Annotated in this window: 59 protein-coding genes, 2 tRNA genes and 2 rRNA genes (1 of these 63 only partly in view); 1 reads left to right on the top strand and 62 read right to left on the bottom strand. The window is 43.0% G+C overall.

All coding sequences use genetic code 11. From position 1 onward, the window contains the following. The 49 genes from MHB62_RS00490 to metG form a co-directional block, all read right to left on the bottom strand. A 23S ribosomal RNA gene (locus tag MHB62_RS00490) occupies positions 1-657 on the bottom strand; it reaches 2,271 nt to the left of the window's first position. A 167-nt stretch (positions 658-824) separates the two neighbouring features. Then, positions 825-2,374, bottom strand: a 16S ribosomal RNA gene (locus MHB62_RS00485). The 16S and 23S rRNA genes sit together here, the layout of an rRNA operon. A gap of 310 nt (positions 2,375-2,684) precedes the next feature. Continuing rightward, the gene (lysS, locus tag MHB62_RS00480) at positions 2,685-4,184 is read right to left on the bottom strand and encodes a lysine--tRNA ligase (RefSeq protein WP_003242743.1); all 1,500 of its coding nucleotides are present in this window, start codon (positions 4,182-4,184) and stop codon (positions 2,685-2,687) included. A gap of 91 nt (positions 4,185-4,275) precedes the next feature. After that, complete coding sequence (dusB, locus tag MHB62_RS00475; RefSeq protein ID WP_003243741.1) at positions 4,276-5,277, bottom strand: tRNA dihydrouridine synthase DusB; 1,002 nt, start codon at positions 5,275-5,277, stop codon at positions 4,276-4,278. 23 nt (positions 5,278-5,300) lie between these two features. Continuing rightward, the gene (locus tag MHB62_RS00470; protein ID WP_003226678.1) at positions 5,301-5,510 is read right to left on the bottom strand and encodes a helix-turn-helix domain-containing protein; all 210 of its coding nucleotides are present in this window, start codon (positions 5,508-5,510) and stop codon (positions 5,301-5,303) included. After that, positions 5,462-5,965, bottom strand: coding sequence for a 2-amino-4-hydroxy-6-hydroxymethyldihydropteridine diphosphokinase (gene folK, locus MHB62_RS00465; protein WP_003242690.1), 504 nt, complete (start codon positions 5,963-5,965; stop codon positions 5,462-5,464). The genes MHB62_RS00470 and folK overlap by 49 nt, the downstream gene beginning before the upstream one ends. After that, on the bottom strand, positions 5,962-6,324 hold the full coding sequence (folB, locus tag MHB62_RS00460; protein ID WP_003242949.1) for a dihydroneopterin aldolase: 363 nt from the start codon (positions 6,322-6,324) through the stop codon (positions 5,962-5,964). Before folB ends, folK begins: the two co-directional genes overlap by 4 nt. Beyond that, the gene (gene folP / locus MHB62_RS00455; RefSeq protein ID WP_003242672.1) at positions 6,317-7,174 is read right to left on the bottom strand and encodes a dihydropteroate synthase; all 858 of its coding nucleotides are present in this window, start codon (positions 7,172-7,174) and stop codon (positions 6,317-6,319) included. Before folP ends, folB begins: the two co-directional genes overlap by 8 nt. Continuing rightward, entirely contained in the window at positions 7,156-8,037 is an 882-nt protein-coding gene (pabC, locus tag MHB62_RS00450; RefSeq protein WP_003244544.1) for an aminodeoxychorismate lyase, read from the bottom strand. The genes folP and pabC overlap by 19 nt, the downstream gene beginning before the upstream one ends. Continuing rightward, the gene (gene pabA, locus MHB62_RS00445; RefSeq protein ID WP_003243797.1) at positions 8,037-8,621 is read right to left on the bottom strand and encodes an aminodeoxychorismate/anthranilate synthase component II; all 585 of its coding nucleotides are present in this window, start codon (positions 8,619-8,621) and stop codon (positions 8,037-8,039) included. Before pabA ends, pabC begins: the two co-directional genes overlap by 1 nt. Before the next feature lie 13 nt (positions 8,622-8,634). Next, positions 8,635-10,047 carry an anthranilate synthase component I family protein gene (locus tag MHB62_RS00440; RefSeq protein WP_003242468.1) on the bottom strand — a complete coding sequence of 471 codons (1,413 nt, stop codon included), beginning with the start codon at positions 10,045-10,047 and terminating at the stop codon, positions 8,635-8,637. 166 nt (positions 10,048-10,213) lie between these two features. Further along, the gene (gene cysK / locus MHB62_RS00435; RefSeq protein ID WP_003244491.1) at positions 10,214-11,140 is read right to left on the bottom strand and encodes a cysteine synthase A; all 927 of its coding nucleotides are present in this window, start codon (positions 11,138-11,140) and stop codon (positions 10,214-10,216) included. 75 nt (positions 11,141-11,215) lie between these two features. Next, positions 11,216-12,109: a peptidyl-prolyl cis-trans isomerase gene (locus tag MHB62_RS00430; protein ID WP_003243824.1), complete on the bottom strand. Its 894-nt coding sequence runs from the start codon at positions 12,107-12,109 to the stop codon at positions 11,216-11,218. A gap of 46 nt (positions 12,110-12,155) precedes the next feature. Beyond that, positions 12,156-13,031, bottom strand: a complete 876-nt coding sequence (gene hslO / locus MHB62_RS00425; RefSeq protein ID WP_003226695.1) for a redox-regulated molecular chaperone HslO — start codon at positions 13,029-13,031, stop codon at positions 12,156-12,158. Positions 13,032-13,042: 11 nt separating this feature from the next. Next, the gene (locus tag MHB62_RS00420; protein WP_010886388.1) at positions 13,043-13,819 is read right to left on the bottom strand and encodes a type III pantothenate kinase; all 777 of its coding nucleotides are present in this window, start codon (positions 13,817-13,819) and stop codon (positions 13,043-13,045) included. A gap of 194 nt (positions 13,820-14,013) precedes the next feature. Further along, entirely contained in the window at positions 14,014-15,927 is a 1,914-nt protein-coding gene (gene ftsH, locus MHB62_RS00415; protein WP_003243881.1) for an ATP-dependent zinc metalloprotease FtsH, read from the bottom strand. Between the two features lie 97 nt (positions 15,928-16,024). After that, complete coding sequence (gene hpt, locus MHB62_RS00410) at positions 16,025-16,567, bottom strand: hypoxanthine phosphoribosyltransferase (protein WP_003226700.1); 543 nt, start codon at positions 16,565-16,567, stop codon at positions 16,025-16,027. Beyond that, positions 16,564-17,982 carry a tRNA lysidine(34) synthetase TilS gene (gene tilS / locus MHB62_RS00405; protein WP_019712373.1) on the bottom strand — a complete coding sequence of 473 codons (1,419 nt, stop codon included), beginning with the start codon at positions 17,980-17,982 and terminating at the stop codon, positions 16,564-16,566. Before tilS ends, hpt begins: the two co-directional genes overlap by 4 nt. Positions 17,983-18,085: 103 nt before the next feature. After that, positions 18,086-19,102, bottom strand: coding sequence for a serine/threonine protein kinase PrkT (gene prkT / locus MHB62_RS00400; RefSeq protein ID WP_404978342.1), 1,017 nt, complete (start codon positions 19,100-19,102; stop codon positions 18,086-18,088). Then, positions 19,068-19,805, bottom strand: coding sequence for a VWA domain-containing protein (locus MHB62_RS00395; RefSeq protein WP_003243782.1), 738 nt, complete (start codon positions 19,803-19,805; stop codon positions 19,068-19,070). Before MHB62_RS00395 ends, prkT begins: the two co-directional genes overlap by 35 nt. Before the next feature lie 84 nt (positions 19,806-19,889). Beyond that, a complete protein-coding gene (spoIIE, locus tag MHB62_RS00390; RefSeq protein WP_032723088.1) occupies positions 19,890-22,370 on the bottom strand; it encodes a stage II sporulation protein E in 2,481 nt (826 codons plus the stop codon). Between the two features lie 199 nt (positions 22,371-22,569). Then, positions 22,570-22,641, bottom strand: a tRNA-Glu gene (locus MHB62_RS00385). Between the two features lie 9 nt (positions 22,642-22,650). Next, a tRNA-Met gene (locus MHB62_RS00380) sits at positions 22,651-22,727 on the bottom strand. A gap of 168 nt (positions 22,728-22,895) precedes the next feature. Then, complete coding sequence (locus tag MHB62_RS00375) at positions 22,896-23,282, bottom strand: S1 domain-containing RNA-binding protein (protein WP_003218379.1); 387 nt, start codon at positions 23,280-23,282, stop codon at positions 22,896-22,898. A gap of 80 nt (positions 23,283-23,362) precedes the next feature. Next, on the bottom strand, positions 23,363-23,740 hold the full coding sequence (gene divIC, locus MHB62_RS00370; protein WP_003243211.1) for a cell division protein DivIC: 378 nt from the start codon (positions 23,738-23,740) through the stop codon (positions 23,363-23,365). 17 nt (positions 23,741-23,757) lie between these two features. Beyond that, on the bottom strand, positions 23,758-24,393 hold the full coding sequence (yabQ, locus tag MHB62_RS00365; RefSeq protein ID WP_003226711.1) for a spore cortex biosynthesis protein YabQ: 636 nt from the start codon (positions 24,391-24,393) through the stop codon (positions 23,758-23,760). After that, complete coding sequence (yabP, locus tag MHB62_RS00360; protein WP_003226714.1) at positions 24,390-24,692, bottom strand: sporulation protein YabP; 303 nt, start codon at positions 24,690-24,692, stop codon at positions 24,390-24,392. Before yabP ends, yabQ begins: the two co-directional genes overlap by 4 nt. Before the next feature lie 78 nt (positions 24,693-24,770). Further along, positions 24,771-25,031 carry an RNA-binding S4 domain-containing protein gene (locus tag MHB62_RS00355; RefSeq protein ID WP_003226716.1) on the bottom strand — a complete coding sequence of 87 codons (261 nt, stop codon included), beginning with the start codon at positions 25,029-25,031 and terminating at the stop codon, positions 24,771-24,773. Positions 25,032-25,033: 2 nt separating this feature from the next. After that, on the bottom strand, positions 25,034-26,503 hold the full coding sequence (mazG, locus tag MHB62_RS00350) for a nucleoside triphosphate pyrophosphohydrolase (RefSeq protein WP_003226718.1): 1,470 nt from the start codon (positions 26,501-26,503) through the stop codon (positions 25,034-25,036). After that, entirely contained in the window at positions 26,493-28,091 is a 1,599-nt protein-coding gene (locus MHB62_RS00345; protein WP_003243709.1) for a polysaccharide biosynthesis protein, read from the bottom strand. The genes mazG and MHB62_RS00345 overlap by 11 nt, the downstream gene beginning before the upstream one ends. A 181-nt stretch (positions 28,092-28,272) precedes the next feature. After that, positions 28,273-28,809 (bottom strand): stage V sporulation protein T, encoded by a 537-nt coding sequence (gene spoVT, locus MHB62_RS00340; protein ID WP_003218365.1) that lies wholly within the window; start codon positions 28,807-28,809, stop codon positions 28,273-28,275. Positions 28,810-28,944: 135 nt separating this feature from the next. Next, positions 28,945-32,478: a transcription-repair coupling factor gene (mfd, locus tag MHB62_RS00335; protein ID WP_032723084.1), complete on the bottom strand. Its 3,534-nt coding sequence runs from the start codon at positions 32,476-32,478 to the stop codon at positions 28,945-28,947. 69 nt (positions 32,479-32,547) lie between these two features. After that, positions 32,548-32,778 carry an anti-sigma-F factor Fin gene (gene fin, locus MHB62_RS00330; protein WP_003243417.1) on the bottom strand — a complete coding sequence of 77 codons (231 nt, stop codon included), beginning with the start codon at positions 32,776-32,778 and terminating at the stop codon, positions 32,548-32,550. Positions 32,779-32,837: 59 nt separating this feature from the next. Next, positions 32,838-33,404 (bottom strand): aminoacyl-tRNA hydrolase, encoded by a 567-nt coding sequence (pth, locus tag MHB62_RS00325; RefSeq protein WP_003226727.1) that lies wholly within the window; start codon positions 33,402-33,404, stop codon positions 32,838-32,840. Positions 33,405-33,510: 106 nt separating this feature from the next. Beyond that, the gene (locus MHB62_RS00320) at positions 33,511-34,125 is read right to left on the bottom strand and encodes a 50S ribosomal protein L25/general stress protein Ctc (RefSeq protein ID WP_003243443.1); all 615 of its coding nucleotides are present in this window, start codon (positions 34,123-34,125) and stop codon (positions 33,511-33,513) included. Between the two features lie 84 nt (positions 34,126-34,209). Further along, complete coding sequence (locus MHB62_RS00315; RefSeq protein WP_003218353.1) at positions 34,210-35,163, bottom strand: ribose-phosphate diphosphokinase; 954 nt, start codon at positions 35,161-35,163, stop codon at positions 34,210-34,212. Between the two features lie 22 nt (positions 35,164-35,185). Next, on the bottom strand, positions 35,186-36,556 hold the full coding sequence (gene glmU / locus MHB62_RS00310) for a bifunctional UDP-N-acetylglucosamine diphosphorylase/glucosamine-1-phosphate N-acetyltransferase GlmU (protein WP_220562326.1): 1,371 nt from the start codon (positions 36,554-36,556) through the stop codon (positions 35,186-35,188). 192 nt (positions 36,557-36,748) lie between these two features. After that, positions 36,749-37,042 carry a septation regulator SpoVG gene (spoVG, locus tag MHB62_RS00305; RefSeq protein ID WP_003218346.1) on the bottom strand — a complete coding sequence of 98 codons (294 nt, stop codon included), beginning with the start codon at positions 37,040-37,042 and terminating at the stop codon, positions 36,749-36,751. Between the two features lie 194 nt (positions 37,043-37,236). Beyond that, on the bottom strand, positions 37,237-37,614 hold the full coding sequence (ridA, locus tag MHB62_RS00300; RefSeq protein ID WP_015715103.1) for a 2-iminobutanoate/2-iminopropanoate deaminase: 378 nt from the start codon (positions 37,612-37,614) through the stop codon (positions 37,237-37,239). After that, a complete protein-coding gene (gene purR, locus MHB62_RS00295) occupies positions 37,611-38,468 on the bottom strand; it encodes a pur operon repressor (protein ID WP_003218342.1) in 858 nt (285 codons plus the stop codon). The genes ridA and purR overlap by 4 nt, the downstream gene beginning before the upstream one ends. A 55-nt stretch (positions 38,469-38,523) precedes the next feature. Continuing rightward, on the bottom strand, positions 38,524-39,393 hold the full coding sequence (gene ispE, locus MHB62_RS00290) for a 4-(cytidine 5'-diphospho)-2-C-methyl-D-erythritol kinase (protein ID WP_003226742.1): 870 nt from the start codon (positions 39,391-39,393) through the stop codon (positions 38,524-38,526). A gap of 146 nt (positions 39,394-39,539) precedes the next feature. Continuing rightward, on the bottom strand, positions 39,540-39,725 hold the full coding sequence (locus MHB62_RS00285; protein WP_003218333.1) for a small, acid-soluble spore protein, alpha/beta type: 186 nt from the start codon (positions 39,723-39,725) through the stop codon (positions 39,540-39,542). A 159-nt stretch (positions 39,726-39,884) separates the two neighbouring features. Then, positions 39,885-40,145: a biofilm formation stimulator Veg gene (gene veg, locus MHB62_RS00280; RefSeq protein WP_003218330.1), complete on the bottom strand. Its 261-nt coding sequence runs from the start codon at positions 40,143-40,145 to the stop codon at positions 39,885-39,887. Between the two features lie 210 nt (positions 40,146-40,355). After that, positions 40,356-41,228 (bottom strand): sporulation-specific protease PrtG, encoded by an 873-nt coding sequence (gene prtG / locus MHB62_RS00275; protein WP_015382563.1) that lies wholly within the window; start codon positions 41,226-41,228, stop codon positions 40,356-40,358. 161 nt (positions 41,229-41,389) lie between these two features. Then, the gene (gene rsmA / locus MHB62_RS00270) at positions 41,390-42,268 is read right to left on the bottom strand and encodes a 16S rRNA (adenine(1518)-N(6)/adenine(1519)-N(6))-dimethyltransferase RsmA (RefSeq protein ID WP_032723081.1); all 879 of its coding nucleotides are present in this window, start codon (positions 42,266-42,268) and stop codon (positions 41,390-41,392) included. After that, complete coding sequence (gene rnmV / locus MHB62_RS00265; RefSeq protein ID WP_015253010.1) at positions 42,261-42,821, bottom strand: ribonuclease M5; 561 nt, start codon at positions 42,819-42,821, stop codon at positions 42,261-42,263. The genes rsmA and rnmV overlap by 8 nt, the downstream gene beginning before the upstream one ends. Positions 42,822-42,965: 144 nt before the next feature. Further along, positions 42,966-44,279, bottom strand: a complete 1,314-nt coding sequence (locus tag MHB62_RS00260) for a ubiquitin-like domain-containing protein (protein ID WP_015715099.1) — start codon at positions 44,277-44,279, stop codon at positions 42,966-42,968. Between the two features lie 155 nt (positions 44,280-44,434). Further along, a complete protein-coding gene (locus tag MHB62_RS00255) occupies positions 44,435-45,202 on the bottom strand; it encodes a TatD family hydrolase (protein ID WP_019712378.1) in 768 nt (255 codons plus the stop codon). 79 nt (positions 45,203-45,281) lie between these two features. Further along, complete coding sequence (gene metG / locus MHB62_RS00250) at positions 45,282-47,276, bottom strand: methionine--tRNA ligase (protein WP_032723079.1); 1,995 nt, start codon at positions 47,274-47,276, stop codon at positions 45,282-45,284. 494 nt (positions 47,277-47,770) lie between these two features. Here metG and abrB point away from each other — a divergent pair, with 494 nt between their 5' ends. Continuing rightward, positions 47,771-48,061, top strand: coding sequence for a transition state genes transcriptional regulator AbrB (gene abrB / locus MHB62_RS00245; protein ID WP_003226760.1), 291 nt, complete (start codon positions 47,771-47,773; stop codon positions 48,059-48,061). A 48-nt stretch (positions 48,062-48,109) separates the two neighbouring features. Here the strand turns inward: abrB and rsmI are convergent, their stop codons facing one another. From rsmI to csfB, 13 genes are all read right to left on the bottom strand, one after another. Then, on the bottom strand, positions 48,110-48,988 hold the full coding sequence (gene rsmI, locus MHB62_RS00240) for a 16S rRNA (cytidine(1402)-2'-O)-methyltransferase (protein WP_019712967.1): 879 nt from the start codon (positions 48,986-48,988) through the stop codon (positions 48,110-48,112). Further along, the gene (locus MHB62_RS00235; protein ID WP_003242983.1) at positions 48,963-49,262 is read right to left on the bottom strand and encodes a GIY-YIG nuclease family protein; all 300 of its coding nucleotides are present in this window, start codon (positions 49,260-49,262) and stop codon (positions 48,963-48,965) included. The genes rsmI and MHB62_RS00235 overlap by 26 nt, the downstream gene beginning before the upstream one ends. Next, positions 49,249-49,992 (bottom strand): tRNA1(Val) (adenine(37)-N6)-methyltransferase, encoded by a 744-nt coding sequence (locus MHB62_RS00230; RefSeq protein WP_003244526.1) that lies wholly within the window; start codon positions 49,990-49,992, stop codon positions 49,249-49,251. The genes MHB62_RS00235 and MHB62_RS00230 overlap by 14 nt, the downstream gene beginning before the upstream one ends. 58 nt (positions 49,993-50,050) lie before the next feature. Continuing rightward, complete coding sequence (yabA, locus tag MHB62_RS00225) at positions 50,051-50,410, bottom strand: replication initiation-control protein YabA (RefSeq protein ID WP_003218308.1); 360 nt, start codon at positions 50,408-50,410, stop codon at positions 50,051-50,053. Positions 50,411-50,424: 14 nt separating this feature from the next. Further along, a complete protein-coding gene (gene ricT / locus MHB62_RS00220; protein WP_003243571.1) occupies positions 50,425-51,252 on the bottom strand; it encodes a competence/sporulation regulator complex protein RicT in 828 nt (275 codons plus the stop codon). Between the two features lie 2 nt (positions 51,253-51,254). After that, entirely contained in the window at positions 51,255-52,244 is a 990-nt protein-coding gene (gene holB, locus MHB62_RS00215) for a DNA polymerase III subunit delta' (protein ID WP_003244417.1), read from the bottom strand. 11 nt (positions 52,245-52,255) lie between these two features. Then, positions 52,256-52,696, bottom strand: coding sequence for a YaaR family protein (locus tag MHB62_RS00210; RefSeq protein WP_009966249.1), 441 nt, complete (start codon positions 52,694-52,696; stop codon positions 52,256-52,258). Between the two features lie 12 nt (positions 52,697-52,708). Then, a complete protein-coding gene (gene darA / locus MHB62_RS00205) occupies positions 52,709-53,038 on the bottom strand; it encodes a cyclic di-AMP receptor DarA (protein WP_003242755.1) in 330 nt (109 codons plus the stop codon). A 73-nt stretch (positions 53,039-53,111) separates the two neighbouring features. After that, entirely contained in the window at positions 53,112-53,750 is a 639-nt protein-coding gene (tmk, locus tag MHB62_RS00200) for a dTMP kinase (RefSeq protein WP_015715093.1), read from the bottom strand. Then, positions 53,747-55,189, bottom strand: a complete 1,443-nt coding sequence (locus tag MHB62_RS00195; RefSeq protein ID WP_015715092.1) for an aminotransferase class I/II-fold pyridoxal phosphate-dependent enzyme — start codon at positions 55,187-55,189, stop codon at positions 53,747-53,749. The genes tmk and MHB62_RS00195 overlap by 4 nt, the downstream gene beginning before the upstream one ends. 81 nt (positions 55,190-55,270) lie before the next feature. Beyond that, entirely contained in the window at positions 55,271-56,431 is a 1,161-nt protein-coding gene (locus tag MHB62_RS00190) for a toxic anion resistance protein (protein WP_015715091.1), read from the bottom strand. 18 nt (positions 56,432-56,449) lie between these two features. Continuing rightward, positions 56,450-57,064, bottom strand: a complete 615-nt coding sequence (locus MHB62_RS00185; protein ID WP_015253019.1) for a 5-bromo-4-chloroindolyl phosphate hydrolysis family protein — start codon at positions 57,062-57,064, stop codon at positions 56,450-56,452. A gap of 119 nt (positions 57,065-57,183) precedes the next feature. Continuing rightward, positions 57,184-57,378: an anti-sigma-G factor gene (gene csfB / locus MHB62_RS00180; protein ID WP_003243294.1), complete on the bottom strand. Its 195-nt coding sequence runs from the start codon at positions 57,376-57,378 to the stop codon at positions 57,184-57,186. Between the last annotated feature and the right edge of the window lie 122 nt (positions 57,379-57,500).

Below are 57,500 nucleotides of genomic sequence, written 5' to 3'. Positions count from 1 at the left end.
CTGCTTAACCTTGCACGGGATCGTAACTCGCCGGTTCATTCTACAAAAGGCACGCCATCACCCGTTAACGGGCTCTGACTACTTGTAGGCACACGGTTTCAGGATCTCTTTCACTCCCCTTCCGGGGTGCTTTTCACCTTTCCCTCACGGTACTGGTTCACTATCGGTCACTAGGGAGTATTTAGCCTTGGGAGATGGTCCTCCCGGATTCCGACGGAATTTCACGTGTTCCGCCGTACTCAGGATCCACTCAGGAGAGAACGAAGTTTTGACTACAGGGCTGTTACCTCCTATGGCGGGCCTTTCCAGACCTCTTCATCTACCTCGTTCCTTTGTAACTCCGTACAGAGTGTCCTACAACCCCAAGAGGCAAGCCTCTTGGTTTGGGCTGATCCCGTTTCGCTCGCCGCTACTCAGGGAATCGCATTTGCTTTCTCTTCCTCCGGGTACTTAGATGTTTCAGTTCCCCGGGTCTGCCTTCTCATATCCTATGAATTCAGATATGGATACCACTCCATTACGAGTGGTGGGTTTCCCCATTCGGAAATCTCCGGATCAAAGCTTGCTTACAGCTCCCCGAAGCATATCGGTGTTCGTCCCGTCCTTCATCGGCTCCTAGTGCCAAGGCATCCACCGTGCGCCCTTTCTAACTTAACCGTTAAAAAGAATCACTATGTGATATCTTGTATTACTTGAATGTGATGTCTACTGTTATCTAGTTTTCAAAGAACACGTTTCGAAGGAATGATCCTTCAAAACTAAACAAGACAGGGAACGTTCTGTTTATAAGACCCAAGGTCTTATATTCCGTATAATATCCTTAGAAAGGAGGTGATCCAGCCGCACCTTCCGATACGGCTACCTTGTTACGACTTCACCCCAATCATCTGTCCCACCTTCGGCGGCTGGCTCCTAAAAGGTTACCTCACCGACTTCGGGTGTTACAAACTCTCGTGGTGTGACGGGCGGTGTGTACAAGGCCCGGGAACGTATTCACCGCGGCATGCTGATCCGCGATTACTAGCGATTCCAGCTTCACGCAGTCGAGTTGCAGACTGCGATCCGAACTGAGAACAGATTTGTGGGATTGGCTTAACCTCGCGGTTTCGCTGCCCTTTGTTCTGTCCATTGTAGCACGTGTGTAGCCCAGGTCATAAGGGGCATGATGATTTGACGTCATCCCCACCTTCCTCCGGTTTGTCACCGGCAGTCACCTTAGAGTGCCCAACTGAATGCTGGCAACTAAGATCAAGGGTTGCGCTCGTTGCGGGACTTAACCCAACATCTCACGACACGAGCTGACGACAACCATGCACCACCTGTCACTCTGCCCCCGAAGGGGACGTCCTATCTCTAGGATTGTCAGAGGATGTCAAGACCTGGTAAGGTTCTTCGCGTTGCTTCGAATTAAACCACATGCTCCACCGCTTGTGCGGGCCCCCGTCAATTCCTTTGAGTTTCAGTCTTGCGACCGTACTCCCCAGGCGGAGTGCTTAATGCGTTAGCTGCAGCACTAAGGGGCGGAAACCCCCTAACACTTAGCACTCATCGTTTACGGCGTGGACTACCAGGGTATCTAATCCTGTTCGCTCCCCACGCTTTCGCTCCTCAGCGTCAGTTACAGACCAGAGAGTCGCCTTCGCCACTGGTGTTCCTCCACATCTCTACGCATTTCACCGCTACACGTGGAATTCCACTCTCCTCTTCTGCACTCAAGTTCCCCAGTTTCCAATGACCCTCCCCGGTTGAGCCGGGGGCTTTCACATCAGACTTAAGAAACCGCCTGCGAGCCCTTTACGCCCAATAATTCCGGACAACGCTTGCCACCTACGTATTACCGCGGCTGCTGGCACGTAGTTAGCCGTGGCTTTCTGGTTAGGTACCGTCAAGGTACCGCCCTATTCGAACGGTACTTGTTCTTCCCTAACAACAGAGCTTTACGATCCGAAAACCTTCATCACTCACGCGGCGTTGCTCCGTCAGACTTTCGTCCATTGCGGAAGATTCCCTACTGCTGCCTCCCGTAGGAGTCTGGGCCGTGTCTCAGTCCCAGTGTGGCCGATCACCCTCTCAGGTCGGCTACGCATCGTTGCCTTGGTGAGCCATTACCTCACCAACTAGCTAATGCGCCGCGGGTCCATCTGTAAGTGGTAGCCGAAGCCACCTTTTATGTTTGAACCATGCGGTTCAAACAACCATCCGGTATTAGCCCCGGTTTCCCGGAGTTATCCCAGTCTTACAGGCAGGTTACCCACGTGTTACTCACCCGTCCGCCGCTAACATCAGGGAGCAAGCTCCCATCTGTCCGCTCGACTTGCATGTATTAGGCACGCCGCCAGCGTTCGTCCTGAGCCAGGATCAAACTCTCCGATAAAGTAGTTTGACTGACTACGCACATCGCTGTGCGATTTTTAAAAACTGAATTAACAGGTACGTTTTGTCTTGTTTAGTTTTCAAAGATCATTTTGTTCACTTCGTTCAAGCGACTTTATTATTATAACTCGTTGACTCAGTGAAGTCAATAACTTTTTTTGAAGTTCTTTTTTTCGTTATCGCCTTGTTTAGCGGCAACGAATAATAATATACCACCTAGTAAATAATAGTGCAATAGTTTTTTTGAAGAAATACTAAGGGATTTAAAAAGAGCGGCATCCTTTCCCTATGGAGGATACCGCTCTTTTTTATTAGCGTTGTCTCATTTGCGGGAATAACAGCACATCGCGAATAGAAGGGGCATTCGTCAGCAGCATAACCAGACGGTCGATACCGATGCCTAAACCTCCTGTTGGCGGCATACCGTATTCCAGAGCTTCAACAAAGTCTTCATCCATTAAATGAGCTTCATCATTACCGGCTTCACGCTCTTTTAATTGCGCTTCAAAGCGTTCTCTTTGATCAATAGGATCATTCAGCTCTGTAAACGCGTTGGCATGTTCACGGCCAACGATAAACAGCTCAAAACGGTCTGTAAAACGCGGGTCCTCAGGGTTTTTCTTAGCAAGAGGAGAAATTTCTACAGGATGCCCGTAAATAAACGTTGGCTGAATAAGCGTTTCTTCAATTTTTTGTTCGAAGAATTCGTTGATGATATGGCCTACTGTCATAGAGTCTTTAATTTCTACTTCATGTTCTTTTGCATATTCACGCGCCTGCTCAACAGTAACCTCTTCCCAGAAATCAACGCCGGTCGCTTCTTTGACTGCGTCAACCATATGGATTCTTTTCCACTCCGGTTTAAGGTCGATTTGCTCTTCCCCGTATTGAATCGTAGTTGTGCCAAGCACTTCTTGGGCGATATGAGCGACAAGGTTTTCAGTTAAGCTCATGATATCTTTATAGTCCGCATATGCTTCATATAACTCAATCATTGTAAATTCAGGGTTATGGCGTGTAGAGACACCTTCGTTACGGAAAACACGGCCGATTTCATATACTTTTTCTAAACCGCCGACAATTAGACGTTTTAGGTGCAGTTCGATAGCAATACGCATATAGAGTGGAATGTCTAACGCGTTGTGGTGAGTGATAAACGGACGTGCAGAAGCTCCCCCAGGAATGCTGTGCATTGTAGGTGTTTCTACTTCTAAGTATCCATGATCATCAAGGTACCTTCTCATAGCTTGAATGATCTTGCTTCGTGTAATGAACGTATGTTTGCTGTCTGGGTTTACGATAAGATCCAGATAGCGCTGACGGTAGCGCTGCTCAACGTCTTTTAAACCATGGTATTTGTCAGGAAGCGGACGAAGCGCTTTTGTCAGCAATTCAAAGGAAGTTGCTTTAACAGACAATTCGCCTACATTTGTTTTGAAGACTTTTCCGGTTACGCCGATAAGATCACCGAGGTCAGAAGACTTGAAGATTTCATATTGGTCGTCACCGACACTGTCTTTTCTTACGTAGATTTGGATTTGGCCTTCTAAATCCTGAAGATGGGCAAAGCCAGCTTTTCCTTTGCCGCGTTTTGTCATCATGCGGCCTGCGATTGTAACTTCAATCGCTTTTTCTTCTAACTCTTCTTTGGTTAGATCTTGATATGCCGAAATAACTTCTTGAGACTGATGAGTTCTTTCAAAACGTGCGCCGAATGGATCGATGCCGTTATCTCTCAGCTGATTCATTTTATCGCGTCTGACTTGCAGCTGATCATTCAATTCTTCATGGTTATGCTCTTCTTGACTCATTGTTATCACTCCATTACAGATATTGTTTCATGAAAAAAGCAGAAAAACTGCCAGCGTAAAACTAGCAGTGAGCAGCAAATAGAGGTGAGTATTATCCTACTTTTGCATTTTGAAGCTCTTTTGCCTCAACTTCAACCGTAAATGCATCTAAAAGCTGTACAAACTCTTCTCTCGTCTCGCAATGATTGATTTCATTACGAACGTTCGCATTGCCTTTCACGCCTTTCAGATACCATGCAGCGTGCTTTCTCATTTCTCTTACCGCTACGTTTTCACCTTTTAAGTCAATCAGGCGGTCAAGATGCAGTTTGCATACGGCCATTTTTTCGCGTACTTGCGGCTCTTCTTTTAATTTACCTGTTTCAAGATACTGAACCGTACGGTAAATCATCCACGGGTTACCCAATGCAGCGCGTCCGATCATGACCCCGTCTACTCCTGTCTCATCGAGCATACGCTTAGCATCCTGCGGTGTCTTAACATCGCCGTTTCCGATAACCGGAATCGATACTGATTGTTTTACTTCTTTGATGATATCCCAGTTTGCCGTTCCTTCGTACATCTGCACTCTCGTACGGCCGTGAAGCGCCACTGCTTTACCGCCCGCACGTTCTACAGCCTGTGCATTTTTCACTGCGAAAATGTGGTCTTCATCCCAGCCCATTCTCATTTTCACTGTAACTGGCTTATTAACAGCATCCACTACTGCAGAAACCATTTCGTAAATCTTATCAGGATCGAGAAGCCATTTGGCTCCCGCATCGCATTTTGTAATCTTCGGCACGGGACATCCCATGTTAATATCAATGATATCAGCAGTTGTGTTTTGGTCTACAAACTTCGCCGCTTCCACAAGGGTTTCCTTTTTTCCTCCGAAAATTTGAAGGCTCAGTGGTTTCTCACGTTCATCAATATAAAGCATACCCATTGTTCTTGCATTGTTGTAAAGGATCGCTTTGTCACTGACCATTTCAGCGCATACCAATCCGGCTCCGAATTCCTTTACAGTCAATCTGAACGCAGAGTTGCAGACACCAGCCATAGGTGCGAGCACAACCCGGTTTTTCAATTGAATATCTCCGATTTTGAACAATTTTTCTCCTCCTTTCATTTGTTCTATTTTTCTGGCGGCGCCAATTCGTCCGCACTTATATTTAAAACATCTGCTGCATCTTGAATGATGGCAGCAGACGGCAATCGGTTTCCGCGTTCAATTTCGCCGAGAATAGAAACTGATATACCTAATGCTTTTGCAAATCCTTCTTGAGTATAACCTTTCAGCTTTCTGAATGCACGAATTCGTCTACCCCAGATTTCTGCTTCCATACTCTTACACCTTCTTGGTCTGTTTCGGCGCTTGTAGCCTCTTTTTCAACCTGCTGGCAAATTTCCGCAAGCGGCGCAAGGACAAACAAACGCTCATACATTCTCGGATGCGGAACAATTAGTTGCTCTGTTTCAATATTTTCACGATTAAATAACAAAATGTCAAGGTCTGCCGTCCGCGGCCCCCATCTTACTTCCCTTGTTCTGCCTAATTCATTTTCTATCTGCTGCGTCAGTTCAAGGAGTTCAAAAGGGTTCAATGATGTCTTGATTTCAACAGCCATATTCAAAAATTGAGCTTGATCTTCGTATCCGACCGGGTCAGTTTCGTAAATAGACGACACTTTAGTGACTGTCACCGCAGCATGCTGATGCAGTAAAGCCACTGCTTGCCTTAAATACGTTTCTCTATCTCCAATATTAGATCCAAGTGCAATATAAGCTATGTTGTTCATGACTTTTTTCTCGTAATTTCAATTGCTACTGATTTATAGTGTCCGGGAATTGGCGGGTCTGGCTTAATCACTTTCACCGTACATTGCTGAACAGGCTGAAATTTTCCGAGAACAGTGCCAGCAATACGTTCCGCCAGCGTTTCCACCAATTTCACAGGCTCCCCTTCCACGATATCTTTACATACGTGATAGAGCTCAGCATAGTTGATCGTTTGCTCAAGGTCGTCTGTCTGTCCAGCTTTGCTTAAATCCAGCTCAGCGGTTAAATCGACTTTAAACCGCTGGCCAAGTTTGTTTTCTTCTGTGAACACACCGTGATATCCGTAAAACTCCATACCTTCTACATAAACTTTATCCATGGTGCACCCCTCCCTTATTCAGCATCGCGTCCATCATTTTCGCCATTCTGGCAATTTGCTTTACATCATGGACCCTGACAATGTCACAGCCTTTTTGAATGCCGAGACACACAGTCGCGCCTGTGCCCTCAGCCCGCTCCTCAGGCGGAAGATCCAGAACACGTCCGATGAATCTTTTTCGGGAGGTTGCCAGAAGAACCGGATATCCCAATCCGCTGAAAATCTCTAGTTTGTTCATCACTGCCAAGTTATCGTGATAGGTTTTCGCGAAACCGATACCAGGATCAAGAATAATGTTCTTCTCGTCTACTCCGGCCTCAACAGCAATTTTTACACTCTCCATTAAGTCCGACAGCATATCCGGCAATAAGTCATTGTAGTTTCTTTCAGGGCGGTTATGCATGAGTACAATTGGAACATTATGTTCAGCTGCAACGGAAGCCATCTTCGGATCATGTTTGGCTCCCCAAATATCATTGATAATGGATGCACCGGCTTTCACTGCTTCATCTGCGACAGAAGCCTTGTACGTGTCTACAGAAATAGGAACACCAAGCTCTTTCGTAATCCGCTCAATCACCGGAATGACTCTGGACATCTCCTCATCCTCAGATACGCACTCAGCGCCAGGCCTTGTCGATTCCCCTCCAATATCAATGATATGGGCACCATCATCGATCATCTCTTTCGCGTGCAGCAGCGCCTTGTCCAAGCTGTCATATTTTCCGCCGTCCGAGAAAGAGTCAGGCGTTACGTTTAAAATTCCCATCACCAGCGTCTTCTCTTTATATGATAAAGCGCTGGGCTTAGTGTGGATTACTTGTGTTTGATCTATTGTGTGCTGCGCCATGCTCTTCCTCCCTTTTCATGAATCATGTTCTTTATTTCTTTTTTGTATAACAATTGAAGAGCGGAGGTTGCTTCTCCGCTTTGGCTTCCATAGTTTACTTCTTCTATTTTAGTAAACGGGATGATTTCAAGAACCGAGTTCGTCATCCACGCTTCGTCAGCTGTCAAGAGAGCTTCTAGCTCATATCGGCCCGTTTTGAGCTCCAGGCCGATATCCTTTGCATTTTCTATGATAAAACGTCTCGTGACGCCGTCCAGAATACCGGTATCAAGCGATGGCGTATAGATACAGCGACCTTTTCTCCAGAAGACATTAGATATGATACCCTCTGCAACAGCTCCATCCTCCGTTAAGAAAATTCCCTCGACACGCGGATCATTTCCAATTTCCCGTTTCGCATACATATTATTTAGATAATGATGAGATTTTAACCGGAACGATCCCTCTGGAGTGTTTCTCCGTATCGATAAAACCTTTCCTTCTTTTTGCAAAGGAAGACTTTCTGGTTTCAGCTGATTCACAAAGCATAAAACGGTGGGCTTATCGTACGTCTGGGCGACAAAGCCTTTATCGCTGATTCCCGCTGATATGTTCAGTCTGACGCGGGCATTGCCATCCTTGATATCATTTAGCTTAAGCAGCTTGTCCAGCATCTCAAGGATCTCATGCTTTGAAACAGTATATTCGATTTGCAGATCCTTAAGCGCGCGTTCAAGCCTCTCTATATGCCAATCAAGCAAAAACGGGCAGCCTTCGTAGAGCCTGAAGGTTTCGAAAACACCGATCCCATATAAAAACCCATGGTCAAAAGGAGAAAGAACTGCATCTTTCTCCTCCATATACCGGCCGTTCACATATATCATCACGCAATAACTTCCTTGCGATATGTCTCAATAAAATTTCTGAGCATTTCTTTCCCAAAGGAGGTCATAATAGACTCTGGGTGAAATTGCACACCCTCTATCGGGAGGTCATTGTGGCGAATAGCCATGATTTCTCCTTCTTTCGTTTGTGCTGTTACTGTAAAACAGCTTGGCAGCGTCTCAGGTTTTACGATCAGCGAGTGGTATCGCGTCGCAACAAGGGGATTTTTCAACCCTTCAAAAATGGTTTTGCCGTCATGCTCGATATCCGAGGTTTTCCCGTGCATAAGCCGTTCTGCCCTAACAACATCACCACCGAACACTTGTGCGATGGACTGATGTCCGAGACATACACCGAAAATAGGAATTTTCCCTGCGAAATGTTTAATTGCTTCGAGGCTGATTCCCGCCTCATCAGGGCTGCACGGTCCGGGAGATATCATCAGAAAGTCCGGAGACAGTTCTTCAATTTCATCGATTGTGATGCTGTCATTGCGTTTCACAACCAGCTCTTCCCCAAGCTCGCCCAAATACTGTACCAAGTTGTACGTGAATGAATCGTAGTTATCAATCATTAAAATCATTTCTCCGCTCACCTCATCTAATTTTTGTCTCTTCTTCGCTCAGCTCTAATGCTCTTTGCATCGCAAAAGCTTTTTTGAATGATTCCTTGTATTCGTGCTTCGGAACAGAATCAATCACAACTCCTGCACCGGACTGCATAAATGCCTGCCCTCCGGTTGCATAAATGGTTCGAATGACGATATTAAACTGCAGATCGTGATTATATCCAAACCATCCTATAGATCCAGTATAAAGCCCTCGGCGTGTCGGCTCAAGTTCTTCTATAATTTCCATCGTTCTTACTTTCGGTGCACCAGTAATGGTTCCTCCGGGAAACACAGCATGAATAATATCTACAGCATCATACCCATCCTGCAGTTCACCTTGGACATTAGACACAATGTGCATCACATGCGAGTATTTTTCAATTGCCATGAATTCATTTACGCGCACAGACCCGTAACGTGATACTCTTCCCAGATCATTTCGCTCAAGATCAACCAGCATGACATGTTCCGCGCGTTCTTTTTCATTGTGTATCAATTCGTTTGCAAGCGCCTCGTCTTCTTCATTTGTTTTCCCTCTGGAACGGGTGCCCGCAATCGGTCTCGTCTCTAATAGCTTGCCCTTTTTGCTGACAAGCAGTTCAGGCGATCCGCAAATGATTTGGAAATCAGGTGTTTCTAAATACGCCATATAAGGAGAAGGATTTACTTCTCTCAAGGTTTTGTAAATTTGATATGGGTGGACAGACAGTGACTGTGACTGCCTTATTGATAGATTGACTTGAAACACATCTCCGCTGGCAATGTATTGTTTGATTTTCTCTACAGCTTGTGAGAACCCATCCTCGGTAAATGGCGCCGCGAAAGAACCAGCTGTTTCAGGCTTCATCTCTCGCGAAGTGACAGCGGGAAGCTCAGTCAACCACATCTGCTCTAACTCAGATAGCTTCACATCCGCTGTTTCCTGATCAGAACCATTAACATGAGTAATCAGCCATAGAGACTCTTCTTGATGGTCATAAACTGCTATATCATCAAAAACAAGAAAATAAATATCTGGTGTTTCTAAATCATCTAATGAGAGCATTTTAAAATTTTCAATGTACCGTGCGTAATCATAGCTGAGAAACCCGATTGCCCCGCCTTGAAAGTCAGGGAACTCATGATTCGTTTCTGTTTCCAGTGTTTTAAACCAGCTGTGGAAGGCCCGTAATGGATCACCTTCTTTAAACAGCATCTCATCACCATGCTTAATTGTAGTTATTCCGTCTTTTCCTTTCACAGTCGCAATTGGATCAAGACCGGCTATACTATATCTGCCGCCTCTTGCACTTTCGAGAAGTACATGATGTTTCCGGGATTGCGCAAGTTTCTCAAATTGTTGTAAGAATGAGTCTTTTTGAAAAGGTATTTTTTTGCCTGCCGGTCTGCGTTGTGCCATTTGTATCATTCCTCTATTTTCTTTTTTACTTGTTTTTAATTGTAAAGCAATGTTGTTAGTGAAAAAAGTGAATTTCTCTTCCAAGAATAACATTCGTCGCAGACATGGCATATTTGATGCACGAAATATAAAAAAACTCCCGGCGAACCGGGAGTTTTGGCTTTTTTTAATCGAATTGGTACAGCGGCGTGCTTAGATAACGTTCGCCGTTACTTGGAATGATGGCCAATACTTTTTTGCCTTTTCCGAGTTTTTTTGCTACTTGAAGAGCAGCATAAATTGCCGCACCTGATGAGATGCCTCCGAGAATTCCTTCTTCACGTGCAGCTCTGCGGGCATATTCGAATGCTTCTTCATTCTTCACAGGGAAGATTTCATCATATACTTCAGTGTTTAAGATGTCCGGCACGAATCCTGCTCCGATTCCCTGAATTTTGTGGGGGCCTGGTTTTCCTCCTGAAAGCACTGGGGAATCTGACGGTTCAACAGCATAAATCTTGATGGAAGGGTATGCTTCCTTCAGCACTTCGCCCGCTCCCGTAATCGTTCCGCCCGTTCCGATTCCGGCTACAAATGCGTCAAGCTGATCATCACCGAATTGCTCAACGATTTCTTTACCCGTTGTTTGGCGGTGAATTTCGGGGTTAGAAGGGTTGTTAAACTGCTGCGGCACAAAGTATCCGTGCTTTTCAGCAAGCTCTTCAGCTTTCTTAATAGCACCTTTCATGCCTTCCGCACCAGGAGTCAGCACAAGCTCAGCACCATATGCGCGAAGAAGGTTGCGGCGCTCCATGCTCATTGTATCAGGCATAACCAAAATGGCTTTTAATCCTTTAGCAGCAGCAACCATTGCAAGCCCGATTCCAGTATTTCCGCTTGTCGGTTCAATGATTGTATTACCGGCTTTTAATTTTCCTTCTTTTTCAGCCGCTTCAATCATAGCTAAACCGATACGGTCTTTTACACTGCTTCCAGGGTTCATGTATTCAAGTTTTAGATATACATCCGCACTGTTTTCATCTGCAAGGCGATTTAATTTAACGATTGGCGTATTCCCAATTAATTCAGTAATGGAGTTTGCTACACGTACCATTCTCGACACCTCAATTTCCGACTATTTGTATTGGTATTATGTATATAATCTATCAATTTCAAAATTTTTTGTCAATCACTTAGTACTTTTTTCCCCATAAAACCAAGATACATCGGCTTCTTTCCAAAGTGTCTTAACTGTCGCTTTATCGCCTAGCTGATCCATTGCGATTTGCCGTCTGATCTGGTCCTTTACTTCATCAAATGAGAACGTTCTTGCCTTTAGTTTTTCTTTCAGCTGGATAATGGCATATCCGTTGCTGACCTTTATTGGTTCCTGAGACCATTCATCCTCTTTGAGTGTTTTCGCCTCTTCAATGTATGCTGATGGAATGTTGTCTGATGCCTCTGTGACAAAACCTAAATCTCCGCCGTATGGTGATGTATATCTGTCTGTAGATCTTTCGGCAGCGACAGCTTCAAAGCTTGATCCGCCTTTCAGTTCTTTCAGGACTTCTCTTGCTTCTTCTTCATCTTTTACAACAATGTGCCGAATTCGATACGAATCATCAAACTGATATAGTTCCTTATTTTTATTATAGAATGATTCCAATTCTTTGTTTGAGATATCGATATCCCTTGTTAACAAATCCTCAAGGAGGATATTATAACGAATTTGGTCTTTCCACTCTTTCTCCGTCGTATGTTCATCTTCGTAAAAGGAATTATTGACCGCTTTAATCAGCAAAAACTCACGATCAACTTCGCTTTTGGATATTTTAAGTTTGTTCTTTTTAGCCAGCTGCTCAACAACTCGGACATTGATCATATCTTCAAGCGTTGACTTACCATACTGATCTTCCATTTCTTTCAGCCATTCTTCTCTTGTCACACTCTTGCCTCCGATAGTCGCAATAGACTCACCGGATGACGATGCGCCGGCTTGGGATTTCGTCAGCGTATATGCAACAGCAATACAGCAAACCAACAGCGCCCCTAAAATAATGGTCCAGATTGTTCTTGATTTCAAACCTGCTTTCAGCCCCTTTTCTCAAATTAAAAACCCGCTAAAGAGCTTAGCGGGTAGTTTGGTCACGAAGCCCTTCCAGCTCTTCTTTTGTAAATAAGTACTTTTCATTACAAAAATGGCATACTGCTTCGGCTTGTCCATCTTCTTCTATCATATCTTGAATTTCTTTTTTGCCTAGTCCTAAAATGGCTGTTTCGAACCGTTCTTTTGAACAAGGGCAATGGAATCTGACAGGCATCGTTTCCAAAATCTCAGGTTTCTCGCCTAGGACTTCTTCTAAAATTTCTTCTGGTGTCAGCCCTTTTTGGATGAGCTTAGAAATCGGCTCTACTTGAGATAGACGCTGTTCAATTTTTGTGATTGTTTCATCATCTGTTCCCGGCATCAGCTGAATAATAAAGCCCCCTGCCGCAAGAATGGTATTGTCAGGATTTACGAGCACACCTACGCCCACTGATGAAGGAACCTGCTCAGATGACACAAGATAGTAAGTAAAATCATCTCCTAATTCTCCTGAAACGATTTCTACTTGTCCTGTGAAGAACTCGCGCAAACCTAAATCTTTTACGACACTTAACGTTCCGTTTGTTCCAACCGCACGTCTGACATCAAGCTTACCTTGTTCATTTAAATCAAAATGAACTTGCGGGTTAGAGACATAGGCTCTGACTTCTCCTTTGGCATTGGCATCAGCTACAATAGCTCCGATCGGACCTCCGCCCTCGATTTTCACGGTCAGCTTATCATCGCCCTTCAGCATAGCGCCGAGCATAAGTGAAGCTGTCATTGTACGGCCTAGTGCAGCGGATGCTGTCGGCCACGTACCATGGCGTCTCTGCCCCTCATTTACCATATCAGTCGTTCTCGCTGCATAAGCCCGAACTTTTCCGTCATACGCAAGTGCTTTTACTAAATAATCCATTACTAAACCTCCTATACACTTCCTACGCGGTTTCTTTCATAAATCAATTCCAGCCCTTTTAGGGTTAAGAATGGATCAACGATGTCTATACAATCTGATTCGTTCGCAATGAGCGGCGCCAGGCCTCCTGTCGCAATGACCTTTGGTTCCTGTTTTGCCTGCCATTTCATTCGCTTAACGATTCCTTCCACTTGGCCGACATAGCCAAATAAAATTCCAGATTGCATCGCGCTAACAGTGTTTTTTCCGATAATATTGTCGGGCCGGGTGATTTCGATACGAGGAAGCTTTGCTGCACGCGAGTAAAGCGCCTCTGTCGAAATTGTAATCCCAGGGGCAATCGCCCCGCCCATGTATTGTTTGTTTTCATCAATATAGCAGTACGTTGTGGCGGTTCCGAAATCGACAACAATTAATGGATTGCCGTATAAGTGTATCGCAGCGACAGCATTTACGATTCTGTCTGCCCCCACTTCTTTCGGATTGTCATATTTTATATTTAAACCGGTTTTCATACCTGGACCAACAATTTGAGGCTCGATATGAAAGTATTTTGTGCACATTCTTTCTAACGCAAACATGATTGGCGGCACTACTGACGAAATAATAATGCCATCTATCTGTTCAAACATAAGCCCGGAGTGATCAAATAAGGAGCGCAAAATCATCCCAAACTCATCTTCTGTTTTATGCCTGCTTGTTTCTATACGCCAGTGATATTCTAATTTTCCATCATGATATACACCAAGTACAGTATTGGTGTTCCCCACATCGATAACCAGTAACAACCTCTATCACCACTTTTGAATAGTTTCTCTACTTTACTTTTTACAAACATTCTACAATACCATACACGATCAGCGGCTCATTTGTAAACAAATCGATACCAGAATTGGATGATTGCAAAAGCCGCACCTGAGCCCATAATTTACATAAAAAAACTGCCAGCGTCAGCCGGCAGTTTTTTTAGAAAGAAAGCGAATTACTCTTTCGTATCGTCTTTCTTTTCTTCTGTTTTTGTCAGAATGTTTACTTTCACATCATCGTTCTTTTCATCATCTGAGAAATTACGCTCAGGTAATGTTCCATGATCGATAAGGTGTTTGATTTGTTCAGCGTCAAGCGTTTCAACTTTCAGAAGCGTTTGGGCAATCAATTCAAGCTTGTCACGATTTTCAGTCAGGATTTGTTTCGCACGCTCATAACATTCTTTGATGATGCGCTGAATTTCCTGATCAATTTCGTAAGCGATTTGATCACTGTAGTTCTGTTCGTTGTTGAAATCACGGCCTAAGAATACCTGACCGCCCTGAGACTGTCCAAATTGCAACGGTCCCAGTTTTTCTGACATACCGAATTCTGTAACCATTCGTCTTGCAATATTCGTCGCACGCTGGAAGTCATTGTGCGCCCCTGTGCTGACTTCACCGAAGATAATCTCTTCAGCAACACGTCCGCCCAAGAGGCCGACAATTTTATCAAGCAGCTCCGGCTTTGTTTGGAAATAACGGTCTTCTCTTGGCAGCATAACAGCATAACCGCCAGCCTGGCCCCGAGGAACAATCGTTACTTTATGAACCATATCTGCCTCATCTAAAACGAGACCGATAACGGTGTGTCCGCCTTCGTGATAAGCCACGATATTGCGTTCTTTCTTGGAGATAACGCGGCTCTTCTTAGCGGGTCCGGCAATTACACGGTCCGTCGCTTCGTCAATATCACGCGCATCGATTTTTTTCTTGTTTTGACGAGCCGCTACAAGCGCAGCTTCATTCAAGAGGTTTTCTAAGTCAGCGCCTGAGAAGCCTGGTGTTCTCATGGCAATTGATTTTAGGTTAACCGTTTCATCCAGCGGTTTGTTTCTCGCATGGACTTTCAATACAGCTTCACGGCCAATGACATCTGGGCGGTCCACTGTGATTTGACGGTCAAAACGTCCCGGACGAAGTAAGGCTGGGTCCAAGATGTCCGCACGGTTCGTCGCAGCAATGATGATAATTCCTTCATTAGCGCTGAATCCGTCCATTTCAACAAGCAATTGGTTTAGCGTCTGTTCACGTTCATCGTGTCCACCGCCGAGACCAGCGCCACGCTGGCGTCCGACTGCGTCAATTTCATCAATGAAGATCAAACAAGGCGCATTCTTTTTCGCATTTTCAAACAAGTCACGCACACGGGAAGCACCGACCCCTACAAACATTTCAACGAAATCAGATCCGCTGATGCTGAAGAAAGGTACGCCGGCTTCTCCTGCACAAGCCTTGGCAAGCAATGTTTTACCGGTACCCGGAGGTCCGACTAAAAGCACGCCTTTCGGTATTCTGGCGCCGAGCTCGGCAAACTTGCGGGGATCTTTCAGAAACTCAACAACTTCAACAAGTTCTTGCTTTTCTTCGTCAGCCCCTGCAACGTCTTTAAATTTGACGCGTTTCTTTTCCTCTGTATACAGCTTCGCTTTACTCTTGCCAAAGTTCATGACACGGCTGCCGCCGCCTTGAGCCTGATTGAGCAGGAAGAAAAACAGAATAAAGATAATGACAAATGGGATGATGGTCGTCAGGAACGTCACCCATCCGCTTGTTTCTTGCGCGGGCTCAACCTTTACGTCTGTCTTTTTCAAAGCGTTAAATATCTGGTCTGCTCCCTTTCCTTCAGGAACATGAGTCAAAAAGTATTGATCTTTGTCGTAGTTTTTCAGCTGCCCTTTTACCTCATAAACACCTCTGACAGGCTGAACCGATACGCTATCAACTTTCCCGTCATCCAGGTTTTTGATGAACGTACTGTACGACATATTTTCTGTTTTCGGATTTGAGGTCTGGAAGTAGCTCACAACCCCGATTACTACTAATAAAATAAGTAAATAAAAAATGGTATTACGGAAGACCCGATTCATTCCTTACCTCCTCCCACAGTAAGCACAACTATGTTCAATAGTACCATAGAAAATCATTCCAATACAAACAATAACCATCTCGGAAGCAGGCTGCCGATCAGCTTTCATAAACTGCCGGTTTTAACACTCCGATATAAGGCAGATTGCGATAGCGCTCAGCATAATCAAGTCCGTAACCCACTACAAACGCGTCAGGAACTTCAAAACCGACAAAGTCTGCTTTGATGTCCGCTTTTCTTCCGCTCGGTTTATCCAAAAGGGTAACAATCTTAATTGATTTTGCTTTACGGTATCGGAAGAGCTCTACGAGATAACTTAAGGTTAACCCACTGTCGATGATATCTTCAATAATTAAGATGTCCCGGCCCTCTACAGATGTATCCAAATCTTTAATGATTTTTACTTCTCCAGAAGAAACCGTAGAATTTCCGTAGCTTGATACATCCATGAAATCCATTTCCAAATATGTATCAATATGCTTGATAAGATCTGCCATAAAAGGAAGTGCTCCTTTTAACACACCGATTGCCAACGGAAATGTATCTTGATACTCGCTCGTTAATTCTGCACCTAACTCTTTTACTTTCTTTTGTATCTCTTCCTCTGAGATCAGTACTTTCTCGATATCATGTTTCATCATGATTTTGCTTGCCCCCTACACTTTTCATGCTGTCTATATTGTAATACAATGCGGTCGCTGTTTGGAATCACAAGATCTTCAAAAATTGATTTTTTCAAGCCAGGTATCCAGATAATTTCACCGCTTGCGTCCGTCACAATCGGCCAGTTGTCTCTTTCTTGGAGAGGCAATTTCTTATCAATAAATATATCCTTTACCTTTTTTGAGCCGTTCATCCCTTTTAGTTTGATCCGGTCTCCAGCTTTTCTCGTCCGGATTGTTAAGGGAAATCGCACCTTTTTTTCACTTGTGATAAAAACAGCATTCCCATGTTCTTCAGGCGAGTCCGCATAATGCCTTGCCTCTATCAGATATCCATTAGGGAGCACTGCCGTTTCATCAGCAGCTCCGCTAATTTGGTATTCAAAGGGAACATTTTTGCACTGCCATTGTTCAAATGTAAACAAACATGTCTGATATGATTTGACCACCTTCAGCCCTTTCGGAAAGTCCAGTACTCCTGAAGGACCGCCATTTTCCGCCCAATCGAGAAACTGCTGAATGTGATGGGCTGAAAAGGATGATGGAACGTTTTCATAAAGATAGTTTAATATTAGTTGAACTCCTCTTCTTTGTAAAGGCATCGGGAGGGCAAGCAATTGAGAGGAATTGATTTCAACTGATGTATTAGACTGGCTTGTGATTACTTTATTCATTTCATCTTTCGTTAATGACTGTAAGAATTGCTCATCTTCCGTCAGTGCTTCACTCACTTTCTGAAACCTTTTATGCACATCCGGAGATTCCTGCTTCATAAACGGGAGCACTGTTTTTCTGAATCTGTTTCTTGTGTAGTCATCTTTGGCGTTGCTTTCATCCGTCCGGTAGCTCAAGCCGTTTTCACGGCAATAGTGAAGGATCTCTTCCTTTGTAATGGTTAAGAACGGCCTGATAATCCGCCCCGTCCCAAAACGTCTAACCGGTTGCATTCCCGCAAGTCCCGTTCCAAGCGTGCCCTTAGCCAGTTTCATAAGCATTGTTTCAACCTGGTCATCACCATGATGCGCAAGAGCCAGATAGTCCGCTTGGTGCTTCGACATGATTTCCTCAAAAAACTGGTAGCGGCAATCGCGTGCTGCAGCCTGCTTATTGAGTCCTTTTTCCTGTGCATATGCGGTTACATTGATTTGAGCCGTTTCGCACACGAGCTGTTCAGCTTTACAATAAGCTTGGACAAAACGCATGTCCTCTTCGGATTCCGCACCTCTGAACCGATGGTCAACGTGAGCTGCAATAACATTCGCTGAACGGCCGCATAACGTATGCAACGCGTGAAGAAGAGCCATTGAGTCCGGACCGCCAGAAACGCCTACAATGATCGTCGCCCCTTTTAACGTAAGATTGTGTTTGTTTAAAAAATCTTTGACACTTTTCACAATGTCCTCCTCACAATGAGCAGGTATTTTAAAGATATTCATATCCTAACACTTTCAACCCCTCCAAGCAAAGAAGAAGCATAGGCTCTGCAGTTTGCACCATTCAGATTAAGAAAAAGATAATATAGGCGAAATAAAGCGCTAAAACACTGATCACGATCAGCGTTGTTTCAAATAACCCCCCTGACTTAGCCGGTTTCTGTTTTGGGGTATATCGCGTCTTCGTTATTTTTCCTTGGCGCGGTTTTTGCTGTCTTTGTCGTGTGGCAGGCTGCGGTGATGCTTTTATAGGCTGTTTTCTTTGTGCTGCTTTTTGCCCCGCGTTCAGCATATCCTTTTTCATTTCATCTGCGGATTGATAATCTCCGTTCAAGGCTGAAAAAAGCACTTTTTTATACTTTTGAAGCAGCGGGTTTCCTTCGATGAGAGACCTAAGCTGTTCTTTGGGCTGGTTCGTTTTCTTAAATTCTTTTTTATGCACACTGTTGATCATAATCATGGCAACTGCGAACAGATCATAGGATGGCTCTGCCTTTCTTGTTCCATACCCCCAATAGCCTCTGTCATAAAACTCCGTATACTCTTTTATCGCCCGGCCTTCCTTTGTCGTGCCGCCCACATCAATGCAGCGGATCCTTGCGGGCGGACCAGTTACGATCAGATTATCAGGTTTAAGATCGCCGAATATCCATCCTTGCTGGTGAAGCACCGATAAGCTGGATAACAGCTGAATCATTAATACAGGTATCCACTCTGCTCCTTTATCACTGACATACTTCAAAAGCAGCGGCCCTTTTATGTATTCCATTGCATAAAATGAAACTTTCGTATTGGTACCGGGAATATAAGCATCATCCGTATCAAAAAAAGAAGGCCCCATCGTAACGGACTGGGCCTTTGAGAAAGATTTCAAGACATTCACTTCAGAAGTAATAGACAGGCTGTCATCACTCACCTTTAAGGCAACATGTCCATCTGATGCTTCTGCCAAATACACAATTCCATTGGCCCCTTTACCAAGCTGTTTACGCAATGTATAAGTGTTTCCATTCCACTTGCCTTTGATTATCGTACCCGGCTTGAGGCTACATGCCAAACTCGTCAAAGCGTCGTTCATCATCTGCCAGCATGCCCCTTCTTGAGCGTATTTTTTCAAACTGCAGTGTCGCTTCACGAATTGCCGGACCTGTCGGCGTGATGCCGCCTGTCGAAAGCTTTGCAAAGAGTGTGGAAAGAGATTGCAGCTTCGGTGTCCAGTTCAGCACAAGCTCGACCTCTTGTTTTTTCCCGGGAAATATACACATCGCAAATTCGTTATTCCCGATTCGAGAATTGAGGCTTACAGACAAATCAATCAGTGCCTCTTTTACTGTTGGAAGCTTTGGCGCCATACTTGCACTTGTATCAACAAGAACCAAAACCTGAAGATGCACCGTTTCTCCAAGCTCGTCTACCACTTCCATGACTTCGCCGCGTTTTTCCGGGGAAAGCTCTTCCATTTCCACATTCTTTCCGAGAATCTGTTTCAGTTCTTGATTGACTACACCTTGTAAGGTTTGCGTCATCGCTTTTTTTGTTACCATTTGAACAGTTTGTGAAAGCTGAGATGCATAAACGACTTGATGCACGCCTCCTCCGGCAAGTGCAATCCCTTCGACTTCCTTCATTGCCTCAGGGTCAATTTGATTTTCTTCCATTATACCAATGACATTTACCGTAATCCCCTGCTCTTTAGCAAAAGCAGCCATTGCAAGCGGGTCTTCCCCATGGTTTGAGCAGCCATCCGTTATCAGCAAAATTTGATTTAAATGTCCGTTGTTCACATTCATTCCTCCTGGAGAATACGAGGATTCTCAGATTCATATATTCCCATCTTCGCCAGAAGAAATTTGATTTATACGGAAGCGTTATGAAATTTCTTGTTTGTTTTGAAAGATTGCCGGAACAGGAATGGATGCCCACTTCGGTGTATTGTGATCAATCCGGACAACAACAACAGTCATATCGTCCTCAATTTGGCCGGATCTTGTGCGGATGACTTCTTCCATAAGCAAATCGGCAATCTCCTGCGGGTCATTTGTTTTCAACCCTTTCATTTTACGTTTCATCCATAAGTCGTGATTTTCCACATGCTTAGGCCCCTCAAAAATGCCATCACTCATCATAATTAAGAGGTCACCCGCTTTCAGCTGTTCACTCACAACCTCCACATCGAATTCATTAATAATACCGATTGGCAGATTGCTCGCTTGAACTTTCATGACCTGGTCACCCCGTTTGATAAAGCTAGGCGTCGATCCAACCTTCAAAAATTTACAGCTGGCATCTTGAAGATCGATAATAGACAGGTCAAGCGTGGAATATATTTCGTCAGTTGTCCTTAGAGACAGTATGCTGTTGATCGTTTTAATTGCTATTTTTTCATCAATTCCCGATTCAAGGATTTTTTCAAGAAGCTTGATCGTTTCATTGCTTTCAAAGTGCGCTCTTGCGCCATTGCCCATTCCGTCACTGATTGCTGCAGCATATTTTCTGGCTCCAAGCTCCATCATGCTGTAGCTGTCGCCGGAGACAAGGCCGCCGCCCTTCGCAGCGTGAGCAGCTCCCGTGGACACCCTGTATGATTTTGTTGATCCAAAGGCAACATGGCTGTATCCATTCGGATGCGGAGAGTGCTGTTCGGCTTTCACAAGAATTTGTTCTTCCAGAATGTCAGACAGCATAGGAGCAATGATTTTTTCACTTTCTCCATGTCCGCTGAACGGAATGGTCATTTCAATATCGATATTTCCTTGTTCAAGACTATAGATCTCGACATGCTGAATCTCAATTCCGAAATGCTGAAGCGCTTCTATGATTTGCTCTTCCTGCAGAAAGTGCTGTTCTCGCTCTCTTTTTATTTCCCGAGAAAAGTCGGCCATAACCTCAGAAACACCTAAAAGCTGTTCAGCAACAAGGCGCCTGCTGTCTTGGACTTTTTTCTTGAGTGTCAAATGGGCATGATGATGTGCGAGCTCATCCTCAATCAGCTCTTCAACCTGCTTGGATTTAGAACAATGCTGTTGAAACTCTTTTTTCAGCCTTCGGTTTGATGCATATTCTTTTTCCTCTGTTTCAAGCATAACTTGTTTCATTAAATCATATGTTTTATCAAAGTTCTGTACCCAGCACCTGTTTTTCTTGTAGCACGTCTGACAGGAATGCTCCGTGATTTTGCTTAAGAACAGATCAACTTCGCTGTCATCTGTCTGTTCGTCTGACGCTTGGTAAAAGGTTGCAAAGCTTTCAGACAGCGCGTGAAATACATTGGAGAATTGGTCTACCTTCTGAGCAGTGACATCACGGATTTTTCTAGCGTATTGCTGTTGCTCTTGAAGATGCTCGACAGTTCCCGGAATATATCTCGCCACTTTCCTCGTAATAGATTGAGGTGTGAGCAAAAACAGGCCGACTGCGATTAATGACTCATAGAGCGTTGTCATCAGACCGGCAGAGCCTTCACCATATAAAGATATAAGAAGTGATCCAACGATCAAACCAATTGCTGCACCCGCTTTTTTCCCTTCCTTCAGCAAACCGCCCAATAAACCGGAAAAAGCAAGCAGACTCATTTGATATAGGTTTCCGATATTCGCCAAGCCAAGAATCAGGCCGGTCACAACCCCAACCGTACAGCCGATGCTTGCTCCGCCAATAAAGGAAAAACTCAACACAACATAACGAGCCAATATATGTTCTGCCTGCATCCCTTGGTAGGACAAGCCAGCCAGCCCCGTTAAAACAGAGGCAATAAGAATCATAAAGCAAATGATTTCCTCTATTTTTAATGATTGTTTCACTTTTTTCACAGTAAAAATCGGAAGGCTCTGAAGGAAAATCAGTGTTAAGATAAACGATAGTCCAGCCTCAACGATAGCCATTACATAATCATAGGTTGTAAATCCATTTTGGGCATAAACAAACCCGGCTCTTGCTGCAGCCATCGAGAAGAACACGACAATCGGGAGTGCTTTTACACGATCGTCGGTAATGAAGGCAGCCACTTTAGAAAATACGAAGAATGCCAGCAATGCCGCCAGTATGAGCAATGAGTGCTTTGGAGATATGGTCAGCGCACCTGCAAGCACAGCCAAAACCGCATAAAACGCTTTGTCTCTTCTGATAAGAAGCATCGCTCCAAAGAAAGGAAGTGCGAAAGGAAGCACCTCGGATAATATGAAAGCCCGTCCAAGCAAAAATCCGATGACAACATAAATGAATCCTTTATAGAAAAACAGTGAATGCAAATGATGAGTCACCAGCTTCGTGCCCCTGTTAAAAAACGATTGGAGTTTTTCCAAAGCTTGTCCCGCCATTGGCCCGTTCACTCTTCTTTCTGCTTTTTCCATTCCTCTCATCTCCCACCTGTTATATTCGTTGCCTGTCATTATAGCGAAAGCACAGATAGGATTTTGTCAAAAGAAGGTAACAATACCAAAGAAATCTTCGACGGTTTCTGCCTTGATATTCGTTTATGAAAAGAATTTCCGGAATGTTGTCTAAAAATGAAAAAAATCGGCTTCTGCAAGAGAAACCGATTTTTTAGGATGACCCGTACGGGATTCGAACCCGTGTTACCGCCGTGAAAGGGCGGTGTCTTAACCGCTTGACCAACGGGCCAAACAAATATGGTAGCGGCGGAGGGGATCGAACCCCCGACCTCACGGGTATGAACCGTACGCTCTAGCCAGCTGAGCTACACCGCCATATTGTTTTGTGCTTCTAAGCACAAGTTATATAATACAAAGGTTTGTCTCTTTCGTCAACAGAAACTTTAATGTTGTAATTTTCTGACTTTTAAAGAGGGTGAGGATAATAAAAAAGCATCCGTCGGGATGAACGGATGCTTCATTTATTTTATAGAAAGCAGCAAGTTATCCTCTTCTTGCTCCGCGCCCTCCACGTTTTGATTCCGTATTGCGTTTTAAAGATGACAAGCGATCTTCGCTGTCTTTTAAAAACTTATTCATTTTCTGTTCAAAAGATTCTTTCGGACGGAAATCATTTCTAGGTCTGGCTTGCGGACGGTCTTTAGCTTTTTTAATAGATAAACCAATTTTCCCGTCTTTTTCAACGTTGATGACTTTCACTTCAACTTGGTCGCCGACTTTTAAGTGGTCGTTAATGTCTTTGACATAATTATCAGCTACCTCACTAATGTGAACGAGACCGGTTGAGCCTCCAGGCAATTCAACAAATGCTCCAAAATTTGTAATACCTGTAATTTTCCCTTGCAACTTGCTGCCAACTTCAATCGACATAAAAAAAGTGCTCCTCCTTAGGCTTATAAAAAGATCGTTTGCTTAATTATACCTAAATAAAAATTTAAGTGTCAACAAGGCTACTTACTCTTCTTCTCCACATTGAAGATAATTTCTCCGTCTCCAGACATGAATAAGTCCCTTCTGGCAAGCTCTGTGACGTAATCTTCATCCTTCAATTTGGATATTTCTTCTTTTAAATCCGTTTGTTTTGTCTTTAAACTTTTGAGTTCTTTTTCAAGCTGTTCTTTCTTTTCTTCTTTTGCACTAAGGGAAGATGTTTGGGACCATACAGAGCTTGCCAGCACAATTGCCGTCAGGAATACTAGGGCGCCGAATACAGTTAACCGTCTGTACAGCCCTTTGCGTCTTCGTTTCTTCAGCTGATTTTGCCGTTCTACTTGTTCTTTATAGTCGTTTTGTATTTCAGTTATCGTTCGTTCCCTGGAAAAATTCAAACCAGACGGTCCTCCTTTCATTTCTTCAAAAACCGTGTAATGGTCGTTCTTATGGTTATCAATAGTTTCTTCTTCTTTTTGAGAAATCCTGCACCTTTTTCAAAATAACGTCTAAAAGTTAGACGCATTTTCACAGGAAGAAGTTTCAAACATTGTTTCGCGATAAAACGGATCGGAAAACACAGAACCATGACTATTTTATATAGACACAGCAGGAGAAAACCTATCAGGCTGTATGTTTTCTTGAATAAAAATGCCGCCATCCAGATGATCGCTCCGCATGTCCACACAATAGGACGAAATAACACGTGCTGAATGAGTTTTTTGAAGAATTGATAAACAGAAACAACAAGGTAAATGACGAATTTCAGTATTTTTATATAGATTCGTTTGCAAAGGCTCTGATACGTCGCAACGCCCAGCAGAACCGCTAAAAAGATGTAAATCCTGAATTCTCCCTCATTTACATGAAGCAAGACATAAAAGAAAAGCAGCCCTTGCACAATCCAGAAAAGAATATCATGAATAAATAATAGCCATCTGGCTGTTTTGGCACGAATGACAAAGAGCCGGTATGTATCAAGCGAAGCACCAAGCCAGAGACCCATACCGGACATCGCCAGCATTGTATAGAATTGTGTCGTCAGCGTCATTTAAACAACTTGCTAAAAAACCCTTTAGCTTTATCCCCTTGTTGTTCGTCTAAGTACACTAAATCAAATACCCTGCCTTTAATCGAAACAATCCCTTTTTCCACATCAAGATTTTTCATCTGCAGGTTTTGGCCTCTGACGGAGAGCATTCCCATCACCGTTTCCAGCAGGAATTCTTCGTTATCAAAACTCTCCACATGCTTAACCCCAGAAATATCTAAATGCTTCCGGCCTTTCATTGTCACATCATGCTGTTCCGGAACAGACGAAGAACCTTTTTGATCATAATATGAATTCATCTATTCAGCCCCCATATCCTCGATACTTTTAGCATTATTACTGCATTGTATGAGGAGGGGGATTTTTTTAGAACAAGCCTATTCGCCGAGTTTTTCTTCTTTTAGAATCGTGTACATGTTTGCAGCTTCTTCTTTTTTCGTCGTGTCTTTCAATTCATTAACTTGAACCGTTACAAGCTTTTGGCCGAAGCGGACCGTTAGTTCATCTCCCGGTTTTACGTCAGAGCTAGCTTTAGCTTGGTTTCCGTTAATAGAGATTCGTCCTTGGTCAGCTACTTCCTTCGCTAGTGTACGCCGTTTGATCAGCCGTGATACTTTCAAAAATTTATCTAATCTCATATCTATGATCTCCTCTCAGTTTCTTTTGCTTCATTCCACAGTTTGTCCATGTCCTCAAGGGACATATCAGCCAACTCGACTCCCTCTTCCTTCGCTGTTTCCTCAATGTACGAGAACCGTCTCCGGAATTTGTCATTAGTCATGGTCAGCGCTTCCTCTGGCTCTATTTTGTAGAAGCGGGCTACATTCACCAGCGCGAACAAAATGTCGCCAAACTCAGCTTTAAGATTGTGTTCGTGAGGAGCTTCAGAAACCTCAGAAGAAAATTCCTTCATTTCCTCACTTACCTTTTCCCAAATATCGCTGACGTCTTCCCAGTCAAAACCGACCTTCGCTGCTTTTTTCTGCAATTTAGCTGCTTTCGAAAGAGCTGGAAGGGTTTTCGGTACGCTGTCTAGTAATGATGATTCAGATGTATTTTTTTCGGCCTTTTTTATATCTTCCCAATTGGCTAAAACATCGTTTTCATCCTGAACCTTAACATCTTTAAACACATGGGGATGTCTTCGGACCATTTTTTCACTGATTCCTTTTATGACATCATCAATTGTGAAATAACCTTCATCTTCACCAATTTGCGCGTGAAGCAAGACCTGAAGCAAAACGTCGCCAAGCTCTTCGATCATATGGTCTGTGTCTTCTTCGTCAATAGCTTCGAGAAGCTCATAACATTCTTCAATCATGTACTGCTTTAATGACTGATGCGTCTGCTTTTTATCCCACGGACATCCATTAGGTCCGCGAAGCTCTCTGATGATGCTTCGGAACGTGGAGAATTCGTGATAAAGCAGCTTCTCTTCTTTAATCGGCGGAATATACACACTTGTTAAGTTGTTCAAAGCGACATTGCGGTCCAGCTCAAATAATGGCACTGTCCTGATCTCCTCGCCACGGCTGCCTGCTGCAGTCACAATGACGACCTCATAATCATCAGGCAGCTTCTCCATCAATGTCAGCTTGACTTCAGAAGCCGTCATTTGGTCGTAAACCTGACATATGATCAGATGATGTCTGAGCTCAAGCTCATCCGCGGACAATGTGCCGGCATCCACAAATTGAAAACCTTCAATCGGGTCAATTTGCAAGACATTGAATGTGGCATCAAGGAAACTTTGTCCCCCCGCGACTTTCACTTGAACGTTTTCCTTTTCCTGCCGCTCCGTCAGCAGCTGAACTGTTTTTTCTGCGACAAAAGGGTGTCCCGGCACAGCGTAAACCACGTCCTCACGCCGCGCCGCTTCAAAGAGGATATCTGCAATTTCTTCATATACCGCCTCGAACTGATCATGTTTCTCATATATATCATCAAAGAAACGGATGTTCTTCGTTTCTTTTTCAAGCTCCTCAATTAAAGGATGATCCTTGGTTCTGACATACAGCGTATCTGCCTTCGTCAGCAGCTTGTGTATACCAATTGTCAATTGGTCCATGTCTCCGGCACCAAGTCCGACGACTGTAATTTTACCCGCCATTTTGTTCTCTCCTTCTCATGAATTTGCTTAACTTGCTGCCGAATGGCACACTGTTCAGCTCTTCATCTGTAAATATTCCCAATCTCATCATACAATAAATAAACACCGCGCCACCAATGGCAACAGCAGAAAGACTCTCAATCACAGCCGCTCCTCTTCCTGTTGCAGGAAACAAGAAAGTCCAGAGACGCGTATACGCAAGCAAAACAGCTGACATCAAAAGAGCAGATCCAATAATCGGAATCAAAACGCCTCTAAGCTTATCGAGCCATTCCTTTTGCCGAAGCTGATACAAGTTAAGGCCGGCGACAGCCGCAAAGGAAGCCGCTGTCGCAAGCGATGCGCCTTCAATCCCATAGCGCGGAACCAAAAGTGTGTTTAACACCCATTTCACCGCAACACCCGCGCCCACCGCTATCGCAGGAAAAACTGTGTATCCCGCTCCCTGTAAGACTGCCGCTGCCGTTACCGCCAAGGATGCAAACAAAATGGAGCAGCTAAATACTTGTAACGCACCTGTCCCTTCTCCATTTTGAAACAGCATGATATTTACCGGCTTTAGAATGCAAATCAACCCAGCCGATGCGCCTGTACCGAGCACAAGGCATAGTTTCAAAGATGACGTGATTTTTTCTTTCATGATCTTCAGCTCTTTGTTTTTTACAGCCATAGAAATATACGGAACGAGTGACGTCGCAATGCTTACGGCAAAAACTGAACCGAGCTGCAACAAGGGTTGTCCCCGATCATAGATCCCCTTTAGGCATTTTGCTTCTTCGCTTGCCTCACCACCCGAAAGCAATGCATATAAATTCAAAGCATCAACAAGCTGGATAAACAAAAGCAGCAAACTGCTTACACAAATTGTGACCGAATATAAAAGCAGTTTTTTCGTCAATTCTTTTGTTGTGATGACATTTTCGTTTTGCCTATCCGTTTGGTTGTCTCTTTTCGTTTTGAACCAAAAAAACCCCAGTATTATCAATGCAACCAAACTTCCGGCAAGAGAGCCTGAAGCGGCTGCCGCTCCCGCAGTATAAAGCGAGGCTCCCTTTTTCACGAGCCAAAATGATAAACCCAAGAGCACCGCAACACGCAGAAACTGCTCTGTCATCTGTGATAAGGCTGAAGGGAGCATTTCGTGCCGCCCCTGAAAACCGCCTCTTAGCAACGCGACAAATGGGAAAAGCAGAAACGCGTATGCGGCCACTTGAATTAACACGGCTAGATGCGAATCTCCCATAAAGAGTGCAATAGGAACAGCACCCAGATATAAACAAAGAAATAATAAAATACCGATTAAAGACAAAAACAACGCTGATATTTTTAATATGGTGTGATGATTTTTTTCACTATAATCATTCATCAGCTTTGAAATAATGACTGGAAATCCTGATGTGGACAGCATGACCGCAATACCAAGAAAGGGGTATACCTGCTGATATATATAAAATCCAACATCGCCGACAATGTTTTGAAACGGGACTCTGTAAACAGCGCTTAAAATTTTTGTGATGACGCCTGCCAGAATTAAAACAAAAGCCCCCTGCCAAATCCAATGCCGTTTAACGCCTATTGAATCGTCCATCCAAAAGCTCCTTCCCAACGTCAGGGGCAATACGGTTCACGTATTACCGCGGCACAAATAAAAACGAGGTTATTATACCACATCCCAACCCTTGGATTCCTTTTTCGGCACGCATGAAAAAGAACAGCGTCCCAAGGAGAGCTGTTCTTTACATACCTATTTTCGAAGAAAGGAATAAGACCTACTGTTCCATTTGACGAGCCAAAAATCCAGCTGCTGTTTCAACGGCTTTATGCTCTACTTCGCCCATTGTCTGATCTTTTGAAAAGATCACCACAGCACCTATCGGATCACCGTTCGCCACAATTGGGCCTACAGTATAAGAATTCATGTCCTCATCAATTCCATTCACAAGCTGTACTGATTTCGCATCACTCTCAAGCACGGAGCTGCGCTGATCCATTGTTCTTTCCAGCATTTCGCTGATTGACTTGTTTAAGTAATCTTTTTTGGAGCTGCCGGACACGGCAATATATACATCACGATCACAAATCAGCACTGAATGGCCGAGGCTGTCGTAAAGCGCGTCTGCATACTCCTTTGCAAAGTCTCCAAGCTCACTGATCGGAGAGTACTTTTTCAAAATCACTTCTCCGTCACGATCTACAAAAATCTCAAGCGGATCGCCTTCCCTGATTCTCAGAGTTCTTCGAATTTCTTTAGGAATCACGACCCGACCTAAGTCATCAATACGACGTACGATACCGGTTGCTTTCATCTCTGGTGCCTCTCTTTCATTTGATGGTATATACATGTGGGAAAGACCTAAAGCAGTTACTTTATGTACCTTCCGCCTCGCTTGAAATTAGTATCCGTCACATCAAATGTAATATACACCAGAGAGTAACAAAATTTACGTTGATGAAATGGTTTGCTTTTTCACATCTTTTAAGCCCTTCAGCATGCCCAGCACGGTGTCGAGCCATTCATCAGTACTACGGCCTTTCGTCTGTATGGAGATTTTGAGTTTTTTCCCTTCCATTCCCAGTCCGATTTGTCTGCCATATTGATTGCCAAGCTCAAACAGCTTCTGTCCGTCAATTTCAGCACTTGCTTCTTCAGAAATTGTCAATCTGACAGCATCTTTATCCTGCTTAATCAGCTCGACACGTTCCTGTCTCGCATAGACCTTCATTTCTGCAACAGTAAACAAGTATTCGACTTCTTTTGGATAGTTTCCAAAGCGGTCGATCATTTCATCTTGAAGCTCATTCTTCTCTTCGATTGTCGCCACAGACCTGAAGCGTTTATACATATCAATTTTCTGTTTGCCGTCTTGAATATAAGTTTCCGGAATATACGCATCAAGCTCGACATCAATTTCTGTTTCAAACTGCTCTGTCTTCGCTGTGTCTCCTTTACGCTCCTCAATGGCCTCCTTCAGCATTTGTGAATAGAGGTCAAATCCGACCGAATCGATGAAGCCATGCTGCTGGGCACCAAGAAGATTCCCGGCTCCGCGAATCGTTAAGTCACGCATTGCGATTTTAAAACCGGAACCTAGCTCTGTGAATTCTTTAATAGCCTGCAGCCTTTTTTCAGCCACTTCTGTCAGCACTTTATCCCGGCGATACGTGAAGTACGCATACGCCACACGGTTAGAACGACCGACACGCCCCCGCAGCTGGTAAAGCTGAGAAAGTCCCATCTTGTCGGCGTCAAATACGATCAGCGTATTGACGTTCGGGATGTCCACGCCAGTTTCGATAATGGTTGTGCTGACGAGAACGTCTGATTCTCCTTCAAGGAAACTTAGCATAACGGTTTCTAATTCATTTTCTGTCATTTTCCCATGCGCATATGCTACCTTCGCGTCAGGGACTAGCATTGAAATTTCATCCGCTTTCCGCTCAATGTCCTCTACCCGGTTGTACAAGAAATAGACCTGGCCTCCGCGTGCAAGCTCACGTTCAATCGCCTCTCTGACAAGAGCGCCGTTATATTCCACAACATACGTCTGTACGGGGAAGCGATTTTCCGGCGGAGTCTCGATGACTGAAAGGTCCCTTACGCCAAGCATAGACATATGCAGCGTACGCGGAATAGGTGTTGCTGTTAACGTTAATACATCAACATTGGCTTTTATTTGCTTGATCTTTTCTTTATGGGTTACACCGAAACGCTGCTCTTCATCAATGATGAGGAGCCCTAAATCTTTATACACGACATCCTTTGATAGCAGCCGATGCGTCCCGATGACGATATCAACTGTTCCGTTTTTCAGCCCTTTGATTGTTTCGTTTGCTTCTTTTCTCGTTCTGAACCTGCTGAGAAGTCCGATATTAATCGGATAGTCCTGGAAGCGCTCTTTTATGGTTTCATAATGCTGCTGTGCCAAAATTGTTGTCGGAACGAGCAGAGCTACCTGCTTTCCGTCACCGATCGCCTTAAACGCGGCACGTATGGCAACCTCTGTTTTACCGTAGCCCACATCTCCGCACAGCAAGCGGTCCATCGGACGTTCTCTTTCCATGTCTTTTTTGATTTCGTGAATCGAACGGAGCTGATCATCAGTCTCTTGATAAGGGAAAGCCGATTCGAATTCACGCTGCATCTCATGGTCAGGAGAAAACGCATAGCCCTTGCTCGCTTCTCTTTCGGCATACAGCTTAATTAAGTCGTCAGCAATATCTTGAACGGATGTCTCTACTTTTTTCTTGACCCGCTTCCATTCACTTCCGCCTAATTTATACAGCTTTGGCTCTTTTCCTTCGGAGCCGACATATTTTTGGACCTGATCAATTTGTTCTACAGGGACGTAAAGCTTGTCACTGCCCTGATAATGTATATTTAAATAGTCTTTATGAATGCCGTTGATTTCAAGAGTTTCAATCCCCAGGTACTTTCCGATCCCGTGATTAATATGAACGACATAATCTCCAATTTGAAGCTCAGAATAGCTTTTGATGCGCTCTGCATTGGTAAGCTTCTGTTTTCGCGGCTTCTTCTTTACACGGTTTTTGAACAGTTCTTCTTCCGTGATAACGGCAAGCTTCATTAACGGCAGCTCAAATCCCGATTGGAGCTCGCCTTCCATGATATAGACCTGTCCCTGAACAAGCGCTTTTTTGCTGTCTGTCACGGCGGCCTCGATATCATAATCAGCCAAAACAGATGACAATTTCTGTGTACGTTCCTTGTTTGCTCCTAAGAACACAACAGTGAAATTTGATTTTTTAAAACGCTCCATTTCGCCCGCAAGCACGTTCATTTGGCCATGGAAACTCTGCATTTGCCGGCCTGACACATTGACGATATTCTGCGGGCTCGTATGGTGTACATGCCGCAAAAATAAAGAGTAGTACAGCAGAGGCCGTTTTTGCTCAGCCACTATTTTTTGGAAGCTGAATGACAAACGAATGTCATGCAAAATCTTCCCTTCCTCAAGAAGATTTGTGATAAACTCCGCTTCTTCTTTTTGAAGCTGCTCTTCCATCTCATGAATCCGACTGACTTCATCCAAAATCAGAAGTGTATTATCAGGTGTATAATCTAGTAAACTAGCAGGCTTTTCATAGAAATATGAGAGATACTTCACGAGCTCCTGATCTGTCTGGCCTTCAGACAAGCGTTCTTTATCGTGAGAAATATTCGCATGAAGTATTTCTTTTTGTTTGTCAGCCTTTAATTTTTTCAAGCTCGCGGCAAGACCACTATCGATTTTCTCCATCGCCCGCGCTTTTTCTTCCGGTCTGATAATTAATTCCTTCGCGGGACCGATATTGATCGAGGTAAGGGTCTCAATTGACCGCTGATCATCTGAATTAAAGCTGCGGATTGAATCCACCTCGGTGTCAAAAAGTTCAATTCTCACCGGATTCTCTGAAGTCAACGGATAAATGTCAATGATTCCCCCGCGAATACTGAATTCCCCGGGCGCAGAAACCATATCAGACCGCTCATACCCTACCTCTATCAGCCGTGAGGCAAGCTGGTCAGGTTCGATATCATGGCCTACTTGAATGAGCATCTGGCTGCTTTTCCACACCTCAACAGGCGGCAGCATTCTTCTGATTGCCGCTACCGGAGCAACGACAATTGGCGCTTCTCCATTCGTTAGTCTATTAATGACATCTAATCGCTGCGCCCGCAATTCAGGGCTTGCAACTGCGATTTCTGATGAAATGAGTTCATTGACGGGGTACAAAAGGACAGACCGATCCTCTAGAAGTGAAGTCAGATCATCTGTTACTTTCTGGGCTTGATATAAGTTATGGGTGATGAGAAAGATAGGCTTATTCGTTTCATTAGCCAGAGCAGAAGTAAAAACAGAACGCGCGGAACCCGACAGACCCGCGAGCAGCTGTTCCTTCAGGCCCTCGTGTAAACCGTTGATGATGGATTTAAAGTCATCGCTTTCTTTTATAAAGGTTTGAATGTTGTCCATATGGCCCCTCCTCTCTGTTTCCTGCGAGAACAGAAAAACGCTTTGGTCTAGTGTCTACACCAAAGCTTTTTATTGAATAAATGTGTGATATTCGTGGTAATGCGGATTTCGGTCAAGCGCCTCTTGGCAATCTTCACATATCGTCAAAACATGGACATCTCCATTTTCTTTATAAGAAATCATATCGTTTCTTTCCTCATTTGTTAAGTGCTGAAATCCAAGTGAGTCTGTCGATACCATTGAAGATTCGAGACTGCCTACTTTCACTCCGCAATGACGACAATAATAATGCAAAGCCATACAAGGGACCTCCTGATGAAAAAGTCATTTTGGTGTAGTATGGACTTTGTTGTTACATTTTATACCTTTGCGTTAAATTCGTTCATGACTTCTAAAAACGGTTTACTCAAAGAAGCCTCACAAGCCTTCACAGATTTATCAACCGCTTCTTCGATCTCAGGTGCCTCCTCCTTGGTAAAGGAGCCTAACACATAATCAACGACCTTCATGCCGTTTACAGGCCGGCCGATTCCGATGCGGATACGGTCAAACTCGGATGTTCCAAGATGCTGGATCAGTGATTTGATGCCATTGTGCCCTCCGGCGCTTCCTTTCGTTCTTAAACGGATCTTGCCAGTCGGAAGGTCAAGGTCGTCGTAAATGACTGTCAAATCTTCGTTATCGACATCATAGTAGTCCATTAAAGGCCGCAAACATTCTCCTGATAAATTCATATATGTAAGCGGTTTAACAAGTAGAACCTTTTTGCCGGAAACAAATCCGGTTCCGTATAATCCGTTAAATTTATTTTGATTCAGCTCTATATTCCATTCCTTTGCAAGCTGATCTATCACCATAAATCCGACATTATGCCGTGTATTTTCATAGTTCTTCCCCGGGTTTCCGAGACCGGCAATCACAAGCATGGCGAATCCTCCCTTAGTCACATAACTCCCGTCGTCATAATCGGGCTATAATTCTTCTCATTCTAGCACAAAAGACGTAACCGCGGGAGGGTTACGCCTTAAGCTATTATTGTTCGTTTTCACCTTCTGGCTGAGCATCGGCAGATTCCTCTTCATCGACCTCAGCTGCTTCCTGCTGCTGCGGAGGAAGGATTGAAGCCACAACCTCATCTGATTCATGATTAAAGGAGTAGTCACCGCCAGCAGGCAAATCCGCAATCGTCAGTACTTCATTTACATCGAGGCTTGAAATATCAGCCTCAATCGTTTGCGGAATGGCTTTTGGCTTGGCCTTTACAGTAAGTGCATATAACGGCTGCTGCAGTACGCCTCCGTTTTTCACTCCAATGGCTTCTCCGGTCAGATGAATCGGAACTTCCACTTCAATGTCCTCACTCATATTAACTACTTGAAAATCAGCATGAGTGATTTCATTTTTCAACGGGTCCGTCTGCAGGTCTGTTACCATGACTGAGTGTTTTTCTCCGCTGACCTCAAGCGTAATGACTGCATTTTTGCCTTCGTCCCTCAGCGTTTTGATGAGCTCCACACTGTCTAATGACACAGGTTTGTTACCCGTATCCTTCCCATATATGATACCTGGAACATGTCCTGAAGTACGGATATTCCGAAGAGACGAACGAGTAAAGTCCGTTCTTTCTTTTGCCGTTAAAGTTGCCATATTCAGCACCATCCTATTGTCGTTTTAGTTGTCCTATTACAAACAATACCCATAACGATAAGGATTTAAACCTCGAAAAATGGTTTAGCTGAACAGATAGCTGACTGATTGCTGCTCATGAACGCGAATAATCGCTTCGGCCAGAAGCGGTCCGACTGAAAGCTGCTTAAAGCGTTCAATTTTCTTTTCTTCAGGAAGCTTGATGCTGTTTGTCACAACAAGCTCTTTAATTGTTGAATTATTAATCCGTTCAACCGCAGGGCCTGATAGTACAGGGTGTGTACAGCATGCATATACTTCTTTCGCTCCGTTTTCAACGAGCGCATTAGCAGCAAGTGTAATCGTACCTGCAGTATCAATAATGTCATCGATGAGGATAGCAGTCTTCCCTTCGATGTTACCTACAATATTCATGACTTCCGCCACGTTTGGACGCGGACGGCGTTTATCGATAATCGCAATTGGCGCTTTTAGTCGGTCAGCCAGTTTGCGGGCACGTGTCACACCGCCATGGTCTGGTGAAACAATGACGATATCTTCAAGATTTTTGCCTTCAAAATATTCTCCTAAAATCGGAACACCCATTAAGTGGTCAATCGGTATATCAAAGAATCCTTGAATTTGCGGCGCATGCAGGTCAAGTGCAATCACACGAGTCGCACCGGCTGTTTCAAGCAGGTTAGCGAAAAGTTTAGCTGTGATTGGCTCACGGGATCTTGCTTTTCTGTCTTGACGCGCATAACCGTAATAAGGAATAACAATGTTAATCGTTTTTGCAGAAGCGCGTTTTAACGCATCTACCATAATCAGCAGTTCCATAATATGCTCGTTAACGGGGTCACTTGTAGACTGGATGATGTAACAATCACATCCGCGAATACTTTCTTCGATATTAATTTGGACTTCCCCGTCACTAAATCTTGTGACAGAACATTTCCCTAATTGAACTCCAACTATATCTGCGATTTCTTTTGCAAGCTCTGGATTCGAATTCAAAGAAAAAATCTTTAAATTCTTATCTCCGTATTGATTAGACATGGATAAACCTCCGAATTTAGGATTATTTTTTATGAATATTTTTCACATAATCGTCTTTATTTACTTGTCTCGCTCTGGCAATAGCAAGTGCTTTTCCAGGTACATTTTCCGTAACAGTTGAACCTGCCGCCACATAAGCGCCTTCTCCGACTGTGACAGGGGCAACCAAGTTGGAATTGCAGCCGATAAACGCGCCATCTTCAATTTTTGTCAAATACTTATTCTTTCCATCATAATTGACAGTAATTGAACCGCAGCCCAGGTTTACATCAGTGCCTACCTCAGCATCGCCGACATAGCTTAGATGAGATGCCTTGCTTCGGTCTCCGAATTGAGTCTTTTTAATTTCTACAAAATTCCCGATCTTCACTTCATTCCCGATGACAGAATCAGGTCTGATGTGAGCAAAAGGTCCTATGTTTACATCATTCCCCACTTTACTGTGATTGACTACCGATTGTTTAATAACCGTACGGCTGCCAATGGCACTATTCATAATCTCCGTATGAGGGCCAATAATCGTATCTTCTCCGATTTGCACCTCACCTTTAATCACAGTTCCAGGGTAAATCACAGTATCGCTTCCGATAACAGCGTCAGGAGAAATATACGTATTCATCGGGTCGATCAACGTCACGCCATTTTGCATATGCCGTTTATTAATGCGCTCTTTCATAAATTGTTCTGCCTGAGAAAGAGCAACTCTATCATTAACTCCGAGCGTTTCTTGGAAATTACCAGTCTGGTAAGCGGCAACAGTTTCGCCTTCATTTTTAAGAATCTCTATGACATCCGGCAAATAATACTCGCCTTGGGCATTATCATTAGACACCTGATCAATAGCCCGAAATAGCGCTTCATTGTCAAAACAATACGTACCGGTGTTGATCTCAGTAACAAGACGTTCTTCTTCAGAGGCGTCCTTATGCTCAACGATTTTTTGAACCGCTCCGTTTTCGCTGCGAATAATGCGGCCGTATCCGGTTGGATCTTCTGCAACCGCAGTTAAAATCGTAGCTTTCGCTTCTCTTTGTGTATGTTCTTTCAGCATCTGTTCCATCGTCTCTGCTGTCAAAAGCGGCGTATCTCCGCAAATGACAATTGTGACGCCTTTTTCGTCAGCAAGAAATGGCTGTGCCTGTTTTACAGCATGAGCAGTGCCAAGCTGTTCTGCTTGAAGCGCGTACTCGCTTTTATCACCAAGCTGCTTTTTCACTTCTTCCGCACCATGTCCGACAATCGTGACAAGCTTTGATAAAGATAATTTTATGGCTTCGTCCACGACGTGCTCTACCATAGGCTTACCGCAAACTGGATGAAGGACTTTATAAAGCTTCGATTTCATTCTCGTTCCTTGTCCAGCCGCTAAAACAACTGCAAACCGCTTATCCATTTATTGGCCTCCAATATCCCTTTTATCCATAGAAAAATATATCCTAAATATCTTCTGATTTCAAGGAGACTTCATGAAGTGCAAGAATTTTCTATTGAGTGCAACTAAGTTTGAAAAATCAGAATTAAAAAAGGACCGCCGGCAAAAGGCTTATGTCAGCCCTTTCAGCAGTCCTTGCTTTTTGGTTATTTTTTAAGAAGCTCCAGCTTCTTCGAATTCTAATGCTTCAGTGTCACCCAGACGATGATACTCATTTAACACGGCATCTTGAATCTTTCCTCGCGTGCTTGAATTAATAGGATGAGCAATATCGCGGAACTCTCCATCAGGGGTGCGTTTACTCGGCATCGCAACGAAAAGACCATTGTTTCCATCAATCACACGAATATCATGTACAACAAATTCGTGATCCAGCGTGATGGATGCAATCGCTCTCATGCGACCATCGGTATTCACGCGGCGTAATCTTACGTCAGTAACTTCCACAGTAGTTCACCACCTTTTCCCTATATAAAAGCATTAGTGTATCAATTCCACGATTTTTTCTGAAATCCTGCTCGTTTTTAAAATATTTTTTGAAAAAATAGGATATAGTTACACAATTAGGTCATAAAGCTTTCATTTCGGGCATAAGGTAAATAAAAAAGTGATCCCGGGCTCTCCCAGAATCACTTTTCTTATTATTTCACCAGTGCAATAACTTCAATCTCGACTAACGCATCCTTCGGGAGTCTCGCGACTTCAACACAAGATCTCGCCGGTTTGTGAGTGTCAAAGTATTGTCCGTACACTTCGTTTACTTCCGCAAACTGTTCCATATCCGCGATAAATACAGTTGCTTTTACAACTGTTTCAAAAGAAGCACCCGCTTCTTCCAGAACCGCCTTTAAATTGCTGAATACTTGATGAGTCTGCTCCTTAATATCGCCGTTCACCATTTCGCCTGAAGGAGTCAAAGGGATTTGACCTGAGCTGTAAAATATATTGTTGACGATAATCCCTTGTGAATAAGGCCCGATTGCCGCTGGGGCATGTTTTGTGTGGACTGCTTTTGTCATGATTCTGTCTCTCCATTCTTTAAAAGATTGTCTTTAAAAAAACGCAGAAAATTGCCATTCTGAATTTCAATGGACTTCTCTTTCATGTTGATGGTTGAAAGAGTAAGAAGTGACATATATTCGTCAACAAGACGTTCATCTACTCCTTCGGCTTCAACTAAGACGCCGATTCCCGCCACATTTGCGTTAAACTCATCCAACAGGTTAATCATACCATTAATGGTGCCGCCTGCTTTCATAAAGTCATCAATAATGAGTACGTTTGAACCCGTTTTCATGCTTCTTTTCGCAAGTGACATTGTTTGAATGCGGTTTGAGGAGCCTGAAACGTAATTAATGCTGACTGTGGAGCCCTCTGTTACCTTATTGTCTTTACGAACGATCACAACAGGCACATTCAAATAGCTTGCAGCTGCATACGCAAGAGGGATGCCTTTCGTGGCAACGGTCATGACAACATCAATTTCGCGTTCTGCAAACACGGAAGCAAACAGCTTCCCTACCTTGGAGAGTACAGATGGCTTTCCTAAGATATCCGTTAAATATACATAACCGCCCGGAAGGATACGCTCAGGATTTGCCAGCGACTGTCCAAGTGTCTGCACAAACTCTTCAGCTTCAGCCTGCTTCATTTTCGGAATATATTTAACGCCTCCGGCAGCTCCGGGAACAGTAAGCAAAGTACCAATCCCCTGCTGTTCAAAGGTTTGTTTAATAATTGTTAAATCTTCACTGATCGATGATTTTGCAGATTCATACCGCTCAGAGAAAAAGGTTAGCGGTATTAACTCGTGCGGATGGGTTAACAAATAATTTGTTAAGTCCACCAATCTGCCGCTGCGACGAAACTTCATGAACTTACCCCCAAAATCCGAATATTTTAAGATCAATATAACTTAACATACGGATTTAATCAAGAGCGTTCTGTTCGCCGATCATTCTCACCGCATAAACTTGATCGCAGAAGCCTCTTAACCCGTTATAAATTCTCTGCACCTTCGACTCATACTGAACCAGTCCAAATACTGTCGGGCCGCTCCCGCTCATTAACACGGCATCTGCACCAAAGCGTTTCATCTGGTTTTTAATCATCGCAACTTCAGGATGCATGTCGAGTGTAACAGATTCAAGCACATTGCCTAAACGGCTGCACATCTTCTGAAAACTCTTCTCTTCTATCGCCTCGATCATGCCTTGTACATCGGGATGCTCTATACCATCCAGTTTCAGCGCTCTGTACACTTCAGCAGTTGAAACACCGATTGTCGGCTTCGCTAAAATGACCCAGCAGTGCGGAGGCGTGCTTATATGTTTAATTTTCTCGCCGCGCCCTGTTGCTAATGCAGTTCCGCCATAGACACAAAATGAAACGTCAGAGCCAATTTCCGCTCCAAGCTCAGCAAGCGTTTCCGCGGACAGATTTAAATTCCACAGTCTGTTCAGCCCTCTGAGTGTCGCCGCCGCATCACTGCTTCCGCCGGCAAGACCGGCAGCCACCGGAATTACCTTCGTAATCATGATGGAAACTCCCTTTTTCACGTTGTATCTGTCCTTGATCAGCTTGGCAGCCTGATAAGCTAAGTTTCTTTGGTCATCAGGCACAAATCGGTTGTGGGAGGAAACCCTCACTTCATCCTCTGCAAGCTCCGTCAATTCAATTCGATCAGCTAAATCAATTGTCGTCATGATCATTTCGACTTCATGATAGCCATCCGGGCGTTTTCGGGTGACGTCAAGTGACAGATTGATCTTAGCTGGCGCTTTTTCTAAAATACGCATAGCTTTCACCTACTTCTCCATCTAAACATAAGTATGAACATTGTATCACATTTGAAGTACAGGATGAACATATCCATATTCAGCCCATTATGTATTTATATCCAAAATAAAAAACCAGGGAACAGCACGTCCCCCGGGTCACATCCTTATCGGTTATTCTGATTCTGAGCCATTTGCTGTTCGGCGATTTCTATAGCGCGCTTTACCATGTTACCGGCATCGCGAGCCCGAATTTCGCCCCAGCCGCCATTTTTTACTGTGTCATAAAAACCAAGGTCTTTAGCAAGCTCATATTTAAACTCATCTGACATAACTCCACGACGTCTGCCCAAACGAAACAACCCCTTTTTTAGAAGTGATAGCCATTCGTGCACGTCACGATAATATGTGACTGTTTTATCTTTTGTTAAATCAGATGGAACTTTCGTTAAAATTATTGGAAACCAAAAAAGGGCAAAACAAAAAGCAGTAAACAAAAGGTTCACTGCCCGTTAAAATGCCACTGAGCTTGCGGCGTCATCATTAAATGTCAGCTCAACAGTCTCAGTCAAAATATCAGCATAACTGTATGAAACTCTTTCAAACGAGTTCTCGTCTTGATCTAGTTGTATCACAAAAACAGAAGGGTACGTCTCAGCTAAAATGCCCGAACGCTCAATCGTTTTTCGGCGGCCACCGTTTGCTTTTAACGTCAGCCTTTTACCTAAATTCCCATCAAGCGATCTTTTAATATCGGACAACGTCTTCGCCATTGCATCCACCTCACTACATTTATTGTACAACACGAGCCCATTTTTGTCAAATAAAATTTAAATTATATCAACGTTAATAAGACGTTGTCAATAAAATTATTTTGACAAAATTCTATGATTCCTCAATTATGTTCCGCAAGTTTCGGTAAATTATGTATCATTATGTAAAATAAAAAACCCGCATAGCTCTCCTATGCAGGTTTTCAACTGTTAATTGGACTTATAAGGCATACCAATTCTCAGAACTCCTCTTGTTTCAATACCTCCAAGCCCTTTCTCTCTTGTCAGCGTATTACGGAGCACTTCCCATACATTAATCCGTTCCATAAACGGCGTAAAGCTGATCTTCGCGACGATATATACCGGATCAAGCGCATGAATATTGACTCTTGACGGTGAACTTGCAAAATTCGCACCCGCTCTGATGAGTGATTCAAAATGGGATTGGCAGGCCCCCGCAAAAATAACAAGCTGATCTAAGTGAGGGATCTTTTTTCGGGCTGTTTGAACAGTTTCAACAAAGTGCTTAGAATGTCTGTACGCATTCAAATCATCAATGCCGCCCTTTTGCTTCGAATACGCATCATGCCCTGTGATCACCAGGATATCAGGTCGATATTTGTCGAGCAATTCTTCAATAGAAGCAGACATTTTCTTTTCATGGCAATGGATGCCATAGACCGGCACTCCAATTTTTTTATAGACATTCAGGCATTTTTTCAGATATGCTTCGTCACCATCCAGATGAAGCACTTTGCCCGGCATATGGAAATAATGCTCCTGATGCTGATATTGGCTTGTCGCATAGTACTCCTGTTTTTCTCTGAGCAGTTTATAATCCTGGCGGAGCAATTCGAGCGACTCATTCATTCTACTCTCATCTTTCTTTTTCCGCATCATCTGCTCATCTTTTTTCACTGCTACCAGATCAGAAAAATCCGAATCAGCAATCAGCCTGACTTCATCTCCATGCAAAATGGCAATTGAATTTCCTTTGCTTGTTTGCTCTATTCTTATAATTCGAAACAAAACATCCATCTGATAGGATTTTCTGGCTACCATATCCCCTATTTGAAATTGCACGTTCCTCACTCCACACATAGACTAAGCCTCATCATGAAAGAAAGAGCCTTGAGAAAGCGCCTTTTTTCGCTGAGTCCAAGTTTTTTCTTATCATTGAATGAAAGGTCCTTCTCTAGCCTATGTAGCGGCAGTCCATGTGGTGCGCAAAACAAAAAGCCCTTTTAGAAAAGGGCTTTATACAATCCGTTAGACAGCGCTGCGAACTCCTCAATAGACAGGGATTCACCTCGGCGCTTACCGTCAATATTTGTTTCTTCGAGCACTTGCTCAATCGTTGATTTTTGCGCTTTTCCTTCAGGCAGATTGTTAACTAAGTTATTGAGCAGCGTTTTACGGCGCTGTGCAAAGCTTGCCTTGATGAGCTGAAAGAAAAAGGATTCGTTTTCCACGTCCACTGCCGGGCCGTCTCGGAGAATCAAACGGATGACTGCGGAATCGACATTAGGCTGAGGAACAAATACGGTTTTCGGAACGATCATCACCGTTTTGGCTTCTGTATAAAACTGCACCGCGATTGAAAGCGAGCCGTATTCCTTAGATGAAGGATCAGCCGCCATGCGCTCAGCCACTTCTTTTTGCAGCATGACCACAATCCCTTTCAGCGGAAGATGTTCTTCAAGCAGTTTCATAATAATCGGTGTTGTTACGTAATAAGGAAGGTTGGCAACTACCATGATCTCATCACAATCTTGAAATTGTTCTTCAATGACCGATTTGACATCAGCCTTTAACACGTCATGATGAATGACAGTGACATTGTCGTAAGGTGACAGCGTATCCTTCAGAATCGGCAATAATCGCTGGTCAATCTCAAATGCCACGACCTTTTTCGCCCGCTTGGCAAGCTGTTCGGTTAAAGCCCCGATTCCCGGGCCGATTTCAATGACACCTGTTTTCTCACTCACTTCCGCGTGATCAACAATTCTGTTTAAAATGTTCGTATCAATTAAGAAATTCTGTCCTAAGCTCTTTTTAAAAGAAAAACCGTATTTCTTCAGTATCTCTTTCGTTCTAATCGGTGTCGCAATATCTTTATTCATTCTGTTCCTCCCGCATAACGGTATCGAGCGCACTCATAAAATCACTTTTTTTAATTTGAAACATTTGCAGCCGTTTTTGAAGCTGTTTGCCATTTGTATAGCCGATTTTCAACAGATCACCCAGTCGTTCCCGGCGGCGTTTGGCCGCAGGCCCGCCTATTAGTCCGGCATGAATCAAATCCTCAGCTGAAATGTCACTCGGCTGCGCTTCCATCTCCTCATGCACATTTTCTAAACATGCCCTAATGCTTTCAACCGATGCATGCTCCACACCAATCCCCCGCTTGTTTTTAGGTTTGGCAAGATGCTTTGGCAAAAATGCATGCTTACAGCCGGGTACAGCCTCTGAAATGGTTTTGCGAATCTTCTCTCCCGGAAAGTCCGGATCCGTTAAAATAATGACGCCTCTGGTTTTCTGGGCCAAACGGATTTGGTCAATCACATGATCATCGATGGCTGAACCATTTGTTTCAATTGTGTCTGCATCAACAGCCAATTTGATGCGGGCCGTATCGTCACGCCCCTCGACCACAATGATCTCTTTAATTTTCATTATTTCCTCCAAGACAAAATAAAAACTTTTGTATATTCATGAAACTTTTTCTTATGTCGAGCGTCTAATAAGCAGAAAATGCACTTTGTCTATTATAACGAAAAAAACAGAGGGCGCAAAACCCTCTGAATATATAAGTACATATTAATTTAAGATTTTAATTTTGACTGTTTTATTTCCCCATCGGTACGCCGATGATTTCTCTGGGAAAAAGACGTCTATCTTGTTCCCTTTAATCGCAGAACCAGTATCTGCAGCAATGGCATATCCATAGCCTTCCACGTGGACTTTGGAGCCTAGCGGAATGACATTTGGATCCACAGCGATGACTTTGGCATTCGGATTATTTTTTAAATTGACGCCTGTCGCTGTATGTCCTGAACAACCGCTGCAGCTTGCCGTATAAGCCGTAGATGATACAGTCATGACTTTGCCTGTTGATTCATTGCTGCGGGACACAACTGTTTTTGAATCACCTGAAGCACTAACCGTTTCAACTTTTGGACTGCTTTGCTTTGTGCCGACAGCAATCACTTTATCTTTGCTTTGTTCAGCTGTTTCTTCTTTTACAAGCTCTCTGGACACTTCTTTGCCGTTTTCTTTAACGACTTCGAAATGTTTTTTTAGCTTGCCTTCTTTTCCTTTTTGGACGACCTTTTCTTTCCCTTTTTCAAGAGAAGCGTCTTCTTGCTTTTTCACATCGAACGCAATCTTCTCTTCAACTACATCGGTGACCTTTTCGATACGAGTAATTGTAATATCAGCCTTTCCTTTCGTCAGCTTTGCATCTAACGCAGGCTTGATTTTATCTTCGTCTTTTATGTTCATCTTTTGCTGTTTTAAAAAGTCAGCGACCGTAGTCGAAGTCGTCCAGATCTTCTTTTGTTTCCCTGCATCATTCACAGTAACCTGAAATGCGGGCTCTATGTTAATCTTCATGTCTTTCGAAATATCTGTATCTATTGCGGGATCAATTTGATCTTGTTCTTTCACATCAACATCTTGTTCGTCCAGTAATGCACCGACCGTTTTTGCTGTTGACCATAACGTCTTTTCTTCCCCGTTTATTGTAAGCTTCACAGGTTTTGCAGCCTCATACACAACGTCCATGTCTGCTGTTATCTTTGTCTGTTTAGCAGGTGTGATCTTGTCTTCGTCTCTTGTCTTGATATCAAGCGTCTCCAAAAGATCACCGACTGTATTTGCATGTGTGCGTATATGTTTCTTTTTGCCATTGATAGAAACTGAGACTGATTGTTTCGTCAGCTCATGAGCCGCGTACGCAGTCCCGCTTCCTGCCAAAAGCAAACAAGCAGCAACCAGAATGACTTTGCTTTTGCTAAGCTTTACGGAAAACAGCTTTTTCATTTTTTGTGTGATGAAAAACGCCTCCTTCTCCTCGGAGAGATTATATAGAGTATCTAAAAGGCTGTCAACCCTCCCTTCTCTTTCTCCCAAAAGCTCAGTGTCCTCTTCATTATCCTGAAATACACTGAGAAACGGAAGAAAGACTTGTCGACAAACCTATCCTATGAGGAGAAGAAAGCATGTAGAACTTTTATAGAAAAACGCTGTAAGGGACAAGCTCTTACAAAACCCGCTAGCGTTTTTTGTCAGTTTATACGGAAAAGTCTTTTCGCATTTTCAGTCGTGATGGAAGCAATCTCTTCAAAGGTCATTTCTTTTAATTCGGCGATTTGTTCTGCCACATATTTCACATAGCTTGGCTCATTTCTTTTCCCGCGGAAAGGGTGCGGTGTGAGAAACGGGCAGTCCGTTTCAATCAGCAGCCGGTCATTGGGAATTTCCTTCACTACTTCCTTCGGTTTCTTCGCATTTTTAAATGTCACCGGTCCCCCAAATGATAAATAAAAATTCATTTTCATGCATTCTCTTGCCACTTCCGCACTTCCTGTAAAGCAGTGCATGATTCCGCCCACAGCTTCTGCGCCTTCCTCTTTTAAAATGGTCACGACATCCTCCGTTGCATCACGGTTATGAATGATAATAGGCAAATTGCCCTCTTTCGCTAAGGCGATTTGTTTTCTAAACACCTCTTTTTGAATATCTTTAGGTGATTTATCCCAATGATAATCCAGTCCCATTTCTCCTATCGCTACCACTTTCTCATGAGCAGAAAGCTCTTTAATCCACGCTAAGTCTTCCTCTGTCATGTCAATAGCGTCAACAGGGTGCCAGCCAATGGCTGCATAAATAAAATCATATTCCTCAATCATTTCCATCGCACGGGTAATCGTCGGACGGTCAAAACCAACTACGACAATTCGTTCAACTTTTTCAGCTTTTGCCCGTTCAATAACCTCTTCAAGATCAGTATCATATTGTTCTGCATTTAAATGCGCGTGTGTGTCAAACAACATAAGTGAAAAACTCCTTTCTTGTCGAAACACAAAAGGTGTTCGACGAATTGTTACACGTGAAACACCTTTTGTTTTATCATTATTTAATTCTTGTGCCTTTTGGTAACGACTGATCGATAGACACGACCTTTAAAACGCCGTCTGCTTCTCCTGCAAGGATCATACCTTGAGAAAGCTCTCCTCTGAGTTTAACCGGTTTTAGATTTGTTACACAAACGAGTTTTTTTCCAACAAGCTCTTCAGGCGTATAATGCTTCGCAATGCCGGATACCACTTGGCGCTTTTCAAAACCAAGATCAAGCTGCAGCTTCAATAAACGGTCTGCTTTTTTCACTGGCTCTGCCTCAATGACCTCAGCTACGCGAAGCTCTACATCCATAAATTGATCAATCGTAATTTCAGGTAAACGATCGACCTCTTGCGGCTCTTCTTCTTTTGTTTCTTCTTTCGCTGGTGCCGAACCTTGCATTTTCCCTTTGATGTAAGCAATTTCTTCTTCTGCCTCTAAACGAGGGAACAATGGCTCGCCTTTTTGTACTTTTGTATCTTTCAGCTGGCCGAAAGTTGTAATGCTGTCCCAAGCTTTTAGAGATTCATCGGTAATGCCCAGCTGCTCGAACATTTTTTCCGGTGTTTTTGTTAAGAATGGCTGAAGCAGTACCGCTGAAATACGCAATGATTCAGCGAGATGATACATAACGGATCGCAATTCTTCTTCTTTTGCCGGATCTTTCGCAAGCACCCATGGAGCTGTCTCATCAATGTATTTGTTTGTGCGGCTGATGAGCTGCCATAAAGTCGAAAGTGCTACCGAGAACTCCATATTTTCCATTGCTTTCTCATAAGCTTTCACTGTTTCTTCAGCAACCGAAGTGAGCGTTTGGTCAAATTCCGTAACAGCACCTTTGTAAGAACCAATTTGTCCGTCAAAATACTTATTGATCATCGCAACAGTACGATTCAATAGATTTCCTAAATCATTCGCTAAATCATAGTTGATTCGCTCAACAAATCCTTCCGGCGTGAAAACACCGTCAGATCCGAACGGCACTTCACGAAGCAGGTAATAGCGAAGCTCGTCTAAACCATAGCGTTCAATTAATGTAACCGGATCTACAACGTTTCCTTTTGATTTCGACATTTTTCCGTCTTTCATCAAAAGCCAGCCATGCGCGAATACCTGTTTCGGCAGCGGAAGATCCAGAGCCATCAGCATAATTGGCCAGTAAATGGTATGGAACCGTACAATCTCCTTACCGACTAAATGAACATCGGCAGGCCAATATTTTTGATAAAGCTCATCATTTTCTGTATCATAACCAAGTGCCGTTAAATAGTTAAATAGTGCGTCAATCCAAACATATACAACATGCTTTGGATTTTCCGGCACCTTCACGCCCCAATCAAAAGTGGTACGTGATACTGCCAAATCCTCAAGTCCAGGTTTGATAAAGTTATTAATCATTTCGTTTTTGCGTGATTCTGGCTGAATGAATGTCGGGTTTTCTTCATAGTATTTCAGAAGGCGATCCGCGTATTTCCCCATGCGGAAGAAATAAGATTCCTCTTTGATCAATTCAACTGGGTGACCGCTGTCAGGGCTTTTTCCGCCGATGACCTCTCCCTTTTCATTCCGCTCAATATCAACGAGCTGAGTTTCCGTGTAGAACGTTTCATCAGGGATGCTGTACCAGCCTTCATACTCATCAAGATAGATGTCCCCGTTATCAAGAAGCTTTTGAAACACTTTTTCAATGACAACTTTATGCCGTTTTTCTGTCGTGCGGATAAAGTCGTCGTTTGAGATTTCAAGCTGCTTCCACAGTTTTTGAATATCTGCCACTGCACGATCCACATACTCCTGAGGTGTAATGTTTTCCTGTTCAGCTTTTTGCTGGATCTTTTGTCCATGCTCGTCCGTTCCCGTTAAATAGCGAACATCGAACCCTTTTAATCTTTTGTAACGTGCCATTGCATCTCCCGCGACTGTCGTATATGCATGGCCGATATGTAATTTTCCGCTCGGATAATAAATCGGTGTTGTAATATAAAATGTATTGTTTTCTTGCGGCATCTTGAAACCTCCTAATCAGAATGTCAAAAAGCTCCCGCCCAAAGGACGAGAGCGGCGATAAGTGCAAATCATATATGAATATTATTTATATTTATCCTTTATCTATGATACCATCTTAGCCTTTAAGATCAAGAATATATACATACGCCCTGAAAAAGAATAATTAAAATTAAAAATCTTTAATGAAAATAAAAAAAGTCTGTTCGTGTCGAATTTTGTCGTATATAATCAAATGAAATAAAAAACTTTGGTTCGAAAGTCTTGATTTAAAAGGATTTTTAGTAGGATAATAGCTTTATTAAATATTTATAAAATGCTGTTATTTCGGTAGTTTCTAAGACATTACTGACTATAAGAACTAATTCTTACAATCAATAGTAAACAAAATGATTGACGATTATTGGAAACCTTGTTATGCTATGAAGGTAAGGATTTTGTCGAATAATGACGAAGAAAAATATAATTTAAACAAATAAGTATCTCTTGGGAGGAGAATGTTTATGAAATCTACTGGTATTGTACGTAAAGTTGATGAATTAGGACGTGTAGTTATTCCTATCGAACTGCGTCGTACTCTTGGAATCGCAGAAAAAGATGCTCTTGAAATCTATGTTGATGATGAAAAAATCATCCTTAAAAAATATAAACCAAACATGACTTGCCAAGTAACTGGTGAAGTTTCTGATGATAACCTTAAACTTGCAGGCGGTAAATTGGTTCTTAGTAAAGAAGGCGCTGAGCAAATCATCAGCGAAATCCAAAACCAGCTTCAAAACCTTAAATAATCATTTCTTGTACAAAAAACGTTCTTGTTATGACACAAGAACGTTTTTTTATTGCTTAATATGGTAAGCATCGTACACTTCACGCTTTGGTACATTGCGATCGACTGCTGCTTTTTTAATGGCTTCTTTAGACGTAGCGCCTTTCGAGATGTAATGCTCGACATGTTCTTTCGCAGTGAGGGTTTCCCACCATTGTTCTTCCTCATCTACCTCTTCATTATTACTTCCTTCTACAACAAGACAAAACTCGCCGCGTATCTGATCCTCGTTTGCCCATCCAATGACCTCGGATATCGTTCCTCGGATAAACTCTTCATATTTCTTAGTGAGTTCACGCGTTACAGCAATTTCCCGATCTCCTAATATCTCTGCCATCGCTGACAAGGTTTCCTTCAATCTGTGAGGCGCTTCATAAAAAATGATCGTTTCCCGCCGTTTTTTAAGGGCTTCAAGCTCCTTCTTCTTTTCTTTTTTCTGTCTGTTGAGAAAACCGTAAAAGAAAAAAGGCTGCGGTACAATACCTGATGCAATAAGAGCTGTTAATGCAGCATTTGCTCCCGGCAACGGAACAACATAACCGCCTATATCCGTAAAATCTTTTACAATTTCGGCTCCTGGATCAGAAATCGTCGGCAGACCGGCATCACTGACAAGAGCAATGTTTTTTCCCGATTTCAGCCATTCAATAATTTTGTGCCCACTGCTTTCTTTATTGTGTTCGTGATAGCTGACGAGCGGTGTTTCAATTTCATATACATGACAAAGCTTTTTCGTTTGCCTCGTATCTTCCGCAGCAATCGCATCCACTGATTTCAGCGTGTCGATCGCCCGGAATGTCATATCCTCTAGATTTCCGATTGGGGTTGGGACCAAGTAAAGAATCCCCATGTCCGACTTTCCATTAAAGCTCATTTGGCGCCTTAACATATACAGCCTCCTTGCTGTTCCGCTTTTCTTCTATATAAAGCTCTTTTTTCTTCCGAGTTAGTTTTTTGAAATAATATTCCGCCTGCATAGCTTCCCGCTTTGTTGAAAAGCTCTCGGCAAAAATTAATTCAACCGGACGTCTTACTTTTGTGTACTTTGCGCCCTTTCCATCATTGTGTGTTTTCACTCGTTTATGCAGATCGTTGGTATACCCGGCATACCAGCTATTGTCTTTACATTTCACGACGTAGAAGAAATGGTTATTTGTCTCCATATAAAATGGTCCTGATTTCTTTTGTATATTCATTTTGTTCATCATAAACGAATAAGGGAGGAAGAATTTTCAAATCTGGACGCCCGCCTTTGATACCTTCAACCAGAATGGTATTGGCTTCTTTCCCTTGCTTCGGATAGACAAATTGTACACGTTTCGGCTCGATTTGATAAGCCTTCATCAGTTCAAAAATCTCCAGAAGCCTTCCCGGCCGGTGAACAAGAGCTGCTTTTCCCCCTTGCTTGAGCAGTTTGCTGCTGACTGAAATGACATCCTCCAGCGTGCAGTGGATTTCATGTCTTGCGATTCGGAGATGCTCATTCATGTTTTGTTCAGTTTGTTTCGGCGTTTTAAAATACGGCGGATTGCAGGTGACAACATCATATCGATTATGTCCAAGTTTCTCCGGCATGTTTTTCAGGTCATCATGTATGATCTGGATCTGATCGTCCAACTTATTATACTCCACGCTGCGAACAGCCATATCATGCAGTCTTTCTTGAATTTCGACTCCCAGAATGTCTGCTTTTGATCTTGTACTGAGCAGCAGCGGCACAATACCATTGCCGGTGCATAAATCAACAATTTTCCCTTTTTGAATCGGAACGTACGCAAATTTGGACAGAAGCACAGCGTCCAACGAAAAAGCAAACACTGTTGGGCTTTGTATGATTTTCATGTCCTCTGCCAGCAAATAATCTAATCTTTCATCATCATGTAATGAAACCATCTTCTTATCCTTTCAGTACCTTTGAAAAAGGCTCCCGTCTTATGCGGAAGCCTTTTCCCTATTTTTTATTTAAGAATGACAGACAGAAAAGACAATCTTCTTTTCGAACACTACCATAGTGGACATTGCAGATATGAAATCCTTCTTGATACAGACGTGCCAGATTATCATATCCTTCCCCTATATCAGTTTGCTCTGTCTTCTGTGTTTTTGATTCTTTTTTATCAGCTTTGAACTTTTCAATCTGCTGCGTCGTATCGTCCAGCCGTTTGCGCAAATGCTTGTTTTCAAGCTGTAAATGATGATTTTCCTCAATCATCTCACCGATATGCTGCTTCAAATCCCCCAGCTGCCGGTACAGTGAACCAATTTGTTCTTCTAAGTTAATGACTGTATCAAATAACTCTTTTTTATCCAAGGTTCCACACCTCGTTAATCTGTGGTTTGTGCGGATACGACGCCCTCTTCCAAGAGCTCTTCCCAAGTATATTCTATCACTTTTTCACGGTTTATCAGTTCCACCTGAAGCACCCGTTCCAGAATATTTAGTCCGACGACCTTCGCGGGACCGTTTGCTGTCGTAATCATTTCTCCTATATCCGGAAGCTGTTCTTTTGCCGTCTCATACTCATCGTTCTCATATTTTAGACAGCACATCAATCGTCCGCAAAGACCCGAAATCTTCGTAGGATTTAAAGACAAGTTCTGATCCTTGGCCATTTTAATGGAAACGGGTTCAAAATCTCCAAGAAACGTTGAACAGCAAAGCATTCTTCCGCAAGGACCGATTCCTCCGAGCATTTTTGCCTCATCCCTCACTCCGATTTGGCGCAGCTCAATTCTTGTCTTAAAGATAGAAGCCAAATCCTTTACAAGCTCTCTAAAGTCGACTCGGCCGTCAGCAGTGAAGTAAAAAATGACTTTATTGCGATCAAACGTGAATTCAACATCGACCAGCTTCATATCCAAGCCATGCTCAATCACTTTCTTTTGGCAGATATCAAATGCTGATAGTGCTTCCTGTTTATTTTCTTCTACAATGAGAAGATCGCGATCGTCTGCCACACGTATCACTTTTCGAAGGGGAAGCACCACATCATGCTCATCCACCTGTTTATTTGCAATTACGACCTGGCCGTACTCAACGCCTCTGACAGTTTCTACAATTACGCAGCTGTCATGTTCTATATGAAATCCATTCGGATCAAAATAATATATTTTACCCGCTTTCTTAAAGCGGACACCAATTACATTGTACAAGCTTATCCCTCCTGCAACATTAACACCAAGTGCTCCATTAATCCTTGTACATTCACATTGGAATGAAGCCGTTTCTTTGCTTCTAAAACAGCAAGTATCTGATTCGTAACGCTTTGTTGTGTTGATTGTAGCGCATGCTGTTTTATTGATTGGAATAAGTCTTGATAAATCAATTTATCTTCATTTCCTATTTGGATGGACAACACATCACGATATATCAATAAGAGCATATCAAGACCCATTTCTTGATGGGTTTTTTCTTTGAAAAAGGGCATCCATTGATCTTGAATAAAGAAAAAAGCATGTCCTTTCCGCTGGTGTAGGACTTCATACAATTTTATCACTTTCGCTCTAGACTCTGCAAACTCATCATTTCGACTTAATTCGACTGCTTCTGCTACATTATTAGTCATGTTGGCCAGAAGCCTTGCCATATGAGGCGAGACGTCCTGTTCGATCAGTCTGTCTTCAATTGCTTTCGGCTGCAAAGGCTGAAAAGGAAGGGTTTGGCATCTTGAAATGATGGTATCCAATAACCTTTGGGGCTGCTCAGTGATGAGGACGGCCATTGTGTCTTTGTTCGGTTCTTCTAAAAATTTCAGCAGGCTGTTCGCCGCATTTGCTGTCATTTGATCTGCGTGCGAAATAATATACAGCTTTTTATGCGATTCAAGTCCTGTCTTAGAAAACTCTTCTTGGAGCGCTTGAATTTGCGCCTTTTTGATTGATAAGCCATCAGGCTGAACAAGATGGAGATCAGGATGGTTCCCTGACTCTATCCGTTTACAGTTTCGGCAGCTCTCACAAGGCTCCGCGCCACCCTCCAGACAAAAGAAGCTTTTTGCAAGAAGCAGCGCGGCATCAAGCTTGCCTGTTCCTTTTTTCCCCTCAAACAAATAAGCGTGTGATAGTCTGTCCTTCTCAATACTATTATATAAAAGCTTCATCACTCTGGGCTGAAGCTCGTTCATTTCCTTCCAGGATATTGCCATTGTATCACTCTCTATGTGTAAAGGTTAATTAATAAACCTTTTATTTCGCCAATACGCTCCAGCAAATCAATTGCCGGTTTTTCCTGATCCATCATCTCTTCCGTAAGCTGTATCAATTTGTCATCTATTTCTTTCACAAGTCCCAGCGTTCTGCTGTTCCCGTAAAGGTCAAAGCTTTTCGATGTTTCATGTGAAAGACCGCTGTCCACAGCTTCTTTGACAAAACGTTTCACAAGTCCTTTAAATCTCGCTAAGTCTTTAAAATTCCGAGATTTCGTTAGCCTTTTTCCAAATGCTTCTATATCAGATAACAGCCTGGTAAGCTGATCAAGCTTCATTTTGCTGCTTTGGTTTTCCATTGATGTTTTAAACGATGCTGTGATCTCAGATGTTTTCACAGAGGGAATCTGCTTATTATCTATAAATGTACGTATATCTTTATTAATTTTCACAGTTTCAGATCCTTAAAATTGATGAAATTCATCGACTGGAAGGACAAATACTGTCGCTCCGCCAACTTCAACTTCGACTGGATAAGGGACATAGGAATCAGCATTTCCACCCATTGGAGATACAGGGGCAATCATCTGATCACGTTTCTGCCCGTTTTCTTTAATGAGACTCAACGCTTTATTGACGCGTATATCCTCGACACCGATCATAAACGTTGTATTGCCTGATTTAAGAAATCCTCCTGTCGTTGCAAGCTTTGTGACTCTGAAGTTGTGATCCGTTAAGGTTTTCAAAAGTCTGTTGCTGTCCTGATCTTGTACAACTGCCACTATCAATTTCATCTGTGAAGGCCTCCTTTAGATTGGAAACAACGTGATCTCGTTTACATTATTATATCAACTATTGGGAAACAGGTCACAATTGAATTTTTTTCAACGCTTCATCGATCACCTTTAGAACATCCTGAACGACGAGGTCTTTGGATTGCCCGGCATCAACTGAATGAAATCTTTCCGGAAATCGCTTCATCAGCTCTTGATAACCTTCTTGTACTTTTGTATGGAAGTCCAGTTTCTCTAAATCGAGCCTGTTTTTCTCCCGTGAGCCGTTTGCGTAAATACGCTTCAGTCCTTCTTCCGGATCAATTGAAAAATAAACCGTTACATGGGGCATCATATCTCCAATGGCAAATTCATTAATGGACAGAACCTCATCAATTCCAAGTCCTCTTGCATATCCTTGATACGCAAGAGAACTGTCTATGAATCTGTCGCAAAGAACGATAAACCCCTGTTCTAAAGCAGGTTTTACTTTTTCAACTAAATGCTGGCGTCTTGCAGCCGCATATAAGAGAGCTTCTGTTTTTGGGTCCATTAATGTATTGTTCTCATTCAGAATAACCTCTCGAATTTGTTCTGCAATATCTATTCCGCCTGGCTCTCGAGTTGCCGTAACCTGAAGGCCTTCTGCTGTCAGTATGTTTTTGATTTCCTGCAGAACAGTCGTTTTTCCTGCACCTTCAGGACCTTCGAATGTAATAAATAAACCGCTCATGATTTCTCCTCTTCTATATAAACAAGTAGTTGTTTCTCTTTGATTTTCATATTCCCTTGAACATGCGTTTTCATGCTGATCAAGCGGCTTAGCTTTTGCACACTTTCTTTTGTTATTCTTTCTCCCGCCATAATCATCGGGATACCCGGAGGATAAGGGATGATATCTTCTGCATTCAGCCGGCCAGCTGCTTCCTCAAAGTCCACATATTCTTTCTTAAACGAATGTAAGACCTTTTTTGGATAAGGCAAGACAGTAACAGGCTGCACTCCCCATTCTGCAGAAACAAACGCCTGATCCGGAGGCGTTTTCTCAATCTCTTCATCAATGCTTCTAATGGTTTCAGCATTTATTCTCCGTTTTCCTCCCAATGGGAGAACGAGCAGTACTTGATTTTCATCAGCAAGCTCAGTGAATATGTTGGCACGCTCTAATATGCTTTGCAGCGTATAGCCAGAATGCCCGCGTTTTGAACGAATTGTGAGCTTTAGCGGATCCGTGATGATCAGTGGATTAGCAGGGTTAACAGCTTCTGCATTTGTAAGTGAATCAAACGTTTGTTTAAGTGTTTCTATCCGCTGCAGAATGTCAGAAAGCTTTTGTTCTTCTATAATATGCTGTACATAAGCGCGGGCAATATCTAACGAAGCCATAATCGGATAAGACGGGCTGCTGCTTTGTAATCGGTTTAAATACTCTGCCACCCGATCCCTGTTAATCCTGCAGCTGCTGTTGAGATGCAAATAAGAACCCATCGTCATGGCAGGCAACGTTTTGTGGGCCGACTGAACAACAATATCTGCCCCCATTTTTAAAGCTGAGAGCGGAAAAGGTTCACCTAAAATAAAATGTGCGCCATGCGCTTCATCGACCAAAACAGGAATCCCGTAATGATGGGCTTCAGTAATGATCTCAGTCAAATCAGCACTATGTCCGTAATATGTCGGATTGGTCAGTACCAAGCCTTTCGCATCTGGATATGCTTCCAGGGCCTCTTTAATTGTTCCAAGCGGAACATGCGTAGGCACATGCATCGCTGAATCAACGTCAGGTGCAAGATAAACCGGCTCAGCACCGGCCAAATCAACAGCATGAAATACAGATTTATGACAGTTTCTTTGAACCAGAATTGTATCACCAGGTTCACAAACAGATAAAATCATCGCTAAGTTTCCGACAGTCGTACCATTTACTAGAAAAAAACTTTCCGCCGATCCATATAATTGACTGGCAAGCTCCTGAGCTTTCTTAATCACCCCAGAAGGATGATGGAGATCATCCAGTCCTGCCAGTTCAGTTACATCAATGGTGAGAAGCGGATCGAATATTGACTTAGCGTCATCAAAAAAGACATCTCCATTGTGATGTCCCGGAACATGAAATGAATGAGAATTTCTTCTCGCATGTTGAATTAATGCTTTATATAAAGGTGTGTTCATGAAAACAATCCTTTGAATGTGTCTTCTTACACCTTATTATATCGTGCCTCTGACAGAACTTAAAGCCAGACTTACTGGTAACTATCTTTCCTTTATTGTAAGCAGCTTTTGTTTCAGGTCGCCTTCCATCATCATGAGCTCTTCTTCTGCCTGACGGCGTTTGATTCGTCCTTCTTCTTGTATAGTCAGTGTTTCTTCAAGCGTGCTTATTAAGCTTTCCTGCACCTTCTTCAAGGTATCTATATCAACAAGGCCTCTTTCATTTGCCCGTGCAGTTTCAATTGTATTGGTTTTTAAAAGCTCCGCATTTTTCAGCAAAAGCTCATTGGTTGTATCAGATACTTTCTGTTGTGCATCCACTGCATTGCGCTGCCTTAAAAGCGTCAGTGCAATGGCAACTTGATTTTTCCATAGCGGAATCGCTGTCACAATGGATGACTGGATCTTTTCTGCTAACGCTTGGTTTGTGTTTTGAATCAGCCTGATTTGCGGTGCACTTTGGATTGTAATTTGCCTGCTCAGCAGCAAATCATGCACCCTTTTATCTAACCGGTCAGCAAATTGAATTAAATCATTCACCTCTTGAACGGCCATTTGGTTATGATCACTCGATTCAGCCTGTTGCTTCAGTTCAGGAATCGTTTTTGTTTTTAATTCCTCCAGCTTCAGTTCTCCTGCAGCAATATAAACATTCAGCGCGGCAAAATATTCTTTATTTTTTTCATATAACTGCTCTAACAGCTTGTTGTCACTGATTAAAGCATTTTTAGAGTGCTCCAGCTTCAAGCTGATTCTGTCTATTTGCACACTGGTCTTTTGGTATTTAGACAGCACCTCTTGAAGAGAACTTGATACTCTTCCAAACATGCGTGCCAAAAAACCCTTTTTCTTAGATTGGAGATCATCAGGATTTACTTGCTCCAGCTTTTTCATCAGCTCTCCAAGTATTTCGCCAATCTCCCCGACATCCTTCTTTTGAACATGATTAATCATATCATGAGAAAAGTTCAGCAGTTTAGATTGAGCTTGTGAACCGTATAAGACAATGCTTTGCATATTTTTATGATCAATCTGTCCAGCAAGCTGAATTGCTTTTTCCTTGTTTTCCTCAGGAAGAACATCAACAAGCCGTACTTGCTCTTTCTCTGCTTTTACAGCCTCCGAACCTGGTATCTCTATGTTACCACCAAAAGGATCTGCCAATAATTCATCTATATGAAGGTCGCTTTGGTCTCGGTTCATCGCTCTTACCCTCTTCCCTTATTTCTTTAATGAATGTTTTGCTGCGTCTAATTCAAACTGCAACTCGTCAATTTCATCACCCATTGCTTGAGTTAAATCTTCCTCTAAACGCTTGGTCAATTCAGTAAGAGTGATGCGTGTCTCACTTAACGACATCGACAGTTCTTTGCTTTTTTTTGGGTGAGATGATAGAAAAGCATACTTCTCTGTCAATTCAACAACCGAATCGAGAGTTTGATAAAAAAACCGTTCTGCCTGATAAAACCGTTTTGGCTCTTTTTTGGTGAGGAGATAAATCCTTCTCACAATCCTTAGCATTTCTGCATTTTGCTTAAACATTTGAATGCTTTTAGCCTGAAACAAGGCTTTCCTAAGACGGATCATTTTCTGCCTTGCTTCCTCTAAGTTTTTCTTAATGTAAGCATACTCTCTTCCTGTCAATTCATGCTTTTTAAGAAATAACCGTCTTGCATTCCAGATGCCAGCTATATATACGGCTGCTCCAGAAGCAAGCCCATAAACAATAGATAAAAAAAGCGACTGGTTTAAACCGAAAAAGCTCAATATTCCAATGAAAACAAAAGTCGCACTGCTAGTTAAACTCCACATCAAAAAGTGAAAAAATCTCTGCATGAGATAATCGACTCCTGTGTCTATACTCAGTTTTAATATTATTATCTACTACGTTCAATCCTTAAACAAGTTTCATCTTCTTTTTATTATTAAGAGTACAAAAAAAGACCTTTTCAGGTCTATGAATATAATGGCGGTGTATGAATGCTCTTTAGTTTTTTTACGTAAAACGCATAGTCAGGATCAGAAGTTGATGTAGAAATTACTTTTCTCTCACAATCTAAGCATATGAATTTCGTATAAAGATGAATGCCTCTATTCTTCTCTTGATCACAAATCACACATGTATGATTAAGTTTAACTGTTTCGTCCATCTTCTCCACCTCCGTACAGTTAGCCTCCCCTTAAAACGGGTATTGTATACACTATTTAGACCTTTTTGAAACTTTAAATCAGTATATGGGCTATATAAGCCCTCGGTGTTTGTATTTGTTTG

The sequence above is a fragment of the Bacillus sp. FSL K6-0255 genome, from assembly GCF_045040725.1.
GTDB lineage: Bacteria > Bacillota > Bacilli > Bacillales > Bacillaceae > Bacillus > Bacillus subtilis.
The sequence above is the reverse complement of the archived record's forward strand: the minus strand, read 5'-3'. Positions and strand labels throughout refer to the sequence as shown.

Coding starts and splice junctions, on each gene's coding strand:
- lysS (WP_003242743.1), bottom strand. CDS start 4,184: ATGAGTCAAGAAGAGCATAACCATGAAGAATTGAATGATCAGCTGCAA.
- MHB62_RS00470 (WP_003226678.1), bottom strand. CDS start 5,510: ATGGAAGCAGAAATCTGGGGTAGACGAATTCGTGCATTCAGAAAGCTG.
- folK (WP_003242690.1), bottom strand. CDS start 5,965: ATGAACAACATAGCTTATATTGCACTTGGATCTAATATTGGAGATAGA.
- folB (WP_003242949.1), bottom strand. CDS start 6,324: ATGGATAAAGTTTATGTAGAAGGTATGGAGTTTTACGGATATCACGGT.
- folP (WP_003242672.1), bottom strand. CDS start 7,174: ATGGCGCAGCACACAATAGATCAAACACAAGTAATCCACACTAAGCCC.
- pabC (WP_003244544.1), bottom strand. CDS start 8,037: ATGATATATGTGAACGGCCGGTATATGGAGGAGAAAGATGCAGTTCTT.
- pabA (WP_003243797.1), bottom strand. CDS start 8,621: ATGATTTTAATGATTGATAACTACGATTCATTCACGTACAACTTGGTA.
- MHB62_RS00440 (WP_003242468.1), bottom strand. CDS start 10,047: ATGGCACAACGCAGACCGGCAGGCAAAAAAATACCTTTTCAAAAAGAC.
- cysK (WP_003244491.1), bottom strand. CDS start 11,140: ATGGTACGTGTAGCAAACTCCATTACTGAATTAATTGGGAATACGCCA.
- hslO (WP_003226695.1), bottom strand. CDS start 13,031: ATGGATTATTTAGTAAAAGCACTTGCGTATGACGGAAAAGTTCGGGCT.
- ftsH (WP_003243881.1), bottom strand. CDS start 15,927: ATGAATCGGGTCTTCCGTAATACCATTTTTTATTTACTTATTTTATTA.
- hpt (WP_003226700.1), bottom strand. CDS start 16,567: ATGATGAAACATGATATCGAGAAAGTACTGATCTCAGAGGAAGAGATA.
- prkT (WP_404978342.1), bottom strand. CDS start 19,102: ATGATGAACGACGCTTTGACGAGTTTGGCATGTAGCCTCAAGCCGGGT.
- spoIIE (WP_032723088.1), bottom strand. CDS start 22,370: ATGGAAAAAGCAGAAAGAAGAGTGAACGGGCCAATGGCGGGACAAGCT.
- MHB62_RS00375 (WP_003218379.1), bottom strand. CDS start 23,282: ATGTCGATTGAAGTTGGCAGCAAGTTGCAAGGGAAAATTACAGGTATT.
- yabQ (WP_003226711.1), bottom strand. CDS start 24,393: ATGACGCTGACGACACAATTCTATACAATGCTGGCGATGTCCGGTATG.
- yabP (WP_003226714.1), bottom strand. CDS start 24,692: ATGAATTCATATTATGATCAAAAAGGTTCTTCGTCTGTTCCGGAACAG.
- MHB62_RS00355 (WP_003226716.1), bottom strand. CDS start 25,031: ATGAGATTAGATAAATTTTTGAAAGTATCACGGCTGATCAAACGGCGT.
- mazG (WP_003226718.1), bottom strand. CDS start 26,503: ATGGCGGGTAAAATTACAGTCGTCGGACTTGGTGCCGGAGACATGGAC.
- MHB62_RS00345 (WP_003243709.1), bottom strand. CDS start 28,091: ATGGACGATTCAATAGGCGTTAAACGGCATTGGATTTGGCAGGGGGCT.
- spoVT (WP_003218365.1), bottom strand. CDS start 28,809: ATGAAAGCAACCGGTATCGTACGTCGTATTGATGACTTAGGTCGGGTC.
- mfd (WP_032723084.1), bottom strand. CDS start 32,478: ATGGACAACATTCAAACCTTTATAAAAGAAAGCGATGACTTTAAATCC.
- fin (WP_003243417.1), bottom strand. CDS start 32,778: ATGGCTTTGCATTATTATTGTCGTCATTGCGGAGTGAAAGTAGGCAGT.
- pth (WP_003226727.1), bottom strand. CDS start 33,404: ATGCTTGTGATTGCCGGTCTCGGAAACCCGGGGAAGAACTATGAAAAT.
- MHB62_RS00320 (WP_003243443.1), bottom strand. CDS start 34,125: ATGGCAACTTTAACGGCAAAAGAAAGAACGGACTTTACTCGTTCGTCT.
- MHB62_RS00315 (WP_003218353.1), bottom strand. CDS start 35,163: ATGTCTAATCAATACGGAGATAAGAATTTAAAGATTTTTTCTTTGAAT.
- glmU (WP_220562326.1), bottom strand. CDS start 36,556: ATGGATAAGCGGTTTGCAGTTGTTTTAGCGGCTGGACAAGGAACGAGA.
- ridA (WP_015715103.1), bottom strand. CDS start 37,614: ATGACAAAAGCAGTCCACACAAAACATGCCCCAGCGGCAATCGGGCCT.
- purR (WP_003218342.1), bottom strand. CDS start 38,468: ATGAAGTTTCGTCGCAGCGGCAGATTGGTGGACTTAACAAATTATTTG.
- ispE (WP_003226742.1), bottom strand. CDS start 39,393: ATGCGTATTTTAGAAAAAGCGCCAGCTAAGATCAATCTGTCACTTGAC.
- veg (WP_003218330.1), bottom strand. CDS start 40,145: ATGGCGAAGACGTTGTCCGATATTAAAAGATCGCTTGATGGGAATTTA.
- rsmA (WP_032723081.1), bottom strand. CDS start 42,268: ATGAATAAAGATATTGCGACACCGATTAGAACGAAAGAGATACTGAAG.
- rnmV (WP_015253010.1), bottom strand. CDS start 42,821: ATGAAAATTAAAGAGATCATTGTGGTCGAGGGGCGTGACGATACGGCC.
- MHB62_RS00255 (WP_019712378.1), bottom strand. CDS start 45,202: ATGTTGTTTGACACACACGCGCATTTAAATGCAGAACAATATGATACT.
- metG (WP_032723079.1), bottom strand. CDS start 47,276: ATGCCGCAAGAAAACAATACATTTTATATTACAACACCGATTTATTAT.
- abrB (WP_003226760.1), top strand. CDS start 47,771: ATGTTTATGAAATCTACTGGTATTGTACGTAAAGTTGATGAATTAGGA.
- rsmI (WP_019712967.1), bottom strand. CDS start 48,988: ATGTTAAGGCGCCAAATGAGCTTTAATGGAAAGTCGGACATGGGGATT.
- MHB62_RS00235 (WP_003242983.1), bottom strand. CDS start 49,262: ATGGAGACAAATAACCATTTCTTCTACGTCGTGAAATGTAAAGACAAT.
- MHB62_RS00230 (WP_003244526.1), bottom strand. CDS start 49,992: ATGGTTTCATTACATGATGATGAAAGATTAGATTATTTGCTGGCAGAG.
- holB (WP_003244417.1), bottom strand. CDS start 52,244: ATGGCAATATCCTGGAAGGAAATGAACGAGCTTCAGCCCAGAGTGATG.
- darA (WP_003242755.1), bottom strand. CDS start 53,038: ATGAAATTGATAGTGGCAGTTGTACAAGATCAGGACAGCAACAGACTT.
- tmk (WP_015715093.1), bottom strand. CDS start 53,750: ATGAGCGGTTTATTTATTACATTCGAAGGTCCTGAAGGTGCAGGAAAA.
- MHB62_RS00195 (WP_015715092.1), bottom strand. CDS start 55,189: ATGAACACACCTTTATATAAAGCATTAATTCAACATGCGAGAAGAAAT.
- MHB62_RS00190 (WP_015715091.1), bottom strand. CDS start 56,431: ATGAACCGAGACCAAAGCGACCTTCATATAGATGAATTATTGGCAGAT.
- MHB62_RS00185 (WP_015253019.1), bottom strand. CDS start 57,064: ATGCAGAGATTTTTTCACTTTTTGATGTGGAGTTTAACTAGCAGTGCG.
- csfB (WP_003243294.1), bottom strand. CDS start 57,378: ATGGACGAAACAGTTAAACTTAATCATACATGTGTGATTTGTGATCAA.